Source organism: Rhizobium sp. AC27/96, from assembly GCF_001692325.1.
GTDB lineage: Bacteria > Pseudomonadota > Alphaproteobacteria > Rhizobiales > Rhizobiaceae > Rhizobium.
This window is the reverse complement of record NZ_LXKN01000073.1, coordinates 166995-223347: the sequence shown is the minus strand read 5'-3', so window position 1 is coordinate 223347 and position 56353 is coordinate 166995. Positions and strand designations below refer to the sequence as shown.

At 61.7% G+C, this 56353-nt stretch carries 53 protein-coding genes (1 of these 53 running past the window's edge); 17 read left to right on the top strand and 36 right to left on the bottom strand.

The annotated features are described in order from the left end of the window. Window positions 1-78: 78 nt before the first annotated feature. On the top strand, window positions 79-1248 hold the full coding sequence (locus tag A6U86_RS33325; protein ID WP_068401071.1) for a M20 aminoacylase family protein: 1170 nt from the start codon (window positions 79-81) through the stop codon (window positions 1246-1248). Window positions 1249-1530: 282 nt separating this feature from the next. On the opposite strand, the gene A6U86_RS33320 is transcribed toward A6U86_RS33325, so the two are convergent. From A6U86_RS33320 to A6U86_RS33310, 3 genes are all read right to left on the bottom strand, one after another. Continuing rightward, the gene (locus A6U86_RS33320; protein WP_068401068.1) at window positions 1531-3318 is read right to left on the bottom strand and encodes an adenine deaminase; all 1788 of its coding nucleotides are present in this window, start codon (window positions 3316-3318) and stop codon (window positions 1531-1533) included. Beyond that, window positions 3315-4238, bottom strand: a complete 924-nt coding sequence (locus tag A6U86_RS33315) for a nucleoside hydrolase (protein ID WP_068401066.1) — start codon at window positions 4236-4238, stop codon at window positions 3315-3317. The genes A6U86_RS33320 and A6U86_RS33315 overlap by 4 nt, the downstream gene beginning before the upstream one ends. A gap of 134 nt (window positions 4239-4372) precedes the next feature. Then, entirely contained in the window at window positions 4373-5761 is a 1389-nt protein-coding gene (locus A6U86_RS33310) for a dipeptidase (RefSeq protein ID WP_068401064.1), read from the bottom strand. Window positions 5762-5960: 199 nt separating this feature from the next. On the opposite strand from A6U86_RS33310, the gene A6U86_RS33305 reads away from it, so the two are divergent. Beyond that, window positions 5961-8297, top strand: coding sequence for an EAL domain-containing protein (locus A6U86_RS33305; RefSeq protein WP_068401061.1), 2337 nt, complete (start codon window positions 5961-5963; stop codon window positions 8295-8297). Window positions 8298-8299: 2 nt separating this feature from the next. Here A6U86_RS33305 and A6U86_RS33300 read toward each other — a convergent pair whose 3' ends face one another. Continuing rightward, entirely contained in the window at window positions 8300-8716 is a 417-nt protein-coding gene (locus A6U86_RS33300) for a MarR family winged helix-turn-helix transcriptional regulator (protein WP_068401059.1), read from the bottom strand. 434 nt (window positions 8717-9150) lie between these two features. Here A6U86_RS33300 and polA point away from each other — a divergent pair, with 434 nt between their 5' ends. Further along, window positions 9151-12153: a DNA polymerase I gene (gene polA / locus A6U86_RS33290; RefSeq protein WP_068401053.1), complete on the top strand. Its 3003-nt coding sequence runs from the start codon at window positions 9151-9153 to the stop codon at window positions 12151-12153. 237 nt (window positions 12154-12390) lie between these two features. Here polA and phnN read toward each other — a convergent pair whose 3' ends face one another. From phnN to phnG, 15 genes are all read right to left on the bottom strand, one after another. Then, entirely contained in the window at window positions 12391-12996 is a 606-nt protein-coding gene (phnN, locus tag A6U86_RS33285) for a phosphonate metabolism protein/1,5-bisphosphokinase (PRPP-forming) PhnN (RefSeq protein WP_083197068.1), read from the bottom strand. Then, window positions 12993-14132, bottom strand: coding sequence for an alpha-D-ribose 1-methylphosphonate 5-triphosphate diphosphatase (locus A6U86_RS33280; protein ID WP_068401050.1), 1140 nt, complete (start codon window positions 14130-14132; stop codon window positions 12993-12995). Before A6U86_RS33280 ends, phnN begins: the two co-directional genes overlap by 4 nt. A gap of 16 nt (window positions 14133-14148) precedes the next feature. Continuing rightward, entirely contained in the window at window positions 14149-14835 is a 687-nt protein-coding gene (locus A6U86_RS33275) for a DUF1045 domain-containing protein (protein ID WP_068401049.1), read from the bottom strand. A 189-nt stretch (window positions 14836-15024) separates the two neighbouring features. Beyond that, complete coding sequence (phnE, locus tag A6U86_RS33270) at window positions 15025-16371, bottom strand: phosphonate ABC transporter, permease protein PhnE (protein ID WP_068401046.1); 1347 nt, start codon at window positions 16369-16371, stop codon at window positions 15025-15027. An 8-nt stretch (window positions 16372-16379) separates the two neighbouring features. Then, window positions 16380-17360 carry a phosphonate ABC transporter, permease protein PhnE gene (gene phnE, locus A6U86_RS33265; protein ID WP_068401043.1) on the bottom strand — a complete coding sequence of 327 codons (981 nt, stop codon included), beginning with the start codon at window positions 17358-17360 and terminating at the stop codon, window positions 16380-16382. 64 nt (window positions 17361-17424) lie between these two features. Further along, window positions 17425-18330, bottom strand: a complete 906-nt coding sequence (gene phnD, locus A6U86_RS33260) for a phosphonate ABC transporter substrate-binding protein (RefSeq protein WP_068401040.1) — start codon at window positions 18328-18330, stop codon at window positions 17425-17427. Between the two features lie 89 nt (window positions 18331-18419). After that, the gene (phnC, locus tag A6U86_RS33255; RefSeq protein WP_068401037.1) at window positions 18420-19274 is read right to left on the bottom strand and encodes a phosphonate ABC transporter ATP-binding protein; all 855 of its coding nucleotides are present in this window, start codon (window positions 19272-19274) and stop codon (window positions 18420-18422) included. Window positions 19275-19497: 223 nt separating this feature from the next. Further along, window positions 19498-20052: a pyridoxamine 5'-phosphate oxidase family protein gene (locus A6U86_RS33250; RefSeq protein ID WP_068401033.1), complete on the bottom strand. Its 555-nt coding sequence runs from the start codon at window positions 20050-20052 to the stop codon at window positions 19498-19500. 93 nt (window positions 20053-20145) lie between these two features. Continuing rightward, window positions 20146-20763, bottom strand: a complete 618-nt coding sequence (locus A6U86_RS33245; RefSeq protein ID WP_068401030.1) for a DapH/DapD/GlmU-related protein — start codon at window positions 20761-20763, stop codon at window positions 20146-20148. Then, window positions 20760-21467, bottom strand: coding sequence for a phosphonate C-P lyase system protein PhnL (phnL, locus tag A6U86_RS33240; RefSeq protein ID WP_068401027.1), 708 nt, complete (start codon window positions 21465-21467; stop codon window positions 20760-20762). The genes A6U86_RS33245 and phnL overlap by 4 nt, the downstream gene beginning before the upstream one ends. A 9-nt stretch (window positions 21468-21476) precedes the next feature. Beyond that, window positions 21477-22253 carry a phosphonate C-P lyase system protein PhnK gene (phnK, locus tag A6U86_RS33235; RefSeq protein WP_068401024.1) on the bottom strand — a complete coding sequence of 259 codons (777 nt, stop codon included), beginning with the start codon at window positions 22251-22253 and terminating at the stop codon, window positions 21477-21479. Beyond that, entirely contained in the window at window positions 22250-23146 is an 897-nt protein-coding gene (locus A6U86_RS33230; RefSeq protein WP_068401022.1) for an alpha-D-ribose 1-methylphosphonate 5-phosphate C-P-lyase PhnJ, read from the bottom strand. Before A6U86_RS33230 ends, phnK begins: the two co-directional genes overlap by 4 nt. Next, window positions 23143-24252 carry a carbon-phosphorus lyase complex subunit PhnI gene (locus A6U86_RS33225; RefSeq protein WP_068401019.1) on the bottom strand — a complete coding sequence of 370 codons (1110 nt, stop codon included), beginning with the start codon at window positions 24250-24252 and terminating at the stop codon, window positions 23143-23145. The genes A6U86_RS33230 and A6U86_RS33225 overlap by 4 nt, the downstream gene beginning before the upstream one ends. Window positions 24253-24255: 3 nt before the next feature. Further along, a complete protein-coding gene (phnH, locus tag A6U86_RS33220; RefSeq protein ID WP_068401016.1) occupies window positions 24256-24882 on the bottom strand; it encodes a phosphonate C-P lyase system protein PhnH in 627 nt (208 codons plus the stop codon). Continuing rightward, window positions 24882-25358 carry a phosphonate C-P lyase system protein PhnG gene (gene phnG / locus A6U86_RS33215; RefSeq protein ID WP_068401203.1) on the bottom strand — a complete coding sequence of 159 codons (477 nt, stop codon included), beginning with the start codon at window positions 25356-25358 and terminating at the stop codon, window positions 24882-24884. The genes phnH and phnG overlap by 1 nt, the downstream gene beginning before the upstream one ends. 101 nt (window positions 25359-25459) lie before the next feature. Between phnG and phnF the strand changes: the two genes are divergently transcribed. Next, entirely contained in the window at window positions 25460-26194 is a 735-nt protein-coding gene (gene phnF, locus A6U86_RS33210; RefSeq protein WP_068401200.1) for a phosphonate metabolism transcriptional regulator PhnF, read from the top strand. 8 nt (window positions 26195-26202) lie between these two features. Here phnF and A6U86_RS33205 read toward each other — a convergent pair whose 3' ends face one another. The 9 genes from A6U86_RS33205 to A6U86_RS33165 all read right to left on the bottom strand — a co-directional run bounded on the left by A6U86_RS33205 (window position 26203) and on the right by A6U86_RS33165 (window position 33782). Next, window positions 26203-26499, bottom strand: coding sequence for a type II toxin-antitoxin system mRNA interferase toxin, RelE/StbE family (locus tag A6U86_RS33205; RefSeq protein ID WP_068401013.1), 297 nt, complete (start codon window positions 26497-26499; stop codon window positions 26203-26205). Beyond that, entirely contained in the window at window positions 26496-26786 is a 291-nt protein-coding gene (locus tag A6U86_RS33200) for a CopG family ribbon-helix-helix protein (RefSeq protein ID WP_068401010.1), read from the bottom strand. Before A6U86_RS33200 ends, A6U86_RS33205 begins: the two co-directional genes overlap by 4 nt. 103 nt (window positions 26787-26889) lie before the next feature. Then, complete coding sequence (locus tag A6U86_RS33195; protein WP_068401007.1) at window positions 26890-27525, bottom strand: 2,3-bisphosphoglycerate-dependent phosphoglycerate mutase; 636 nt, start codon at window positions 27523-27525, stop codon at window positions 26890-26892. 123 nt (window positions 27526-27648) lie between these two features. Beyond that, window positions 27649-28473: a 4-hydroxy-tetrahydrodipicolinate reductase gene (gene dapB / locus A6U86_RS33190; RefSeq protein ID WP_068401004.1), complete on the bottom strand. Its 825-nt coding sequence runs from the start codon at window positions 28471-28473 to the stop codon at window positions 27649-27651. A gap of 15 nt (window positions 28474-28488) precedes the next feature. Then, window positions 28489-30282 (bottom strand): ABC transporter ATP-binding protein, encoded by a 1794-nt coding sequence (locus tag A6U86_RS33185; protein WP_068401001.1) that lies wholly within the window; start codon window positions 30280-30282, stop codon window positions 28489-28491. 207 nt (window positions 30283-30489) lie between these two features. Then, window positions 30490-31512, bottom strand: a complete 1023-nt coding sequence (locus tag A6U86_RS33180) for a glucokinase (protein WP_068400998.1) — start codon at window positions 31510-31512, stop codon at window positions 30490-30492. A gap of 34 nt (window positions 31513-31546) precedes the next feature. Further along, window positions 31547-31927 carry a methylglyoxal synthase gene (locus A6U86_RS33175; protein ID WP_068400994.1) on the bottom strand — a complete coding sequence of 127 codons (381 nt, stop codon included), beginning with the start codon at window positions 31925-31927 and terminating at the stop codon, window positions 31547-31549. A gap of 99 nt (window positions 31928-32026) precedes the next feature. Beyond that, window positions 32027-33067 (bottom strand): penicillin-insensitive murein endopeptidase, encoded by a 1041-nt coding sequence (gene mepA, locus A6U86_RS33170; RefSeq protein WP_068400992.1) that lies wholly within the window; start codon window positions 33065-33067, stop codon window positions 32027-32029. 145 nt (window positions 33068-33212) lie between these two features. Beyond that, the gene (locus A6U86_RS33165; RefSeq protein ID WP_068400988.1) at window positions 33213-33782 is read right to left on the bottom strand and encodes an isochorismatase family protein; all 570 of its coding nucleotides are present in this window, start codon (window positions 33780-33782) and stop codon (window positions 33213-33215) included. Window positions 33783-33818: 36 nt separating this feature from the next. Here A6U86_RS33165 and A6U86_RS33160 point away from each other — a divergent pair, with 36 nt between their 5' ends. The 7 genes from A6U86_RS33160 (at window position 33819) to pncB (ending at window position 42939) form a co-directional block, all read left to right on the top strand. Then, a complete protein-coding gene (locus A6U86_RS33160; RefSeq protein ID WP_174069735.1) occupies window positions 33819-34454 on the top strand; it encodes a TetR/AcrR family transcriptional regulator in 636 nt (211 codons plus the stop codon). A 109-nt stretch (window positions 34455-34563) separates the two neighbouring features. Then, window positions 34564-36402: an extracellular solute-binding protein gene (locus A6U86_RS33155; RefSeq protein ID WP_068400986.1), complete on the top strand. Its 1839-nt coding sequence runs from the start codon at window positions 34564-34566 to the stop codon at window positions 36400-36402. A gap of 171 nt (window positions 36403-36573) precedes the next feature. Then, complete coding sequence (locus A6U86_RS33150; protein WP_068400983.1) at window positions 36574-37665, top strand: microcin C ABC transporter permease YejB; 1092 nt, start codon at window positions 36574-36576, stop codon at window positions 37663-37665. Then, window positions 37665-38819, top strand: a complete 1155-nt coding sequence (locus A6U86_RS33145; RefSeq protein WP_068400981.1) for an ABC transporter permease — start codon at window positions 37665-37667, stop codon at window positions 38817-38819. The genes A6U86_RS33150 and A6U86_RS33145 overlap by 1 nt, the downstream gene beginning before the upstream one ends. Continuing rightward, the gene (locus A6U86_RS33140; RefSeq protein WP_068400978.1) at window positions 38816-40453 is read left to right on the top strand and encodes an ABC transporter ATP-binding protein; all 1638 of its coding nucleotides are present in this window, start codon (window positions 38816-38818) and stop codon (window positions 40451-40453) included. The genes A6U86_RS33145 and A6U86_RS33140 overlap by 4 nt, the downstream gene beginning before the upstream one ends. An 11-nt stretch (window positions 40454-40464) precedes the next feature. Then, complete coding sequence (locus A6U86_RS33135) at window positions 40465-41424, top strand: glyoxylate/hydroxypyruvate reductase A (RefSeq protein WP_068401194.1); 960 nt, start codon at window positions 40465-40467, stop codon at window positions 41422-41424. 210 nt (window positions 41425-41634) lie between these two features. Then, a complete protein-coding gene (pncB, locus tag A6U86_RS33130; RefSeq protein ID WP_068400975.1) occupies window positions 41635-42939 on the top strand; it encodes a nicotinate phosphoribosyltransferase in 1305 nt (434 codons plus the stop codon). A 37-nt stretch (window positions 42940-42976) separates the two neighbouring features. On the opposite strand, the gene A6U86_RS33125 is transcribed toward pncB, so the two are convergent. Beyond that, window positions 42977-43942 carry a hypothetical protein gene (locus A6U86_RS33125; RefSeq protein ID WP_068400973.1) on the bottom strand — a complete coding sequence of 322 codons (966 nt, stop codon included), beginning with the start codon at window positions 43940-43942 and terminating at the stop codon, window positions 42977-42979. 175 nt (window positions 43943-44117) lie between these two features. Here A6U86_RS33125 and A6U86_RS33120 point away from each other — a divergent pair, with 175 nt between their 5' ends. Beyond that, window positions 44118-46283, top strand: a complete 2166-nt coding sequence (locus A6U86_RS33120; protein WP_068400970.1) for a mechanosensitive ion channel family protein — start codon at window positions 44118-44120, stop codon at window positions 46281-46283. 155 nt (window positions 46284-46438) lie between these two features. Here the strand turns inward: A6U86_RS33120 and A6U86_RS33115 are convergent, their stop codons facing one another. The 6 genes from A6U86_RS33115 to A6U86_RS33090 all read right to left on the bottom strand — a co-directional run bounded on the left by A6U86_RS33115 (window position 46439) and on the right by A6U86_RS33090 (window position 51726). After that, window positions 46439-47509 carry a LacI family DNA-binding transcriptional regulator gene (locus A6U86_RS33115; protein WP_068400969.1) on the bottom strand — a complete coding sequence of 357 codons (1071 nt, stop codon included), beginning with the start codon at window positions 47507-47509 and terminating at the stop codon, window positions 46439-46441. 138 nt (window positions 47510-47647) lie between these two features. Further along, window positions 47648-47875 carry a hypothetical protein gene (locus A6U86_RS35515; protein ID WP_158008797.1) on the bottom strand — a complete coding sequence of 76 codons (228 nt, stop codon included), beginning with the start codon at window positions 47873-47875 and terminating at the stop codon, window positions 47648-47650. 90 nt (window positions 47876-47965) lie between these two features. Further along, window positions 47966-48694, bottom strand: coding sequence for an SDR family NAD(P)-dependent oxidoreductase (locus A6U86_RS33105; RefSeq protein ID WP_068400963.1), 729 nt, complete (start codon window positions 48692-48694; stop codon window positions 47966-47968). Continuing rightward, window positions 48691-49812 carry an alkene reductase gene (locus tag A6U86_RS33100; RefSeq protein WP_068401191.1) on the bottom strand — a complete coding sequence of 374 codons (1122 nt, stop codon included), beginning with the start codon at window positions 49810-49812 and terminating at the stop codon, window positions 48691-48693. Before A6U86_RS33100 ends, A6U86_RS33105 begins: the two co-directional genes overlap by 4 nt. Before the next feature lie 137 nt (window positions 49813-49949). Then, complete coding sequence (locus tag A6U86_RS33095) at window positions 49950-50756, bottom strand: alpha/beta fold hydrolase (protein ID WP_068400961.1); 807 nt, start codon at window positions 50754-50756, stop codon at window positions 49950-49952. An 88-nt stretch (window positions 50757-50844) separates the two neighbouring features. Continuing rightward, window positions 50845-51726 (bottom strand): LysR family transcriptional regulator, encoded by an 882-nt coding sequence (locus A6U86_RS33090; protein ID WP_068400958.1) that lies wholly within the window; start codon window positions 51724-51726, stop codon window positions 50845-50847. 96 nt (window positions 51727-51822) lie between these two features. On the opposite strand from A6U86_RS33090, the gene A6U86_RS33085 reads away from it, so the two are divergent. From A6U86_RS33085 to A6U86_RS33070, 4 genes are all read left to right on the top strand, one after another. Beyond that, the gene (locus A6U86_RS33085; RefSeq protein ID WP_068400955.1) at window positions 51823-52572 is read left to right on the top strand and encodes a sulfite exporter TauE/SafE family protein; all 750 of its coding nucleotides are present in this window, start codon (window positions 51823-51825) and stop codon (window positions 52570-52572) included. A 118-nt stretch (window positions 52573-52690) separates the two neighbouring features. After that, window positions 52691-53281: an isochorismatase family protein gene (locus A6U86_RS33080; RefSeq protein ID WP_068400952.1), complete on the top strand. Its 591-nt coding sequence runs from the start codon at window positions 52691-52693 to the stop codon at window positions 53279-53281. A 44-nt stretch (window positions 53282-53325) separates the two neighbouring features. Continuing rightward, window positions 53326-53775, top strand: a complete 450-nt coding sequence (locus A6U86_RS33075; RefSeq protein WP_068400949.1) for an Rrf2 family transcriptional regulator — start codon at window positions 53326-53328, stop codon at window positions 53773-53775. Beyond that, window positions 53772-54653 (top strand): NAD(P)/FAD-dependent oxidoreductase, encoded by an 882-nt coding sequence (locus A6U86_RS33070; RefSeq protein WP_068400945.1) that lies wholly within the window; start codon window positions 53772-53774, stop codon window positions 54651-54653. The genes A6U86_RS33075 and A6U86_RS33070 overlap by 4 nt, the downstream gene beginning before the upstream one ends. Before the next feature lie 18 nt (window positions 54654-54671). On the opposite strand, the gene A6U86_RS33065 is transcribed toward A6U86_RS33070, so the two are convergent. Further along, window positions 54672-55124, bottom strand: coding sequence for a helix-turn-helix domain-containing protein (locus tag A6U86_RS33065; protein ID WP_068400943.1), 453 nt, complete (start codon window positions 55122-55124; stop codon window positions 54672-54674). 108 nt (window positions 55125-55232) lie between these two features. On the opposite strand from A6U86_RS33065, the gene A6U86_RS33060 reads away from it, so the two are divergent. After that, on the top strand, window positions 55233-56353 hold the 5' portion of the coding sequence (locus A6U86_RS33060; protein WP_083197067.1) for an MFS transporter. It continues 154 nt past the right edge of the window; only the first 1121 of its 1275 coding nucleotides appear in the window; the start codon lies at window positions 55233-55235; the stop codon falls past the right edge of the window.

The window sequence follows — 56353 nt, the reverse complement described above, 5'->3', positions numbered from 1 at the left end:
CGGTTGAAACCGCCGTGCCTTTGCGAAAGAAAGACGTGATCGTTTTTCGCAGTTGCGCCCGATGCCGAAGGAACGCCCATGTCTTTGTCCGATGAGATCGCCCAGGATCTGCCTTTCCTGACGTCGCTTCGTCATAATCTCCACGCCCACCCGGAGCTCGGCTTCGAGGAGGAACGCACCAGCGGCATCGTCGCCACTCTGCTGGAGGAGGCAGGTCTGACGGTGCATCGCGGCCTCGGCAAGACCGGTGTGGTCGGCACGCTACAGATCGGCAACGGCACCCGCCGCATCGGCCTTCGCGCCGACATGGACGCGCTGGCCATGCCGGAAAAGGCCAATCGTCCCTACAAGTCAACCATTCCCGGCAAGATGCACGCGTGCGGCCATGACGGCCACACGACCATGCTCATCGGTGCTGCCCGCCATCTCGCCGCCAAGCGCGGATTTTCCGGCACGGTACATTTCATCTTTCAGCCGGCCGAGGAAGGACGCGGCGGCGCCAAACGCATGGTGGAGGAGGGCCTGTTTGATCTCTTCCCCTGCGACGCCGTCTACGGCCTGCATAATATGCCCGGTCTCGACGTCGATGAGATGGCCGTGGTTGAAGGGCCGCAGCTCGCGTCGTCAGATAGCTGGCGCATCACCTTTCGGGGCACCGGCACGCACGGTGCCAAGCCGCATCTCGGCAAGGATCCGATCACGGCGGCGGCAACCTTCCTGTCTTCGTTGCAGACCATCGTCGGCCGCGTTGTCGATCCACTGCAGCCGGCCGTCGTCAGTGCCTGTTCGCTGCAGGCCGGCGATCCCAATGCGCTAAACGTCATTCCCGACACTGTCGACATCGCCGGTACGGCGCGCGCCTATACGCCGGAGGTTCGCGATCAGCTCGAACAGGAGATCGGACGTCTGGCGCATGGTACGGCCGCCATGTACGGCATTGCGGTCGATTATCAGTTCGAGCGGCGCATTCCGCCCGTCGTCAACGATGCCGATGCCACTGCGCGGGCGCTGAAAGCTGCCACCACCGTCTTCGGTGAGAAGGTGCTGACCCGCTTCCCACCCTCGACTGCCGGCGACGATTTCGCCTTCTTCGGCCAGAAAGCGCCGGGCTGCTACGTCTGGCTCGGCAACGGCCCCGCCGTCGACGGCGCGCTGCATCACAACACGGCCTATGACTTCAGCGACGATGCGATCGCCTCGGGCGTGGCATTCTGGGCGACGTTGGTGCGACAGGAGTTGGGGGAGTAGGCGAGGGTCTCGCTTCCAACTGAGACGTTGAGTTTGCCTAGCATCTGGTACCCCCCTCTGTCCCTTTCGGGACATCTCCCCCACATGGGGGGAGATCGTTGGGAATATGCCGCTCGTTACTCGTAGAACAATAAACCGCAATTTCAGCAAATGCGATGTTGGTTTGGTGTGAGAGGCTGACCGCGAGTTACCAATCTCCCCCCTTGTGGGGGAGATGTCACGAAGTGACAGAGGGGGGTGACGCACCCTCGACGAACACACAGCCAATATCAGGCCAAAAGCCTAAACCACCCCAAGCACCGGCGTCTCCAGCACCCGCCCCGTCGCGACATCGGCGATCCCGCGATCCGTCTGGTGCGGTCCGGCATTGCAGGCAAGCGTCGCTCCGAAGCAGGCCTTGAAGACGAGGTAGGGCGGGCTCCAGTCGACGATACCGTCGATTGCGCCACGGATAGCACGGAAGGCATTGGCGATTTCGTCAAGCGGGGCATCGCTCACCAGCCCGGAGAGCGGCAGTGGCAAGAGCGCCTCGACCGTTCCATCGCGCGCAACCGCCATACCGCCGCCGGCCGCGATAACGGCATTGGCGGCGAGCGTCATGTCACTGATATTGCCGCCGAAGACTGCGAGGTTATGGCTGTCGTGCGACACCGTCGTGCAGAAGGCACCGCGCCATTCGCCCCAACCGGTGAGAAAGCCGATGCGTGGCCGGCTATCGGCTTTGCCATGGCGATGGGCGACGGCCAGCATCATGGTTCCGGCCGGCGGTACGACGAAACCGTCTTCCACATCAGCCTCGACCTCACCCCATTGGGTGAAGCGGGGCCGGTCGATGGTCACGAGCCGCACGCGGCTGCCCGTTGCGGGTACGCGGAAATCATTCTCGCTAAGCGCTGCGAGCTTGATCGAATCGCGCAGTGGCTGCGGATCGATCCCGGCAATGACGCCGACAATCCGGCCGTCTTCGGCCGCCAGCACGCCGTTGGTGATCACATGCCGGGCCTTGAAGGCCTCAAGATCTTCGAAGAGCACGATATCGGCGCGGCGCCCGACCGCAATCAGGCCAAGATCGTTTCGGCCAAGCCGCATGGCGCCATTCAGCGTCGCTGCCCTCAATGCCCATTCGGGCTTCAGTCCATAGCGTACGAGGCGGCGCACGACGTCATCGAGGCCGCCGCCGTCCTGGAGTTCGTCGGGAAACACATCGTCGGTGCAGAGCGTCACGGTCTGCGGCAGAAAGCCGAGCTCGTTGATGGTCTCGACGAATTGCGGCATGAGATGATCATGCGAACCACGCATCTCGATCGTCAGGCCCGCCGATAGCTTGGCAAGCAGGTCGGCTCCCGACGTCAACTCATGGTCCGAGGTGACGCCGGCCGCCATGAAGGCGTTGAGATCGCTGCCCTCGAGGCTCCGGGCATGGCCGCAGATCATCTTGCCCGAAAGCAGTCCGGCATTGACGATGCCGATGGCGCGCGGATCGCCATTGATCACCTCGCGCATTGTCATGACTTCCGCGATACCGCCGATCTCAGGCCACGAGAGCATCTCGGCCATCGCGGTCGCGTCGAAATCGGCGCCGGCAAGCTCAAGCCCCGGGGCCGAGGGCACGCAGGATGGCGCCAGTGGGATCACGCGGATCGGCAATTGGCGGCTCGCATCGATCGCCCAGCGCACGCCGTCCAGCCCATGGACATTGCCGAGCTCATGCGGATCCCAGATGATGGTCGTCACACCGCGCGGCAGCACGGCCTTGGCGTAAACAGCCGGCGTCACCATCGAGCTTTCGATGTGCATATGCGTGTCGATCAGGCCGGGCGAAAGAAAGCATCCGGCTGCGTCGATCGTCTGCCTGGCGTCGGTACGACTGCCCGGAGTATGCACGCTGGCGATCAGCGGGCCGATAATGCCGATATCGGCGGCGCGGATCTGGCCGGTCACCATATCGACAATGAGGCCGCCTGCAATCAGCAGGTCAAAGGGCGCATCGCCTCGGGCGGCGGCGACTGCGCGTGCCCGCAGGTCGGGCGCGTTGAGATCGGCAGGCTCGCCGGAAAAGTCTCTGGTCATCGGCCGGCCTCTCGCTGTAGGGCATCGAATATGATGGAACGCGCCTTGTCGGCATCGATTTCGGCCGCGAAATGGGCGTTGAAGGCACCATGTGAGCCGCGCATCTCGACGACAGTGCGACCGCGCGTATGCTGCCCCTGCAATTCGGCGTCGATGCGTGCGTGGCGAAGCGTTGCTATCTCGGGCGCGACCAAAATGGCCGCCGCCGTCGGATCATACACGGCCATGGCCGGCCGGCCGCGGCTGATGGCGATGTTGACGTAACCTTCGAGAAGATCGGCGAGCAGCTGCGCCTTTTCGCCTGTTGTCTGGCGCAGACGGGCTACATCCTCGGGCCAGGCCAGCACCTTCCGGCAGATGTCGAGATCGATCATCCTGAGCGGCAGGCCATGTGCCAGCACGATTGCCAGCGCCTCGGGGTCGGCGAAGGCGTTGAACTCAGCCGAGGCGGTATGATTGCCTGAGGTGACGCCGCCGCCCATCCAGATCAGCTCGTCGATGCGGGCGGCCAGTTCCGGGCGGGCAAGCGCGAGGGCGGCGATATTCGTGAGCGGGCCAAGCGCGAGGATGCGTTTCGGTCCCGCGCCATCGGCAAGCCAATCGCAGAGTGCGGCAAAAGCATTGCTCAACGGCAACGGATTGGCGGGCGGCAGGCTACGGCCTGTTGTCGGAATGCCGGTCTGGCCGAGAATGCTTTGCGCCGTCTCCAGCTTGCAGAGCACCGGCAATTCGCGGCCGGTGTGAATGGGAAAAGACCAGCCGAAGACGGCGGCGGCACTCGCCGCATTGGCCTGGACATGCGATAGCGGAGCGTTGCCGCTTACCAGCGAAACACCGTCGATAGTAAGCTTCGAATGCACGACAACCAGGATGGCGGCGATGTCATCGAACCCCATGTCGGTATCGATCCAGATTCCCATATTTCATCTCATCGATCGTGGCCAAAAGACGCGAGAGCAGCCCTGCCGTCGCTCGGTCCGGATGACAGCTTAAATGTCATCGAGGCGGGAGTGAGGACGGGACGCGCAAAGAGGCACGCGTCCCGGCAGATCGTTTAGACTGCGAGCGCGTCGAGGATGCGGATCCAGGAGCGAATGCCCTTGTGGTAGGAGCGCAGCTCGTACTTTTCGTTCGGCGAATGGATGCGGTCGTCGGAGAGGCCGAAGCCGACGAGCAGCGATTCCATGCCCAGCATCTTCTGGAAGTCGCCGACGATCGGGATCGAGCCGCCCATGCCGATGATGAGGGCAGGCTGCGGCCACTCGCTGGAAAGCGCCGTCTTCGCTTTGGTCAGCACAGGCGAATCATAGGAGAGTTGGATTGCCGGCGAACCGCCATGCTCATGGAATTCCACCGAGCAATCCGCCGGTATCTTGGAACGCACATAGGCGCGGAAGCTTTCGCGGATGGCCGGCGGGTTCTGCTGGCCGACGAGCCGGAAGGAAACCTTCGCCGATGCCTTGGCCGCAATCACGGTCTTGAAGCCGGCGCCGGTATAGCCGCCCCAGATGCCGTTCACTTCCGCCGTCGGTCGCGCCCAGGTGAGTTCCATTACCGAGCGGCCCTTCTCGCCCGAGGGGATCGACAGGCCGACTTCGCCGAGGAATTTCTCGGCCGTCATGCCGAGCTTCTCCCACGAGGCCTTGATATTGGCGGGCGTTTCCTCGACGCCTTCATAAAAGCCGGGAAGCGTGATGCGGCCGGTCTCGTCATGCAGACCGGCGAGGATGTCGGTGAGGATATGGATCGGGTTGGCGGCGGCGCCGCCGAAGAGGCCCGAATGCAGGTCGCGGTCGGCTGCGGTGATGGTGATCTCTTCGCCGACGAGGCCGCGCAGGCCGGCCGAAATCGCCGGCGTGTCGCCGTCCCACATGCCGGTATCGCAGACGAGGGCGAAATCCGCCTTCAGCTCGGCGGCATTGGCTTCGAGGAAGGGCTTGAGCGAAGGCGAGCCGGATTCCTCTTCGCCTTCGAACAGGATGGTGATGCGCACCGGAAGCGTGCCCTTGGTCTCCTTGTAGGCGCGCACGGCCTCGACGAAGGTCATCAACTGACCCTTGTCGTCTGACGTGCCGCGACCGGTCAGGATCTTGCGGCCGTTGCCCATGTCCTTGATCTCAGGCGCGAAGGGATCGCTTTCCCACAATTCGATCGGGTCGACCGGCTGCACGTCGTAGTGACCATAGAACAGCACATGCGGAGCGTTGGCGCTGCCGGCATCGTGGTGAGCCACCACCATCGGATGGCCGGGCGTGTCGCGCACCGAAGCGGTGAAGCCCAGCGAATTCAGGTAGCCGACCAGCCATTCCGCCGCCTTGCGGCATTCAGCCTTGAAGTCCGGATCCGTGGAAATGGACTTGATGCGCAGCAATTCGAACAGATTGTCGAGGCTGGAGGGAAGGTTCTGATCGGCGCGATCGAGAACGGGCGATAGATCGGTCATGTCCGACTCCTTACATGAGATTTTGAGGGACGATAGACCAAAGCCCTGTCGGTTTCGAGGCGTTAAAACCGAAAATTTACCGTAGCTTGCGGCTTCGGCTCGGGGGCAATGTTTATGTGATTAGTTGCGTATGTAGTTTACAAGTTTTTTAGAGTATTAGAAATAACCTCAATCCAGAAGAGTATTCTGGAGACTAAAAATGTTTTCAGTGATTGCATGCATTCGCGACGACCACGACATAAGGTTGATTCTTGTCGCGGCAATCATTTGCCTCATCGGCAGCCTGGCCACCATGCTTCTCTTTGCACGTGCGCAGGAGTGCCGGTCGCACCAGCGTCGATACTGGATTACCGCCGCAGCCTTTGCCAGCGGCGTCGGCATATGGGCGACGCATTTTATCGCCATGCTGGCATATGAGGGCAGCCTGCCCATCACCTATGGTCTGTCGCTGACCGTGCTGTCTGTCGTTTTTGGAATCGCCGGCTCGTGGCTTGCCATCGCGGTTGCGTTCGAGTGGGATAACGCCGCCTCGTTCACCGTCGGCGGTGTGCTGATGGCGCTGGGCATAGCCGCCATGCATTTCACCGGCATGCAGGCCATCGAAGCCTCCGCGGAGCTCTCCTACAGCATGCCGCGCGTCGTTGCTGCTGTTGCCGTCGGCGTCGGCCTTGCCTCGCTTTCCTTCCTAGCTTTTCGCGGCCTTCACGGCGTCAAGCGCATCCTTGGCGGCACTCTTCTCCTGGTCCTGGCGATCTGCGCGCTGCACTTCACGGCGATGAGCGGTGTCACGTTGACGCCTGAGGCGGGCACGGAAGTGATGCCTCTTTCCATCGACCGAAGCGTCCTTGCCGGCATCGTCATGGCTGCCGCGACCGGGCTGATCTTAATCGCGCTCGGCGCCATCTTCGTCGACCGTCACCTCACTGACCTTCGCGGTTTTGCAAACGCCTCGCTGGAGGGACTGCTCGTTCTTCGCGATGGCCGGGTGATCGATGCGAACGAGCGGTTCTTCGCCATTTCCGGATGGTCCCCCCAGCAGGTCATCGGCGCGCCGGCCGAGGCCTTTCTGATGATCGACATGGATACCTATGCGGAGACCGCCATCCCGCTCGAGACCACGCTGTCAGGGCGGGACGGCAAGGCCATCCCTGTGGAAACCGTGATCCGCTCCATCACCTATCGCGGCCACGATTGCAGCGTGCTTGTGGTGCGCGACCTGACGGAGCGCCGGCAGGCGCAGCAGATGATCGAGCATCTGGCGCATCACGATATACTGACGGATCTTCCCAATCGCTCGCTGTTCGACCAGCGCATGCGCCAGGCGCTGCAAATGGCAAGCCGCAAGGGCGGCGAAGTCGCGATCTTCTGCCTGGACCTCGATCGCTTCAAGGCGATCAACGATGTCTTCGGTCACGCCGAGGGCGATCGGATCCTCTGCAAGGTCGCCGGCATCCTGCAGCGCACCGCCGAGGAGGGGGATACGGTGGCAAGGCTTGGCGGCGATGAATTCGCCATCATCCAGCCGCTGCGTCAGCGATCCGATGGCGCAACGCGCCTTGCCGAGCGCATTCTTGCGGAATTTGCCGTGGAGATGGATACTGCACGCGATCCGACTGCGGTCGGCGTCAGCCTCGGCATCGCCATCTACCCGCGTGACGGCGCCAGTGCCGAGCAGCTTTACGCGAATGCGGATACGGCGCTTTATCGCGCCAAGCGTGGCGGCCGCGGGCATGCCTGCTTCTTCGACGCTGAAATGGACAAGGCCGTGCGCACCCGCCGCCAGCTCGAAAACGACCTGCGGCAGGCCATCCTGCGCAAGCAGCTCTATCTTGAATACCAGCCGATCTACGATGTCGGCAGCGACGGCGTCACCGGCTACGAAGCCCTGCTGCGCTGGAAACATCCCGACCGGGGGATCATCGAGCCGGAGACCTTCATTCCGATCGCCGAGGAGAGCGGATCGATTGCGGCAATCGGTGAATGGGTGCTGGAGCAGGCATGCCAGGAAGCCGCCCTCTGGAGTGAGCCGGCAAGCGTCGCCGTCAATCTGTCGCCGCTGCAATTCATGATCCCGACGCTTTACGACCAGATCGAGCGCATCCTGCGGAAGGCCGGCCTCGATCCGAAACGGCTGGAGCTGGAGATCACCGAGGCGGCCCTGATGCGTGAACGCACGGCTGTCATCGCGACGCTGCAGCGGCTGCACCGCCTTGGCGTCCGGGTCGTCATGGATGATTTCGGCACCGGTTTTTCCTCGCTCAGCAATCTGCGTTCCTTCCCCTTCGACAAGATCAAGGTCGATCGCAGCTTCACCGGCGCTCTGGAACATGATCCGGCGGCACGCTCGATCGTGCGCGCAATCATCGGTCTCGGCCACAGCCTGAACATGCCTGTCGTGACGGAGGGTGTGGAAACCGAAACCCAGCGCCGCATCGTCATCGAAGAGGGCTGCGCCCAGCTGCAGGGGATATTCTTCGGCAAGCCGGATGTTGGTCCGAGCGCGCAGTTCCCCATGCCGGAGAAGGCTGTGGGCTAAGCCTAGAGATGCTTGGCGTTCTCTAGGATACGCCTGACATATTCGAGCAACAGCTCGCGCTCGAAACTGCGGAAACCCTTCAGAAGGGTCGTGTCGGCAGCCGTTGCAGCCTCGATGGCCTCGGCCTCGATGGCGGCGGCTTTCTCCGTCAGGAAGATCAGTTGCGCCCGCTTGTCCGATGGATGCGGGCGGCGCTCGACCAGCCCGTCACGTTCCATGCGCGACAGCGTGTTGGCCATCGTCGCCTGTTCGATATCGACACGCTCTAGCAGTTGTTTTTGCGTCAACCCGTTCTCGGACCACAATTCCAGGAGGATCGGAAACTGGCCGGGCGAGAAGCCGAGTCTGGCTGCGCGTTGCTGTAATGCGCGAGCAAATGCCTTCGCCATTTGACCGGCAAGATAAGCCGCGGAGTCCATCCGATTAAATCCCATGATTGCAAGTATGCCGATAATTCATAACCAAGACAATCAGCAAATCTTGGGTACGGATAGGCCTGAAATCAGCAACTTCGCTCAATTTTTTTACAAGCAAGGGGTGCATTTTTCTCATGAAAAAGCCGCCATGGCCTGGAGGGCGCCATGGCGGCTCAGAAAGGGGGACAAAGGCCCGGAGAGGGGATAGGCCTTTGTCCAAGTCTGACATGGCGGGGGACAGGCCGGTTGTCAGACCCGCGGCGTATCAATCGCCGGTGAGTATGATTTGAGGTTTCGAATGTGGTTTTTCAAGGGAATGCGCAGATTAGATCAATTAAAACTTAGTAACGTTTCGGTGAGAGATTTGGCCCTCCCGCAGGGGTGTAAAACACAAGTTTATATGGACGTTGGAGGTGCGCCACGCTATCCATGCTTCCATGAAAAAAGGTGATCATCTCTTCCTCGTCGACGGCTCCGGTTTCATTTTCCGGGCCTTTCACGCCCTGCCGCCGCTGACGCGCAAGTCCGATGGATTGCCTGTCGGCGCCGTCTCCGGTTTCTGCAACATGCTGTGGAAGCTGCTGACCTCGGCGCGTGATACATCGGTCGGGGTGACGCCGACCCATTTTGCGGTCATTTTCGACTATTCGTCGAAGACCTTCCGCAAGGAAATTTTCCCCGACTACAAGGCAAACCGCTCGGCCCCGCCGGAAGAGTTGATCCCGCAATTCGGGCTCATCCGTCAGGCGACCCGCGCCTTCAACCTGCCCTGCATCGAGACCGATGGTTTCGAGGCCGACGACATCATCGCCACCTATGCCCGCCAGGCCGAGGCGACCGGTGCCGATGTCACGATCATCTCGTCCGACAAGGACCTGATGCAGCTCGTCACCCCGACGGTCCACATGTATGACAGCATGAAGGACAAGCAGATCGGTATTCCCGACGTCATCGAGAAATGGGGTGTGACGCCGGACAAGATGATCGACCTGCAGGCCATGACCGGTGATTCGGTCGACAACGTGCCCGGCATCCCCGGCATCGGCCCGAAGACGGCGGCGCAGCTTCTGGAAGAATTCGGCGATCTCGATACGCTGCTTGCCCGCGCCGAGGAAATCAAGCAGCAGAAGCGCCGCGAGAACATCATCGCCAACGCCGAGCTTGCGCGGATCTCCCGGCAGCTGGTGACGCTGAGAACCGACGTGCCACTCGAGCTTGAACTCGACGCTTTGGTGCTCGAGCCGCAGAACGGCCCGAAGCTGGTCGGCTTCCTGAAGGCAATGGAATTCACCTCGCTGACGCGCCGCGTTGCCGATGCCTGCGATTGCGACCCGGCCACGATCGAACCGTCCGAAGTCAAGGTCGAGCTTGCTGACGCCGCGCATGGCCCGGATCTCGATGTCGCAGACAATGCCGAACCCGTTGCCGGCGGCACGGTTGCCGCCGAAGGCGCTTCCGCTCCCGCGCCGGCGGTCAAGCCGCGGCTGGCCGTCGAAGGGTTGACCGAGCCGACCGACCTTGCCACTGCGCGCGCCGCGAGCTTCGCCACCGCACCGATCGATCATTCGAAATACGTGACCATCCGCGATATCGCTACCCTCGATCGATGGATCGCTGATGCCCGCGAGACCGGCATCGTTGCCTTCGATACGGAAACGACATCGCTCGATGTCATGCAGGCTGAGATCGTCGGCTTTTCGCTGGCGATCGCGGATAACAAGAACGATCCCACGGGTGCCTCCATTCGCGCGGCTTACGTGCCCCTCAGCCACAAGACCGGCGTCGGCGATCTGCTCGGTGGTGGGCTCGCCGACAATCAGATTCCGCTGCGCGATGCGCTGGCGCGATTGAAGGATCTGCTTGAGGATAGCTCCATCCTCAAGATCGCGCAGAACCTCAAATACGATTACCTGCTGATGAAGCGCTACGGTATCGAGACCAAGGCCTTCGACGATACGATGCTGTTGTCCTACGTGCTTGACGGCGGCTCCAATGCCCTTCACGGCATGGACAGCCTGTCCGAACGCTGGCTCGGCCACAAGCCGATCGCCTATAAGGACGTGGCCGGCAGCGGCAAATCCAATGTCACCTTCGATCTCGTCGATATCGACCGCGCCACGGCCTATGCCGCCGAGGATGCGGACGTGACCCTGCGTCTTTGGCTGGTGCTGAAGCCGCGGCTTGCGGCGGAAAAACTCTCCGCCGTCTACGAACGGCTGGAGCGGCCTCTGGTGCCGGTGCTCGCCCACATGGAAGAGCGCGGCATCACCATCGACCGGCAGATCCTGTCACGCCTCTCCGGCGAACTGGCGCAGGGCGCGGCGCGGCTGGAGGATGAAGTTTACACGCTGGCGGGCGAACGCTTCAACATCGGCTCGCCGAAGCAGCTCGGCGACATCCTCTTCGGCAAGATGGGTTTGGCTGGCGGCAGCAAGACCAAGACAGGCCAATGGTCGACCTCGGCGCAGGTGCTGGAGGATCTGGCGGCAGCCGGCTTCGAGCTGCCGCGTAAGATCGTCGACTGGCGTCAGCTCACCAAGCTGAAATCGACCTATACCGATGCGCTGCCGACCTATGTGCATCCGCAGACGAAGCGCGTTCACACCTCCTATTCGCTGGCCTCGACCACGACCGGACGCCTGTCGTCCTCCGAACCGAACCTGCAGAATATCCCGGTGCGCACCGCGGAAGGCCGCAAGATCCGCACGGCCTTCATCTCGACCCCAGGCCACAAGCTGGTTTCGGCCGACTACAGCCAGATCGAACTGCGTGTGCTGGCGCATGTCGCCAACATCCCACAGCTGAAGCAGGCGTTCGAGGATGGCATCGACATTCACGCGATGACGGCGTCCGAAATGTTCGGCGTGCCGGTCGAGGGCATGCCGAGCGAGGTTCGCCGCCGTGCCAAGGCGATCAACTTCGGCATCATCTACGGCATTTCCGCCTTCGGTCTTGCCAACCAGCTCTCCATCGAACGCTCGGAAGCGGGCGATTACATCAAGAAGTATTTCGAGCGCTTCCCCGGCATCCGCGATTACATGGACGGCACCAAGCAGACGGCGCGCGACAAGGGCTATGTCGAGACCATCTTCGGCCGCCGCATCCATTTCCCGGAAATCCGTTCCTCCAATCCGTCCGTGCGTGCCTTCAACGAGCGCGCCTCGATCAATGCGCCGATCCAGGGATCTGCCGCCGATGTCATCCGTCGCGCCATGATCAAGATGGAGCCGGCACTGGCTTCGGCCGGGCTTGGCGATCGCGTTCGCATGCTGCTGCAGGTGCATGACGAGCTGATCTTCGAAGTGGAGGATGCCGATGTCGAGCGCACGACGCCGATCATCGTCTCCGTCATGGAAAATGCCGCCATGCCGGCGGTGGACATGGCTGTGCCTCTGAAGGTCGATGCCCGCGCCGCCAACAATTGGGATGAGGCGCACTGAGGCCATATCGGGCATAGTGAGGAGATCGGTCCTCGTGGTGAGGTGCGGAGGCTCCTGAGCTTGTCGAAGGGCCGAAGTCTCGAACCACGAGGGCGGGTGGAGATGTTCCACCGGGCCACCTCGTACTTTCAGGCCTTGACGCTCGCGCGCCAAGGCACCTCAGCGTGAGGTGAGCAGAGGTTCGCGACCCAGCGTAGCTACGAATTCACTGCGATGATCCGGGCGTGACACAAACGCCTATTTCCGGATCAACGTTTCCAGCGCCGAGATGATTGCCTGTTCAGCCTCTTCGAGTGTGCCGCTGTTGTCTATATCGGTCACGTCGTAGCTGCCTTGAACGGTCAGCGCACTGCGTTCCAGGCGCTTGAGCACATCTTCGCGGCTCTCGCGCCCGCGTGCGATCAGCCGTTCCGCAAGCACTTCGCGCGTAGCCGTGATGTTGATGATCTTCAGGCGCGGGAATGCGGCCTGGAAATGATGTAACGCCGAGCGCGAGCCGTTGGCGATGACCAGATTGCCGCGCGCAAGCTCATCGAAGACATCGGCGGGAATGCCGTATTTCAGCCCATGTGCCTCCCAGGAAACGGCAAAGGCGCCGGCCTTTTCCATGGCATCGAAATCCGCGTCGGAAACGCTTCTGTGGTCCTCGTTGCCGGCATCGCCATCGCGGGTGATGACGCGGCGGACGAAGTGGATATCCGGCCGGCCGGCGAAATGCCGGGCGGCGAGGTTCATCAGCGTATCCTTGCCGGCGCCGCTCGGGCCAACGACAACGGCCATGACGCCTGCGGCTGCATCCGGCAGGCCGTCATTAGCCGGCTTGATGTTGGCGTCCGCGCTCATGCGACTCGACGTCCTTCCCGCCAGACCGCGCGCGTGACCGGCACACCATGATCGCGGCGAACGCGAACCAGATCGGCGCGCAGGCCCTCGGCGATGCGGCCGCGATCGTTCAGGCTCACCGTTCTTGCGGGTGTTGCCGTGACCATGGCGATGGCCTGCGGCAGCGAGATTCCCTCGACTTCGTCGGCGAGGATGAATGGGGCATGCAGCAGGCTGAGCGGCACATAATCGGAGGAGAGTACGTCCAGCACGCCGAGTTCGGCCAGATCGCGGGCGGCGATATTGCCGGAGTGCGACATCCCTCGCACGATGTTCGGGGCGCCCATCAGCACGCTCATGCCGGCGCCATGCGATGCCTTGGCGGCATCGATGCTGGTCGGGAATTCCGCCAGGCGGACGCCATAGGCGACGGCTTCGTCGACATGGGCAAGCGTCGCGTCGTCATGGCTGGCAATGGTGATGCCGCGCTCGGAGCAGACCTTGGAGATCGCATCGCGGTGCGGCTTGGCATATTTGGCCGATTCTTCCTGGCGCTTGGCGACGAAACGGGCAAAGACCTCGTCGCTGAGGCCGCGCTTCTTCTGATAGTAGAAAATGTATTGATCCATGGTCTGGAACTGACGCTGGCCGGGCGCATGGTCCATCAGCGAGACGAGCCGGACATAGGCGTCTTTCTCGAAGTCGTGGAAGTGGTCGAGCACGTTGTCGGAGGAGACCTCGCAGCGCAGGTGGATGAGGTGGTCGGCGCGCAGCCGGTCTTCGCGCTGGGCCGCCTGAATGGCGTCTGCCATATCGCGCATCTCGCCCTTTTCGAAACCGCCGTCTTCGTCCGAACCCATGCGCAGGCAATCGAATACTGTCGTGATGCCTGAGGTGACGATCTGGGCGTCATGCGCCTGAATGGCTGCCGTCTTGTTCCAGCGCACGCCCGGACGCGGCGAATAGTGGGATTCCAGATGGTCAGTATGCAGCTCGACCAGACCGGGGATCAGAAAATCGCCCTCGAAATCCTCGCCGATCTCGGACTTGCCTTCGGAGATGCCGGCAATGCGTCCGTCGCGGATCAGCACCGAGCCTTCGACGATCTTGTCTTCGAGGACGATACGGGCATTGGAGAGGACGGTTTCTTTGGTCATGTCAGGTCTTTCATGATTAGGCGTCGGCAAGCGGCAGCCAGGAACGGACGGTAAAGGGTGCCCCACGCTCTTCTTCGACGAAGATGGCGAGGCCGGAAATGTTGAGCGGCTTGCCGGTATGGTCGGCGAAACGCTGACGCAGAACCCCGTGCATTTCAGCCTGGCGCTCGGCTGGGACGCGCCCCGTCAATGTCATATGGAAGCGGAACTCGTCGTTGACGTAGGGATAGCCCCAGCGCAGCAGATTGGCGCGATGCGGTTCGGTCATCTCCTCCGGGTTGCGGCGGGCGATGTCATATTGCGAAAGCGGCGCGCGGAACGGTTCGAAGCTCTTCACGACGTTCGAGGCGAAATCCTGTAGCGGCTGGTAGAGCGAACCCGGTACGAGGGCGAAGAAGTGACCGAGCTGGCCAAGCACCAGTTCCGGAATGACGAATGCCTTGGTATGCGCAGCGAAATCGGCGGCAACCTCGAGCAGGTCGCGTTCGTTCACCGAGGCCGCAAGCTCGAAAGGCGCCTTCAGCGTGGCGTGGAAGCCATAGCGGCGCGGATCGGCGGTCAGTTCGGCATGACCGTCCGGTACCGGGCCGATCGCCATGTCGGAAAAAATCTCATTGGAAAATGCATCGCGACCCAGCCAGCGAGCAGCGAGTGACGTCAAAGGATCGTCTTTGGGCGGCGTGAAATAAAGAGCATAGCGCAAGGCTGTATTCCCTGGAAAAATCGGCTGCGCGAGACACTGTTGGGTGATTTGCCGCAAACCGCAAGAGCAGCAAGGCAGCGTCGGGGCGAATCCGGCTAAATCCGGTTCGGCCGATACGGTCTTGCCGGGCCTGCGCTACCGGATTCCCGTGACAAAATGATGATCTCTGGAGATTTTTCTCGCTGTTTTTTATTTAACCCGCGTGCCCATCAGGCGGGAGCGCAGGGCATTGGATGCGGCGTCGAACAGGAAGACCACCAGCAGGATCAGCAGCACCATGTAGGCGACGTTTTCCCAGTTGGCATTGGTGCGCATCGCTTCCCAGAGTTTAAGGCCGATACCGCCCGCGCCGACTGCGCCTATGATGGTCGCGCCGCGCACGTTGGATTCCCACTGATAGAGCGTCTGGCTGACGATGACGGGCACGATCTGCGGCATGATGCCGTAGCGATGCACCAGGATCGTCGACGAGCCGGTGGATTTCACGCCTTCGCGCGGCTTGTTGTCGATGTTCTCAAGGCCTTCGGAATAGAGTTTGCCGAGCGTGCCGGTCTCCGTGAGGAAGATCGCGCCGCTGCCGGCGAGCGGTCCGGGGCCGAAGGCGCGGGTCAGGAACAGCGCCCAGATCAGCATGTCGACCGAGCGCAGGAAGTCGAAGGAACGCTTCAGCACCTGATTGAGCAGCCGGTTCGGCGTGATGTTGCGGGCCGCTAGGAAGGCGAGCGGGAAGGCCGCGAGCGAGCCGAGCAGCGTGCCGAGGAAAGCCATGACGATGGTCTGGAACAGCTTGGTCCAGACATCGCCGTGCTGCCAGGCGCCGTTGTTCCAGATATTGTCGAAGGCCAGCGACAGATTGGATTGCGCGGGGTCCAGCCTCGGTCCGGAAACGATCAGGCCGAGGACCTCGCTCGCCGGCTTGTCGAAGAAGGGCGAATGCGTGTCGAAGACGAAATTCGCCCAGCCGATGAAGCGCTTGCGGATCTTCACGCGATCAGAGGAAATGCTGGCGTCGCCGGCAAAGCCAAGATTGACCAGGATATTGTCGTCATAGACCGTCATCCAGGCGGGAACAGGCTCAGAGCCGACAAGCTTCGGTGTATCGCCGGTAACATCGATCGGGATGGTGATGCCATGCGCCGTCACGATAGCCTGCGTCTTGGTGATCGTGACCGTGCGGCTCGTACCGCTGACGGAAACCGTCATGCTGCCATCGGGGTTCGTCTTCACCCAGTCGGGGTTTGGATTGTCGCCCAGCGGCGAGAAGCGCGGATATTTGATGCTGATCTTGTCGCCGGAGATGCGGAATTCCGGCTGCACGTCATAGCTGATCCATTCGCTGAGATAGATGCCGACGCGCTCCCAATGCGCCTCGGCGATGACTTTCGGCAGATCGAAGAACCAGACGGCATAGAAGCCATAAAGGATGACGCCGATGAACATCATCAGCGCGCCGAAGCGCTGGCGGAAAGACCGGTGAAGGACCTCCGGATAGCGCGCTTCGATTTCCTGCATACGGCCGGCGTCGATGACGGACATGGTCAACCTCAATGCTGCAAAAGAAAGGCATGCTCGCCGACGAGGCGGCGGCGGAGCCATGCGGAAAACTGGTCGACGGCGATGATGGTCACGAAGAGCAGCAGCACGAGCGCCACCGTCTTGGCGCCGAAGCCGCGCGAAATCGAGAGCTTCAGCTCCTCGCCGATGCCGCCGCCGCCGACGGCGCCGATGATGGTGGAGGCGCGAACGTTGATCTCGAGGCGCAAGAGCGCATAGGACATGAAGTTCGGCAGGACCTGCGGCAGGGCGGCGAAGCGGACGCGCTCGGTCCAGCTCGCGCCGACGGCGCGCATGCCCTCGTCGGGTTTCATGTCGACATTCTCGACCACTTCGTAGAATAGCTTGCCGAGCGCGCCGATCGTGTGCAGGCCGACGGCGATGATCGCGGCGATCGGGCCGATCGACAGGATCGCCGAAAACAGGCCGGCAATGACGATTTCCGGGAAGGCGCGCAGGAGTTCCATGATGCGCTTCGTCACCAGGCGGACTGGATGGGATGGCGACAGGTTGCGCGCGGCAAAGAAGCTCAAGGGGACTGCGAAGATGAAGCCGACGATGGTCGACACCAGCGCCACGTTGATCGTGATGATCATCAGCTCGAAATATTCGGGAATATAGAAATCGCCCCAGACATAGACGCGGCCGAGCGGGAAGTTGAATTCCTCGCCGCCGACGCCGTTTGCCCCGTTGGGGCTCGGCAGGTCGAACAGTGCCCGATAGACATCGGCCCAATCCTTGGGGATGAGCCAGCTCAGGAAATCGAAGAGATGCGGCAGGCGGTCGAAGAAATGCCCGGCATTGCTTTCATCGGCAAAGCGGACGGAACTGACGAAGGCGATGAACAGGATGAGCAGGCCGATGCCGGTATAGAGGCGGCGGCGGGCGACCATCTTGCTCCAGGCGTCACCGATATCCTTGGCGCTCTGCGGCACCGTTTGCATCTTTAGCTGCGTATCGGCAATCGTCATGAATTCTGCCCTTGTGATAGCAAAAGGGCGGCCGTTGCCGGCCGCCCAGTCATTGGAATGCGGATCAACCGCCGATGGCAGCTTTACGAACGTCGATAACGGCGTTGTAGAAATCCGGGGTAACCTTGACGTAACCCTTGAAGTCGCCGCCTTCGATGGCGTTGAAGCACTTGGCGTCAGCCGTCGGGAGCTTCATGAAGAAGTCCGAGAGCTTTGCCTGCCATTCGGTGCCGAGAGCGTTGCGGACGACCAGCGGGCCGTTCGGGATCAGCGGCGAACGCCAGACTTCGACGAGCTTGTTCGGGTCGACTGCACCCTTGTCGACTTCCTTGCGGAAGGTACCGGAGGTGAAGCCGTCCTTGAAATCGCCAACGCCCGAGGAGTCGTCGACAGCAACGTCGACCTTGCCGTCGTAAGCGGCGAGCAGGTTGTTTTCATGACCGCCGTTGAACTGGGTCGAGGCGAAGAACTTGTCGTTCGGAACGCCGGTGGTCTTCGGGATCTGCGTGAGCGGAACGAGGTAGCCCGAGGTGGAGTCCGGATCGGCGTAGCCGAGCTTCTTGCCCTTGGCGTCCATGATGGTCTTGATGCCGGAGGACTTCAGAGCGAGGCCGATCGAGTAGTAGCCGGTCGAGCCATCGGTCTGCTGGGTCGTCAGGATCGGGGTAACGGCCTTCGGGTCCTTGATGGCAACGGCTGCGTAGCCGGAAGCGCCGAGTTCTGCGAAGTCGAGCGTGCCGCCGAGCAGGCCCTGGATAACGCCGTCATAATCGGCGGCCGGGAACAGCGATACCTTCTCGAAGCCGAATTCCTTCTTCAGGTGGTCGGCGAGGCAGGCGTAGTTGCGCAGACGGTCGGCTTCGTTTTCGCCACCGAGAATACCAACGCGGAATTCCTTGAGGTCTTGAGCTGCGGCGCCGCCAGCGAGCGCGAGAAGCGCCGTAGCTGCGAGAAGAGTCTTCTTCAACATTGGGTTCGTCTCCTGATTAACCGGTGTCCCCGGATACGTTCGGTCTAGAAGAATGTGCCCTTGACGCGGGCTCTCGATCCCGGTCCCTCTCAGAGACCGGCCAGTGCCAGCGGTTGCGGGCCGGCAGATTCGATGGCCGCTGCCTGTGCGGCCGGATCGGCTAAATTGATTGATGTCGACGTCATGGTTTCGTCGATCCCGGCACCATCCTTGTCGGTGCCGTAGATTTCCTTGACGGCCGCCGCCGTCAGTTCGGATGCCTTGCCGTCGAAGACGACTTTGCCGGCCGCCATGCCGATGATGCGTTCGCAATAGTTGCGGGCCGTATCCAACGTATGCAGGTTGGTGATGACGGTGATGCCCTCGCGCTCGTTGATGTCGCGCAACGCGTCCATGACGATCTTGGCATTGAGCGGATCGAGCGAGGCGATCGGCTCGTCGGCGAGCATCATTTTCGGTTGCTGCATCAAGGCGCGGCAGATGGCGACGCGCTGCTGCTGGCCGCCGGAAAGCGTGCCGGCCATTTGCAGTGCCGTCTGCTCGATACCGAGGCGTTCCAGCGCGGCGATGGCTTCGATGCGCTCTTCGCGGGTGAAGACGGACAGAAGGCTCATGATGGTCGAGCGCTGGTTGAGGCGGCCGAGCATGACGTTGGTCAGCACGTCGAGGCGCGGCACCAGGTTGAACTGCTGGAAGATCATGGCGCAGTCGCGCTGCCAACTGCGCAGCGCGCGGCCCCGGAGCTTCGAAACCTCGACGCCGGAGAAGTGGATGGAGCCGGAGCTCGGATCGGCCAGACGGTTGATCATGCGCAGCAGGGTCGACTTGCCGGCGCCGGAGCGGCCGATGACGCCGACCATCTGTCCTTGCGGAATGTCCAAAGTCACGGAATCGACAGCGAGCTTGTTGCCAAACCGGCGCGAGACGTTCCTGAGTTCGAACATAGTGCTTCCCTTTCGCGGCTGCCGGGCTGCAAAAATTTCAGCGGTACCGGTGCTAAGAATGGGCGCATGACCCTGCCTCGAAAGGAGTTTCGAGGGGATTGGCGCCAACCACAAGGCAACCGATTAGTCCCGCTTCATGAAGCTCCAATGTCAGTTTTATGTAAGTGCTGTTACAATTCTCGCCGATTTTGCAATATTAGCCGGCTGAGAGCTTTGCTTGTCTTTAGCCGTCAAATAAGCCCGTCGGCAAACCATCCATACTGAGGAGATTCTTCTCGCGCCGGTATTCCTCAATACCATCAGGACCTTTGGCTTTGGCCCATTGATCAAGGCTCGGTCTTTCGCCTTCATAGGAAAAGAGCGGCACGCCGAAACCGCAGGACGTCTGCACGAGATCGATGTCCAGCCACACGATCTGCCGCGCGCCAAGCGGCTCGTCTCCGGCATAATGTGCGTGCAGCAATTCGCGGTATTCGGGGGATGGTCGATGGATGATCCTGCCACGGCCATAGAGGCGCAGGATCATCGGCGGCCCCTGCATCGCGCAGAACATGATGGTCAGCCGGCCATCGGCCTTCATATGGGCGGAGGTTTCGTTGCCGCTGCCGGTGCGGTCGAGATAGATGGCGGTATTCGGTGAGATGATGCGCAGGCATAGCGTCTCGCGCGGCGAGACATTGACCCGCGAATTAGCGGCCGCGGATGCCGTGAAGAAGATGTGTTGCCGCGCGATGAAATCGCGCAGCCGGTCGTCGATGCTGGAAAACTGCTTTGCCATGAAGAGGCCTCCCCTAAACTCGGGCTCGACAGATCGACTAAGGCTGAAACGCCCGTCGGCCCCGTGCAAGTCCGGTTTGGGCGAAAACCGTCCTCAGGCGTCGTAGCGATCCAGAAAATCCTCTGCCGAAAGCGCGCGGAAATCTGCGAGCGCCGTGCGCAGCCGGTCGTGTTCCCAATCCCACCAGGCAAGCTTGTCCATGCGCGCGCCGACCTCGGCGGTGAAGCGTTCGCGGATCAGCTTGGCGGGTACGCCGCCGACGATCGCATAGGGTGCAACATCCTTGGAGACGACGGCGCCCGCGCCGATGACGGCCCCGTTGCCGACCGTGACACCCGGAAGCACCGTCGCCCCGTGGCCGATCCAGACGTCATGGCCAATGACGACACGGTTCTCGCGGCGCCAGCTGAAGAAGTCGGTTTCCATATCGGCATCCGGCCAGTAGTCGGCGGCGCGATAGGTGAAATGGTGCAGCGTCGCCCGCCAAGTCGGGTGGTTGGTGGCGTTGATGCGCACGGCAGCGGCGATGTTGACGAACTTGCCGATGGTTGCGCACCAGACCGCGCCGTCCTGCATGATGTAGGAATAGTCGCCGATCTCGACTTCATCGATGCGGCAGCGGTCGGACACTTCGGTATAGCGGCCGAGCGTCGAATTGTTGACGCTGGCCGTCGGGCTTATGAAGGGCGTCTCGCCCAGCTTGCGGCTCATGCTGCTGCCTTTCGCGGCGAGAATTGCGAGACGTCGAGAATGCGGCTGCCAACGGCTTCGCGCACTTCCTCGTCGTGGAAGATGCCGAGAAGCGCGACGCCGGCTTCCTTCTTCTGTTCGATCATGTCGACGACGACAGCCCGGTTGCGGGCGTCGAGCGATGCCGTCGGTTCGTCGAGGAGCAGGATGGCGTGGTCGGTGATGAAGCCGCGCGCGATGTTGACGCGCTGCTGCTCGCCGCCGGAGAAGGTGGCGGGCGGCAGTTGCCAAAGCTCCTGCGGAAGGTTCAGCTGCGCAAGCAGGCCGGCTGCCTTTTCGCGGGCATCGGCTGCCGCCACGCCGCGAGCCAGCAGCGGTTCGGCGACGACATCGATGGCGGCGACGCGCGGCACGGTGCGCAGGAATTGGCTGACATAGCCCATGGTCTGCCGGCGCACTTCAAGCACGGTGCGCGGATCTGCGGTGGCGAGATCGACGATCTTGCCCTTGTGCGTGACCAGGATCTGGCCGTTGTCTACGGCGTAATTGCCATAGATCATCTTCAGCAGCGAGCTCTTGCCGATGCCGGACGGGCCGCCGAGCACGACACATTCGCCCGCAGCGACCGAGAACGAGACATCGGCGACGACGGGCAGGCGCAGGCCGTCACGCAGGTGCATGGTGAAGCTTTTAAAGACTTCGGAAACGACGAGTGGGGTTGCCATGATATTTCCTCAGACCTGCAGGATCGAAGAGACGAGCAGTTGCGTATAGGGTTCGCGCGGATCGTCGAGCACGCGGTCGGTTAGACCATGCTCGATGACATATCCGTCCTTCATCACCATCATGCGGTGCGACAGAAGCCGGGCGACGGCGAGGTCGTGCGTGACGATGATGGCTGACAGGCCGAGATCGTTGACGAGGCCGCGCACCAGATCGAGCAGGCGGGCCTGCACCGAAACGTCAAGGCCGCCGGTCGGCTCGTCCATGAACACCAGGCGCGGGCCGGTCACCAGATTGCGGGCGATCTGCAGGCGCTGGCGCATGCCGCCGGAGAAGGCGCGCGGCTGATCGTCGATGCGGTCGGCGTCGATTTCCACCCGCTCCAGCCAGTCGACGGCGGTGTTGCGGATGTTGCCGTAGTGGCGATTGCCGATGGCCATCAGCCGCTCGCCGACATTGGCGCCGGCAGACACCGTCATGCGCAGGCCGTCGGCCGGGTTCTGATGCACGAAGCCCCAGTCGGTGCGCATCAGGAAGCGCCGTTCGGCCTCGCTCATGCGGAACAGGTCACGATAGGTTTCGTCGCGCATGTGATACTCGACGCTGCCGGTCGTCGGCAGCAGCCGGGTCGAGATGCAGTTGAGCAGCGTCGTCTTGCCGGAGCCGGATTCGCCGACGATGGCGAGGACTTCGCCCGGCCAGAGCTCGAAGGACACGTCACGGCATCCGATGCGGCTGCCGTAGAATTTCGAGATGTCCTTGACTTTCAGAAGCGGTGTATCGGTCATTCGGCAGCCTCCTTGCTACCAGGCAATCCATCGGCTGCAAGCATCGACCCGACATGGCCATGGGCGCGACGGTCTTCGCAGAAATCGGTGTCGGAGCAGACGAACATGCGTCCGCCCTTGTCGTCGAGGATCACCTCGTCGAGATAGACCTGCTCGGCGCCGCAAAGGGCGCAGGGCTTGTCGAAACGCTGCACCTCGAACGGATGATCGTCGAAATCGAGGCTCACCACTTCGGTGTATGGCGGCACGGCATAGATGCGCTTTTCACGACCGGCGCCGAACAGCTGCAGCGCGTCCGACAGATGCATTTTCGGATTGTCGAACTTCGGCGTCGGCGACGGGTCCATCACGTAACGGCCGGCAACCTTGACCGGATAGGCATAGGTGGTGGCGATGCGGCCGTTGCGGGCAATGTCCTCGTAGAGCTTCACATGCATGAGGCCATATTCCTCGAGCGCGTGCATCTTGCGGGTCTCGGTCTCGCGCGGTTCGAGGAAACGCAGCGGTTCGGGGATCGGCACCTGATAGACGAGCACCTGGTTCGGGCCGAGCTTGGCTTCCGGGATGCGGTGACGCGTCTGGATGATCGTCGCCTCGTCGGTGCGCGTGGTGACGGCGACGTTGGCAACCTTCTGGAAGAAGGCGCGGATCGAGACGGCATTGGTCGTGTCGTCAGCACCCTGGTCGATGACCTTCAGCACGTCGTGCGGCCCGATAATGGCCGCCGTCAGCTGCACGCCGCCGGTGCCCCAACCGTAAGGCATCGGCATTTCGCGCGAGGCGAAGGGAACCTGATAGCCGGGAATGGCGATCGCCTTCAGGATGGCGCGGCGGATCATCCGCTTGGTCTGTTCGTCGAGATAGGCGAAATTGTAGGTGGCCAGTTCGGTCATTCGGCTGCCTCCGTCATGGGATCCATGCCGCTTTCGCGAGCGGCCTCGAAATCGCGGCGCATGCGCCGCACCAGGTCGAGTTCGGCCTGGAAGTCGACATAATGCGGCAGCTTCAGATGCTCGACGAAGCCGGTCGCCTGCACGTTGTCGGAATGCGAGATGACGAATTCCTCGTCCTGTGCCGGCGCCGTAATGTCCTCGCCGAGTTCTTCGGCGCGCAGTGCCCGGTCGACCAGCGACATGGCCATGGCCTTGCGCTCGCTCTGGCCGAAGACCAGCCCGTAGCCGCGGGTAAATTGCGGCGGTGCCTTGGCCGAGCCGGCGAACTGGTTGACCATCTGGCACTCGGTCACCTGGATGCGGCCGAGCGAGACGGCAAAACCGAGTTCCGGCACGTCGAATTCCACTTCGACTTCGCCGATGCGGATTTCGCCGGTGAACGGATGGTTGCGGCCATAGCCGCGCTGGGTCGAATAGCCGAGCGCCAGCAGGAATCCTTCGTCGCCGCGGGCAAGCGCCTGCAGGCGAAGGTCGCGGGTCATCGGGAATTCCATCGGCTCGCGCGTCAGGTCGCCGATCTCGTGGTCGAGGGGCATATTGCCGTCGCCCTCGATCAGGCCTTCCTGGCTGAGGATTTCCGAGACGCGCATGACGCGGCCCTGTTCGGCCGGCCGCTGCATCGGCTCGTCCACCTGCTCGTCCGTGAGTAGGCTGGGATCGAGTAGGCGGTGCGTATAGTCGAAAGTCGGGCCGAGAAGCTGGCCGCCCGGCAGGTCCTTGTAGGTGGCGGAGATGCGGCGCTCGATTTTCATCGCGGCCGTATCAAGCGGCTGGGAATAGCCGAAGCGCGGCAGCGTCGTGCGGTAGGCTCTGAGCAGAAAGATCGCTTCGATCATGTCGCCGCGCGCCTGGCGAACGGCAAGTGCCGCCAGCGCGCGGTCAAAAAGCGAGGCTTCGGCCATGACGCGATCGACCGCCAGGGCAAGCTGCGCGACGATCTGGTCGATGCCGACAGCCGGCAGCGAGCGGTCGCCGCGGCGACGGTCGGCCAGCAGCCGGTGAGCATTGGCGATGGCGGCTTCGCCACCCTTAACGGCAACATACATATGTCACAACTCCGTCGCGGTGATCTTGGTGGTACGCGGCAGGCAAAGAAATTGCCGGCCGGCCGTCAGAACGAGATCGACGCCGCGCGGGAAGAGCGCGCGATTGTCGTTCCAGATGCGCAGGAATGCATCGGGCAGTCCGATCGGGGCGATCATGCTGAGGCCGTTGATGCCGGGACCGGAAAGCGCCAGTTCCTTGCCGCCTTCGAGGCTTTGGATTTCCAGCACGAGCGTCGTCGAACGGTCGGGATATTCCTGGGTGCCGATGCCGAACTGGTTGAAGGAGGAAAGCGCCATGCCTGCCTCGATGAAGGCAAAATGCGCTTCCAGCCGTTCCTGGATGATGGGGGCGCCAGTATGGAAGCTTAGCCATTCCGGCAGGCTCGATCGTCCGAGGCTGGTGGAAAGCCAGACCGGCGTATCATGGTCGCAAAGGGTGAGCCCGATCGCGCCGGCAGCGATGCCGAGCGGCGCAGGCGGAGCAATGTCGGCTGTCACGGTCTGCAGGATGCCCGGGCGCGCCATCGCGTCCATCATCATCTTGAAGACGCTTTGAGCGTCGAACACCGGATCTGTAAAGCCGCCGATCAAAGCATCATTGCTGAAGGTGGAGGGGGTGGTGATGCTCATCAGTCTTCTCCGCGAACCATGGTGAAGAAATCGACGCGGGTGGCAGCTGTTTCTTCGGCGCGCTTGCGATCATAGTCTGCGATGCGCTCAGTGACCGGCCGCAGGATCGCCTTCTCGACGAATTCCTTGGTGGCCGATTGCTGCCAGAGGGCATCGAAGATGGCCGAAAGCCGTGCCTTCTCGCGATCCGTGCCGAGCGCGTGCGCGTGGCCGATCGTGCCGGATGCCAGCCGGATGGTGGCGCGCGTCACCGTGACCTCGCCCAGGTTGAAGGGAGAGCCGCCGCCGCCGATGCGGCCGCGCACCATGACAAGCCCGGTTTCCGGGCCGCGCACCGGCTGCACCGCCGGCTTGCTCGGCAATGCTTCCCAGGCCGCGTCAAGCTCGTCGCGCTGGGCCTGCGCCAAGAGATCGGCAACGCGCTTGCGCTCCCGGCGCTCCTGTGCGGCCGCTTCCTGCCTCTGTGCTGAATTCATCGCATCTTCCTTTAAATGTCTATTGATATAGACAACCATACAAGATAGGATTATATCTATTAGTGAGTCGTGACAAGCGTGTGACAGGGCGAGTGGGCGAAATGGCAGGGCAGAAGATACAGCGGCAAACAGGCGTGGCGCTCTGGCGGCAGATCGCCGACCGGATTCGCACCTCGATCAACCACGGCGACTTTGATGAAAGCGGCATGGTGCCGCCGGAAACGACGCTGGCGCTGCAGTTCGGCGTCAACCGGCACACCATCCGAAGCGCGCTCGCGGCACTTGCGCAGGAGGGTATCGTGAGGGCCGTGCAGGGGCGGGGGACGCTGATCGAGCGCAAGGAACGCTTGAGCTTCCCGATTTCGAAGCGGACGCGATTTTCGCAGGGCATTGGCGACCAGGTGCGCGAGACACGCAGCGTTCTGCTCGGCACCGGCGAGGAGGCGGCAAGCGCGGAATTGGCCCGGCACCTCAGGATCAAGACCGGCGCGCCGCTCGTGCGTCTGGAAACGCTCGGCCAGGCCGATCATCGTCCGGTATCGCGCGCCACCAGCTGGTTTCCGGCCGACCGTTTCGGCGGGATCGCCGAGACCTATCGCGCGATGGGATCGATCACCAAGGCGTTTCGCGAGTTCGGCGTACCGGACTATGTGCGAATGGTGACTGAAATTACGGCAACGCATGCCGACGAGAACGATCTCGCCGATCTCCAGCTATCGCCAGGGGCCATCGTGCTGATCACCCAGGCGCTGAACACCGATCTCGACAATGTACCCGTACAATATTCGATCTCCCGCTTCGCCGCCGACAGGGTGCGGTTCACGATCGAGAATTGAGGTCGGAACTAGGAAGCAGGCTCAAAGTCGTTCGGCGGCCATTGCTGTGCGGCATGAAGAATGCGGATTATTCGCACTGTCTCATCCGCAAGATCGTAAATCAGCAGATAGTTTCTATGCACGACGAGTTCTCGGGTCCCGGATACGCGGCCGGGTCGTCCCGTCATCGGATGTGTAATAAGCTGCGTTGACCGTTTTGCGAAGAGTTCGTCGAGCGCAAGTGCCGCTACGGCATTTTCTGCCTCGATGAAGGTATAGATTGCGCGTCGGTCGGCTCTTGCTTCGGGCGTCCAGGCAAGTTTCACGAAGATTTGCCGCCGAGCTTGCGGCGTGTTTCTTCTCGCAAGGCAGCGAATTCGGCTTCGACGTCATCGGCGGGGATGAGATTGCCTGCATTGGCGGAAACGAGACCAGCCTGAACCTGCTGGCGAAACCATGCGTCATAGTCAGCTGCATCTTGCTGCCGTTTCACATAGTCGCGCATGAAGCCTCGAAGCAATTGCGCCCCGGTTTGATCATGTGCTTTTGCAGCCTCGCTGAAGGCGGACTTCAAGTCTTCTTCAACCCGAAACGTAAATGTAGCGTCCGTCATATCAAGCCTATGTGTTACATATGCAGTGCTGTGTAACACATTTCGCTGCATTTTCCACCCCTCAACCATTCAGCGTGTGAGGGGTGGCGCTTCTTTCAGTCACTCAATGAGCGCCCGACATGTCGCCGAGGACTTCCTTCGAGGCGACGGTGGAGTCGGCCTTGAGCTTGTAGACCATCGGTACGCCGGTCGCGAGGTTGAGCTCCAGGATCTGTGCCTTGCTCAGGCGATCGAGAACCATGACGAGCGAACGCAGCGAATTGCCGTGGGCAGCAACCAGCACGTTCTGGCCGGCGAGCACGCGCGGCAGGATTTCCGTCAGGTAATAGGGCCACACACGGGCGCCGGTGTCGCGCAGGCTTTCGCCGCCGGGCGGGGGCACGTCGTAGGACCGGCGCCAGATGTGAACCTGCTCTTCGCCCCACTTGGCGCGGGCATCGTCCTTATTGAGGCCGGAGAGATCGCCGTAATCGCGTTCGTTTAGCGCCTGGTCCTTGATGGTCTCGAGACCGGCCTGGCCGATTTCATCGAGGATGATCTTCAGCGTGTGCTGGGCGCGGGTGAGATCCGAGGTGAAGGCGACGTCGTACTTGATGCCGTAATCGGCCAGCGCCTTGCCGCCCGTCTTGGCTTCCTCGATGCCGAGCGCGGTCAGATCGGGGTCCTTCCAGCCGGTAAAGAGATTCTTCAAATTCCAGTCGCTCTGGCCATGGCGAACGAGGACGAGAGTACCGCTCATAAAATTTCTCCTTAATGAAACAATTCCAGGAAAAGTCTGTAGCGGTTTTCCGTCCGGAATTGCGAGACAATAAAAGGCTGGAGCGGATCGGCAGTTCCGTGCCGATCCGCTCCAGGGGTCAGGTCAACGTGTGGAAAGCCCGAGGACATCGAGCATGGAATAAAAGCCGGGTTTCTTGTCGCGCGCCCAGAGAGCGGCTTGCAGCGCGCCGCGCGCAAACAGTGAACGGTCGCCGGCACTGTGCGACAGCGTCAGGCGCTCGCCTTCACCGGCGAAGATGACGGAGTGATCGCCGACCACGCTCCCGCCGCGCAAGGTCGCAAAGCCGATGGTGCCAGCGGGCCGCGGGCCGGTGTGGCCATCGCGCACGCGCACGGAATGGTCGTCGAGATCGATACCGCGGCCCTTGGCTGCGGCCTGGCCGAGCAGAAGTGCGGTGCCTGAGGGCGCATCGACCTTGTGCCGGTGATGCATCTCCAGCACTTCGATATCCCAGTCTGCCGAGGGAAGGGCGCGTGCCGCCTGCTCGATCAGCACGCTCAAAAGGTTGATGCCGAGGCCCATATTGCCCGATTTGACGATGCGGGCATGGCGTGCGGCGGCCTGAAACTTCGCTTCGTCTTCGGCCGAGCAGCCCGTCGTGCCGATGATGTGGACGATGCGGGCCTGAGCGGCAAGCCCGGCAAAGGTCACGCTGGTTGCCGGCGTCGTGAAATCGATGACGCCTTCGGCATGCAGGAAGGCGGAAAGCGGATCGTCGGTCACGGGGACGCCGATCGGCCCCAGCCCGGCGATCTCGCCGGCGTCCTTGCCGATGAAGGCGGAGCCGGGACGGGCGACGGCGGCGTGCAGCGTCAGGCCATCGGTCGCATGAATGAGGCGGATCAGAGCCTGTCCCATGCGGCCCGCCGCGCCAACCACCACCAGCTTCATCGCATTGTCGCTCATGTCGTCTCTATCGTCTTATTTGCGGGAGTTGCTGGAAACGGCCGGCCGCTGAAGGTTGTTGAGGCGAGCGTAAAGACCATTATCGGCCTCTGCAAGCGTCTCGTGGTTGCCCTCTTCGACCACGCGTCCGTTCTGCATGACGATGATCTTCTCGGCCCGGACCACCGTCGAGAGGCGGTGGGCGATGACGACGACCGTGCGGCCGCTCATGGCTTCGTCCAGCGCCTTCTGCACGGCCGCTTCCGATTCCGTATCGAGCGCCGAGGTCGCTTCGTCGAGCAGCAGGATCGGCGCGTTGCGCACCAGCGCGCGGGCGATCGACAGGCGCTGTCGCTGGCCGCCAGAGAGCGTCACGCCGTTTTCGCCGACCGGCGTATCGTAGCCCTGCGGCTGCGCCATGATGAAATCATGGGCGTAGGCATGCCGGGCCGCCTCCTCGATCTCCGCGTCGGTCGCCTCGGGGCGGCCATAGCGAATATTGTCGCGGATCGAGCCTTCGAAAAGGTAGGGCTGCTGCGAGACATAGGCGAGATGCTGGCGCAGCGACTGCTTGGTGATGTGGCTGATATCCTGCCCATCAATGAGGATGCTGCCGGCCTTCGGGTCGTAGAAGCGGGGGATGAGATTGATGACGGTGGACTTACCGGCGCCGGAAGGGCCGACGAGCGCCGTCGTCTTTCCGCCTTCCGCCACGAAGCTGACATCGTCCAGTACGGTGTCGTCGCCATAGGCAAAATGGACGCCGCGGAATTCGATGCGGGCTTCAGTGACGACGAGCGGCTTCGCATCCGGCAGGTCGCGCTGGCGCGGTTCCATGTCGAGCAGTTCGTAGATCATCCGCGCGTTGACGACGGCGCGCTCCAGCTGCACCTGTAGCTTGGCGAGACGGCGTGCCGGATCATAGGCGAGCAGCAGCGACGTGGCGAAGGAGAAGAACACGCCGGGCGACACGTTGTCGTAAATCGATCGGTAGGCTGCATAGGCAAAAAGGCTGGCAATCACGAGGCCGGCGACGCTTTCCATCAGCGGTCCGTTGCGCTCCGAGAGGCGGGCGATGCGGTTCTGCCGGTGTTCGGCTGCCGTGATGAGCTTGTTGATCTTGCGCTCGAGCTCGTTTTCCATCGTGAATGCTTTCACAATGGAAATGCCCTGGATGGTCTCCTGCATGGCGCCAAGCACGTGGCTGTTGAGAACAACTGCTTCGCGTGTCGCGGCGCGCAGGCGCTTGGAAATATAGCGAAGTGCAAGGAAGAGCGGTGGCGCGATGACGAGGAATACGATGCTCAGCACCGGGTCCTGGAAGATCATCACGCCGAGCAGGGACACGAAGGTCAGGAGGTCGCGCGCCGTCGAGGTGATCGTCAGGTTCATGACGTCGCGAATGCCGGAGACATTCTGGCTGACCTGGGCCGCAAGCTGCGCCGAGCGGGCCTCGTTGAAGAAGCCGACCGACAGGGACATCAGGTGATTGTAGAGGCGTCGCTGGTAACGGGCGATGATGTTGTTGCCGATTTTGCTCAGAATGACTGATTGAAAATATCCGGCGAAACCGCGCGCCACGAAAACAACGAAGATGCTTCCGCAAATCAGCCAGGCATCGATGAGATCGCGATCGACAAAGGCCTTATCGATGACCCATTTCATGATGTAGGCGATATAGGCCGTCGAGGCCGCCACGAGGATCAGGCAGGCGATGGCGACGGTATAGCCCCAGATATGATCACGGCCATTTTCGGCGATGATGCGCTTCAGCATGCCGGAGATGGCTTCGCTGTCGACGTTTGTTTTTTTGGTATCGGGCGATTTCAAAAATCGGCTTCCTGTCTCAAACCAAGCGAGCCGAATGTGGCATATGCTTTCGCGGCTCTATAAAGAGTTAGGACGGCTTTGGCTAGGGACGGCCGCCACACTGGTTAAGGCCGGCCCTGAAGCCGACCCCATTATAGAGGAAGGCCGCTGCTTCAAAAAGGCATGGCTTGCCGGAAGTTTCAGCGCGCCATCCATTGTTGAAAGCGCTCAACGCCGCCAGCGGCGGCCGTCGGTCGCAAGCCCGAAGCTCGATGGCTTGCGGGCATAGGCGGCAAGGCCGGAAAGCGCTGCCAACGGATTGACGACGACATAGGTTGGGATCGTCTTCATCATTTCGGTATGCGGCGCCTTATCTTCGAAGGCTGCGCGGAATTCCGGCTTCTGCAGCGCCGGCAGGATCTTCTGCGGGATGCCGCCCGAGAGATAGACGCCGCCGCGCGCCATGAAGATCATCGCGATATCGCCGGCAACGCGGCCGAGATAGGTGACGAAGAGCGTCAGCGTTTCCTCGGCCTGTGTATTAGTGCCGGCAAGCGCATGGTTGGTGATATCGGCCGGCTCTTTCAGGCTCGGTTCGATGCCATCGGCCGCGCAAACGGCGTGATAGAGGTTCTGCAGCCCGCGGCCGCAGATGATCTGCTCGGCCGAGATGCGGCCCTCGATGGTTTCCAGGTGCGGCCAGATCTGCAGGTCGCGCTTCGTGCGCGGGCCGAGATCGATATGACCACCTTCACCCGGCACGGGTATCCACTGATGCTGGGTATGGACAAGGCCTGCAACGCCAAGCCCGGTGCCCGGTCCGAGCACGGCGCGCGAGGCGCTCTTGTTTTCCGAGGCCTTGCCGATGGTTTCGCGATGCTCGTCGGCAACGTCGGAGATTGCCAGCGCCTGCGCCTCGAAATCGTTGATGACAAGCACATCCTCGATGCCGAGATTGGCGATCATCGTCTTCGGGCGGATCACCCAATCACAATTGGTGAGCGGAATTTCGTCACCCTGCACCGGGCCTGCCATGGCAAGGATCGCGGCGCGCGGCTGCACCCTGCTCTTTTCGAGGGTCTGCTTGATCGCATCGTCGATCGTCGCGAAATTCGCCGTCTGCACGACCGGAAAATGTTCCTGTTCGGCTTCGGCGTCGACAAGGATCGAGAAACGCGCATTCGTCCCGCCGATATCGCCGATCAGGATGGGAAAAGGCAGTGGGGCATCGCTGTGATTGAGCTCGGGCATGGCCAGGTCCGTGGTCTGCCGCCGGCAAGGCGGATTAATGATTCAGTGTTTTGATCAGCCGCTCGGCGGTGGATTCGTTGAGCGCCATCGGAATGTCGTAGACAACGGCAAGCCGCGTCAATGCCTTCACGTCGACATCGTGCGGCAGGGGCGTAAGGGGATCGATGAAGAAGACGAGCATGTCGATCTCGCCAGTGGCGATCAGCGCACCGATCTGCTGGTCGCCGCCGAGCGGACCGCTTTTCAAGCGGGTAACCTTGAGGTCGGGACAGGCGTCGAGCACGCGGCCACCGGTCGTGCCGGTTGCGACGATGTTCCAATCGGCAAGGGCTGCCTGATTGCGCCGTGCAAACTCCGCCATCGCATCTTTTTTCTGATCGTGCGCGATCAGCGCGATGCATTTGCTGCCGGCCATGAAGTCCTTGCTCCGCCCAGTGCTTTCAATCGATTTATCCGCCTTCTATACTAAGAGCATGAGCTTTGAAAGACCGCTCGGGCAAGGACTGCCCCTGCCTCACTGCTGTGGAATCTGGCCGGGCGGCGTGTTGCCGGAGGCGGGCATCATATCCATTTCGGCAGCCGCGCCGGCACCTCTAGCGCCATAGGTAGCGGCGCGCACGGAGGCGACCGGCGGCCCTGCCAGCACGGCCTCGCAAGCCTTGGGAAGATCGGAAACCATGACCTCCCGCGGCTTTACCGGCGGCTTGTCACTCGGTTTGGGCTTCGGCTTTACCCAGGGTTCCGGCCCGAGCCACCAGGCGAGCGTCTTGTCGCAGCCGTCGCCGGCGGCGACCGGCGCCTGGCCCGTGCAGCCGACAGAGCCTGCCGGGCAGCGGAGGCGGATGTGGAAATGCGAGTCGTGCCCATATTCCGGGCGCAGCTTGCCGAGATTGCTGCGGTCACCCGTCCAGCTGTCGCACATCTTCTTCTTGATGGCCGGATTGACGAAGATGCGCTCGACCTCGGGATAGCTTGCAGCGCGCATCAGCAGGCGGGCATGCGCCGGCGTCCAGACGCGGTCGTTGATCGTCAGGAATTTGTCCTTGGCGAGCATCGAGGTGAAGGGCAGGGCTTCGCGATCGGCAGCCGATAGTTTGCGTTGAGGCATCGGCGTCAGCCAGATATCGGCGTCGAGGCCGATCTGGTGCGAGGCATGGCCGTTGAACATCGGGCCACCGCGCGGCTGGGAGATGTCGCCGACGAGCAGGCCCGGCCAGCCGTCATTCTTTGCCGCATCGCGCGACAGGCGTTCGAGCAGACCGATCAGCTCCGGCCTGCCCCAGCGGCGGTTGCGCGACAGGCGCATGGCTTGCCATGTCGGACCATCGGCGGGCAGCGCGACCGCGCCGGCAAGGCAACCCTTGGCATAGAAGCCGATCGACTGCGATGGTCCTTGTGTCGGAAGGGTGACGCCGCCGAAGATCGCCTTGGCGCTGCCGGGCGAGGGGGCCGTCTGCTGCGCCAGCGCATCGCCGGCGATGAGGCCCATGCCGAGCGTGGCGGCGAGGGAGAATTTGCCGATAGTCTGGAAGGTGCGAACCAGTGGGGAAACCATGCATATCCTTGAAAGGCGGTCGGAACGGGCCGAAGTGATTTGCGGCAAGACTATCTCGAAAAATGGTCCAAGTTAATCCGCGACAATCACAGGTGGCCGATTAACGGCCACCTGCTTGCCCATTCTGGCCGTCAATGCAGGTGGATCAGTTCGCCAAAATCTCCGCCGTCTTGCGAATGCGCGACAGTCGCGGCAGCACCTTCATGCAGGCGAAGTCCTGCATGTCCTGCGAGAATGTCGTCACGGCGTCTTCGGCGACGATGACGGCATAATTTGCTGCATAGGCATCGCGCACCGTCGATTCGACACCGAAATTGGTGGCGACGCCGGTCAGGATCAGTGTCTTGATGCCGCGGCGGCGAAGCTGCAGATCGAGTTCGGTGCCGTAGAAGGCGCTCCACTGGCGCTTGATGATCGCGACGTCAGGCGTCAGCGCGGCAATTTCGGCGGGCGGTGCCAGCGCGGCTGCCGGCAAGCCACCAGGAGGAAGCGTGAAGGTTTCATCAGTCGGCTGGTTGACAGCGTCGGCATAGTCCGGGGAAAATCCAACCGTGACAAAGACGGTCGTTCCGCCATCGGCCTTCAGCTTGTTGGCGATGGCGACCGTGTTGTCGACGATCTGCTGGGCGGAATAGGGTGCGAGCTGGCGGCTGAGAACCAGGCCCTGCAGGTCGATGGAAACGAGAGCGGTGGTCCGGGGGTCGTAAAGTGGCATTGGGGGCTCCAAGAGAAATATGAGGATATCCTCGCAATGGAAAATATGAGGATGCCCTCACAAAAATCAAGTGAAGAATTGAAGACGCGCACACCGAAGCGGCAGCGCGGCCATGACCGTGTCGTGATCCTGCTGGAGGCCGCTGCAAGGGTCTTGGCCCGAAAGGGGTACGACGCCGCAACGATGACGGAGATCGCGGCCGAGGCTCGGTCCTCCATCGGCTCGCTCTATCAATTCTTCCCGACAAAGCTCCTGCTCGCCGAGGCGCTGCATATCGATCGCCTGGAGCGGCTGAAGACGGGTCTTCGGGAGGTGGCGGAGCAGAGCACCGGCCTTTCCGCAGCCGATAGCGGCGAAGCGATTTTCGATGTGCTTGGCGCATTCATCGAAGAATTTCCGGAATTCCCGGTGCTCGGCGCGCGCCGCGATATTCCCAAGGAGCGCAAGGCACGCTCCCGCGCCGAGCTGAAGGAGCTGATCGCCGCTATTCTGCGGCGCGCCCAGCCGCCGATTTCGGACGATATCGGCCTGATGTCGGGGATCGTGCTTGAACTGCTGCGCATCGCTCTCGTCGTCGCCAACGAACCGGACGCTGCCGAGGATCGGCGCGTCGTTAGCGAATTACGGCTGATGCTGCGCAAGCGCCTGGAAGAAGCCGCCTGCAAAAGCTGATTTCGAGACGCCTCATACGGCTTAATGCCAAAGAGATGAGCAATTGCGTCCTGCTTTTTGCCCTCATTTGCCTTATGCTGATTCTCTAGAAATCATCGGGAGATCATGAATGGCATTGACGCGGTTGAAAGCAGGCTTGGTCGTTTCTTTCATGTGCCTGCTGGCCTTGCCGGTAGCTTCTCAAGCTGAAGAGCCGCAATTCCGCATCGGCACCGCCATTATCGGCGATCTCAAATACCAGCCCGGCTTCAAGCATTTCGATTATGTCAATCCCGATGCGCCGAAAGGCGGCGAGTTGAAGATGTCGACCGAAGGCACCTTCGACACGCTCAATCCGGTATTGTTCAAGGGAAACCCCGCCAGTGGATTGTCGATGGTTTTCGACACGCTTATGCAATCGTCCAAGGACGAGATCGCGACCTCCTATGGCTTGCTCGCCGAGGGCGTGGCCTATCCCGATGATATATCGAGCGCGACGTTCCGCTTGCGGGCCGAGGCCAAATGGGCAGACGGTACACCCGTTACCCCCGATGACGTCGTTTTCAGCTTCGATCGTACCAAGGAGCTCAATCCCTTGGCGACGGGTGTCTATTCCCATGTGACGCGGGCGGAAAAGACCGGCGACAGGGATGTCACCTTCTATTTCGATGAAAAGAACAATCGCGAGCTTCCCTTTATTGCCGGCCAGCTTCAGATCGTGCCGAAAAAATGGTGGGAAGGCACCGGGCCGGATGGCAAGCCGCGCGATATCTCGCGCACGACACTGGAACCGGTCATGGGCTCCGGGCCCTACAAGATCGCCGCCTTGCAAGCAGGCTCGTCGATCCGATATGAACTGCGCGACGACTATTGGGGCAAAAACCTGCCTGCTAACGTCGGCGAAAACAATTTCGGGATGATTTCCTACACCTACTACGCCGACAAGGATGTGCAATTCGAGGCCTTTCGCAGCGGAAACACCGATTTCTGGCAGGAGCAGTCAGCAAGCCATTGGGTGACCGCATATGATTTTCCGGCCGTAAAGGACGGCCGCGTCAAGCGCGACGAGTTGCCCAACTCGCTGCGCTCGGTCGGCATCATGCAGGCGGTGGTGCTCAATCTCCGGCGCGATCAGTTCAAGGATCAGCGTGTGCGTGAGGCACTGAACTACGCCTATGATTTCGAGGAGATGAACCGGGCGCTTGCCTTTGGCCAGCTGACACGCGTCAACAGCTTCTTTTTCGGCACCGACCTTGCCTCCTCCGGGCTGCCCACGGGCGAGGAGCTGAATATCCTGAACAGCATCAAGGACAAGGTACCGCCCGAGGTTTTCACCACGCCCTATGCCAATCCGGTCGGCGGCGACCAACAGAAGGCCCGGGATAATCTGCGCAAGGCGATCGAGCTTTTCAAGGAAGCGGGTTATGTGTTGAAGGGCAACCGCATGATCAACGAAAAGACCGGCCAGCCCTTCAAGATGGAAATCCTGCTCGGCAGTCCTTCGATGGAAAGATCAAACCTGCCTTACGTACAGAACCTGCGCCGCATCGGCATCGATGCGACCCTCAGGACGGTCGATTCATCGCAATACATCAACCGCATTCGCAGCTTCGACTATGATGCGACCTGGAACGTCTGGGGCACGTCTCTGCCGCCCGGCAGCGAGCAGATCGATTACTGGGGCTCGGCTTCTGCAAACCGCCAAGGCTCTCGCAACTACGCCGGCATATCCGATCCGGGTGTCGATATATTGATAGGCAAGCTTGTTTCTGCCGCGACCCTCGAAGAAAAGACCGCTGCCGCCAAGGCGCTCGATCGCGTGCTGCTCGCCCATCACTATCTTGTCCCGCTGTTTTATGGGACGACGAACAAGATTGCCTATTGGGACAAGTTCGAGCACCCGCCGGAACTGCCTTACTATTCGATTGGCTTTCCCGATGTCTGGTGGTCAAAAAGCGCTGGAAAGTGAGCCTCTCTTGCAATGAGGGGGCTGCTGGCTCCAAATGCTCGGGCTGTGATTCGGATAGTTTCAAGCTGAAATGACTGCGCCGGCTGCGCCCGGCGGAAGGGAATATGAATTGATCGACGGATGCATTGAGACGAAGCGGAATATTCCCCTCTTTGAGGGGGGGGCGGGCTGATGGGCGCCTATATTCTAAGACGTCTCCTGCTGATGATTCCGACCGTCATCGGCATCATGGCGATTTCCTTCACCATCGTGCAGTTTGCACCGGGCGGCCCCGTCGAGCAGGTCATCGCACAGCTGACGGGCCAGGCCGACAATGCCACGGGACGCCTGTCCGGTGGCACCGATATGCTGGCCCAGCAGGCCTTCGATGACAGCAGCTCGAAATATCGCGGCGCGCAGGGGCTCGACCCGGAGCTGATCGCCAAGCTCGAGAAGCAATTCGGCTTCGACAAGCCGCCGCTCGAGCGCTTCGGCCAGATGATGTGGAACTATATCCGCTTCGATTTCGGCGAGAGCTTCTTCCGCAACACGACAGTCCTCGACCTCATTGCCCAGAAACTGCCGGTGTCGATTTCACTCGGCATCTGGATCCTGATCTTCTCCTATGCGATCTCGATCCCGCTCGGTATCCGCAAGGCGGTGCAGGACGGATCGACCTTCGACATCTGGACCTCGGGCATCATCATCATCGGCTATGCAGTCCCGAGCTTCCTCTTCGGCATCATGCTGATCGTGCTGTTTGCCGGCGGTTCCTTTTTTGACTGGTTTCCGCTGCGCGGCCTCGTCTCGGATAATTTCGCCGATCTCAGCTGGTGGCAGAAGATCCTCGATTACGCCTGGCATCTGGTGCTGCCGTTGATCTCGCTGTCGCTGGCCGCCTTTGCCACCACGACGCTGCTCACCAAGAATTCCTTCATCGAGGAAATCAAGAAGCAATATGTCATCACCGCCCGCGCCAAGGGCTTGACCGAACGGCGCGTGCTCTATGGTCATGTCTTCCGCAACGCCATGCTCATCGTCATTGCCGGCTTCCCCGGTGCCTTCATCTCCGCCTTCTTCACCGGCTCGCTTTTGATCGAGAACATCTTCTCGCTCGATGGCCTTGGCCGCCTCAGCTATCTCTCCGTCGTTCAGCGTGATTATCCGGTGGTGTTTGCGACGCTCTTCATCTTCTCGCTGCTCGGCCTCGTGGTCAGCCTCGTATCCGACCTGATCTACACCTGGATCGATCCGCGCATCGACTTCGAGCGGAGGGATATCTGATGGGCGCCGCCAATCATCCCACGGCGCCGATCACGGTGAAGCCGCCGCGCAAGGGGCTGTTCTCGCCGACCAACGTGCGCCGCTGGCAGAATTTCAAGGCGAACCGCCGCGGATACTGGTCGCTCTGGATCTTCCTTGTCCTGTTTGTTCTCAGCCTTGGCGCGGAGTTCATCGTCAACGACCGGCCGATCCTTGTTTCCTACAAGGGTGAGATCCTGGCACCGGTCTTCGTCGATTATCCGGAAGAGAAATTTGGCGGCTTCCTGGCGCAGACGGATTATCGTGCCCAGGACATTCAGGACGAGATCAATGCCAATGGGTGGATGATCTGGCCGCCGATCCATTACTCCTATCAAACCGCCAATTCCAACCTTCCGCAAGGAAAGTCCGCGCCGACACCGCCATTCTGGTTGATGAGCAAGGAACAACGCTGCTCGGGCTATGCGCAAGGTGCTGCCGACCCGAATTGCAACTGGAGCAACCTCAACTGGCTGGGCACGGACGATCAGGCGCGAGACGTGCTGGCCCGCCTGATCTACGGTTTCCGCATATCCGTGCTGTTCGGCCTCGTGCTTACCGTCGTCTCGGCTCTCATCGGCGTTTGCGCGGGCGCGCTGCAGGGCTATTTCGGCGGCTGGACGGACCTCTTGATGCAACGTTTCATCGAGATCTGGTCGTCGATGCCAGAGCTCTACATCCTGCTGATCATCGCTTCGGTTTTGCCACCCGGCTTCTTCATCCTGCTCGGCATATTGCTGCTGTTCTCCTGGGTCCGGCTTGTCGGCGTCGTGCGCGCCGAATTCCTTCGGGCGCGCAATTTCGAATATGTCCGTGCCGCCCGGGCGCTCGGCGTCAACAACCGCACGATCATGTATCGCCACCTGCTGCCGAATGCCATGGTCGCCACGCTGACCTTCGTCCCCTTCATCCTGTCGGGCTCGATCACCACGCTGACCTCGCTGGATTTCCTGGGCTTCGGCATGCCGCCCGGCTCGCCGTCGCTGGGCGAGATGATCGCCCAGGGCAAATCCAACCTGCAGGCCCCGTGGCTCGGGCTTTCGGCCTTCTTCACCATGTCGATCATGCTGTCGCTGCTGATTTTCGCCGGCGAAGCGGTGCGCGACGCCTTCGATCCGAGGAAGACGTTCCGATGAGCGAAAACACCACACCCTTGCTCTCTGTCCGCAACCTGTCGGTCGCCTTTCACCAAGGCGGGCAGACCTCCACTGCCGTCGACAACATCTCGTTCGATATAAGAAAGGGCGAGGTCCTGGCGCTGGTCGGCGAATCCGGCTCAGGCAAATCGGTCTCGGCCAATTCGATCCTGAAGCTGTTGCCCTATCCGTCCGCCAGCCATCCCTCGGGCGAGATCCTGTTCAAGGGCAAGGATCTGCTGAAGGCATCGGATAACGAGCTGCGCGCCGTGCGCGGCAACGACATCACCATGATCTTCCAGGAGCCGATGACCTCGCTCAATCCGCTCCACTCGATCGAGCGGCAGATCAGCGAAATCCTGGCGCTGCATCAGGGCATGACCGGCCACGCCGCCCGCAGCCGCACGCTGGAACTCTTGAACCAGGTCGGTATCCGCGAGCCGGAAAAGCGTCTCAAGGCCTATCCGCATGAACTGTCCGGCGGTCAGCGTCAGCGCGTGATGATCGCCATGGCGCTTGCCAACCGTCCCGAATTGCTGATCGCCGACGAGCCGACCACAGCGCTCGATGTGACCGTGCAGGCGCAGATCCTCGAATTGCTGCGCGACCTCAAGGGTGTGCATGGCATGTCGATGCTGTTCATCACCCATGATCTCGGCATCGTCCGCAAGTTCGCCGACCGCGTTTGCGTGATGACCAAGGGCCACATCGTCGAGACCGGTCTGGTGGAAGAGGTTTTCACCAATCCGCAGCATGAATACACGCGTCATCTGCTGGCCGCCGAGCCGCGTGGCGAACCGCCGACCAGCGACACCGGCAAGCCCGTGGTCATGGAAGGCAGCAATATCCGCGTCTGGTTCCCCATCAAGGCCGGCTTCATGCGCAAGGTCGTCGACCATGTGAAGGCCGTCGACGGCATCGATCTGAAGCTCCGCGCCGGCCAGACGCTCGGCGTTGTCGGCGAATCCGGATCCGGCAAGACGACGCTCGGCCTGGCTCTCGCCCGGCTCATTTCGTCGCGGGGGCGCATCGCCTTCGTCGGCAAGGATATAGCGGGCTATTCGTTCCGCGAGATGCGGCCGCTGCGCAACCAGCTGCAGGTGGTCTTCCAGGACCCCTATGGATCGCTCAGCCCCCGCATGTCGGTCGGCGAGATCATCGCCGAGGGGCTGAAAGTGCACGAGAAGTCGCTTTCCGCCGATGAGCGCGACAAGCGTGTCTGCTGGGCGCTGGAGGAGGTCGGTCTCGATCCGTCCACCCGCTGGCGCTTCCCGCACGAATTCTCCGGCGGCCAGCGCCAGCGCATCGCCATTGCCCGCGCCATGGTGCTGAAGCCGCGTTTCGTCATGCTCGACGAACCGACCTCGGCGCTCGACATGAGCGTGCAGGCGCAGGTGGTCGATCTCCTGCGCGACCTGCAGAAAAAGCATGACCTCGCCTATCTCTTCATCAGCCACGACCTTAGGGTGGTGAAGGCGCTCGCCAACGAGATGATTGTCATGCGCTTCGGCAAGGTTGTGGAGCAGGGTGCCTCGGCGGATATTTTCCGCGCGCCGAAAGAGGACTATACCAAGGCGCTTCTCGCCGCCGCCTTCAACATCGAAGCCGTGCCCACCGTCACCATTCAGCAGTGAAGATCATCGCCATGCCGGTCAAAAGCCCCGTTCTCGTCGATCTCAAATTCAGTCCGGCGACGGTCGCCAAGGCGCTCGAAACGGCTTTTGCCGATCGCGGCAGCATCAATCTGGCTGACCCCTCCAGCAAGGGTGCAGATCTCAGCCATGCCGACTACGCGCTTCTGTGGAAGCCCGATGCCGATCTTTTCGAGCGGGCGCCCAATCTCAAGGTCATCTTCTCCGGCGGCGCCGGCGTCGATTCGATGATGTCGATTGCCGGCCTGCCCGATATACCCATGGTCCGTTTCGTCGACCGCAGCCTGACGACGCGCATGAGCGAATGGGTCGTCATGCAGTGCCTCATGCATCTGCGCGATGTTCAGGGGCATCTCAGAAACCAGCGCCAGCACCTGTGGGTCCAGCAGCAAGGTCCCGAAGCAGCTGATGTCACCGTCGGCGTCATGGGTCTCGGCGTTCTCGGCTGCGATGCTGCCGCCAAGCTGAAGGTCATGGGCTTCAACGTCATCGGCTGGTCGCGCAACAGGAAGCAGATCGATGGCATGCAGACCTTCGATGCCGGCGAGCTGGATGCGTTTCTGGCGCAGACCGATATTCTCGTCGGCCTGCTGCCACTGACGCCTGAAACGACCGGGATCTACAATGCTTCGCTCTTTTCCAGGCTTCGCCGCGGTGGCGCTCTTTCCAGGCCGGTCTTCATCAATGCCGGACGCGGCAAGAGCCAGGTCCAGGCAGATATCGCATCGGCGATCCGCACCGGCGTCCTCGGCGGCGCCTCGCTCGATGTCTTCGATGTCGAGCCTCTGGCGAAGGGCGATCCGCTCTGGGACCTCGAAAATGTCATCATCACGCCGCATGATTCCGCCGTGTCCGAGGAAAAGGCGCTGATGGGCCATGTCGAGGAGCAGATCGCCCGCTTCGAGCGTGGCGAGCCGCTGCAGCACCTTGTGGATCGCAGCCGGGGTTACTGAACCTGCATGAGATGGCGGCAATCGGGACTTTTGTCCCGGTTGTTGCGCCATACGCGACCCGTTAAGTCTGGTATCAAATTTCTTTCAGTGACTGGACTTTCGCTCAACATTTTTTGATAACAGGGCACTGTAGGCACTATATATGCGTGCCGGCCTGCCAGCCGGTGAGAAGCATGACGTCCGCAGGGCAGGAGACGGGGCAGGAACGACATGACCAAGACGGATATCGCCACCCGCGTCTATAATCATACCTGGAAGCTCGATCCGATCATCCGCAGCCTGATCGATACGGATTTCTACAAGCTCTTGATGCTCCAGATGATCTGGAAGCTCTATCCGGATGTCGATGCCACTTTCTCGCTCATCAATCGCACCAAGAGCGTCCGCCTTGCCGAGGTGATCGATGAGAGGGAGCTGCGCGAACAGCTCGATCACGCCCGCACGCTAAGGCTCTCCAAGAAGGAGATGATCTGGCTTGCCGGTAACTCCTTCTATGGCCGCGCCCAGATCTTCGAACCGGAATTCCTCACCTGGCTGTCGAATTTCCAGCTGCCGGAATACGAGCTTTCGAAGCGCGACGGCCAATATATTCTCGACTTCCACGGCTCGTGGAAAGAAACGACGATGTGGGAAATTCCCGCTCTCGCCATCATCAACGAGCTGCGCTCGCGCACGGCGTTGAAGGCGCTCGGTCCTTTCACGCTCGATGTGCTCTATGCCCGCGCCAAGGCGAAGATGTGGGAAAAGGTGGATCGTCTCAAGGAACTGCCGGGCTTGCGCATCTCCGATTTTGGCACCCGCCGCCGCCATAGCTTCCTCTGGCAGCGCTGGTGCGTCGAGGCGTTGAAGGAAGGCGTGCCGCATGCTTTCACCGGCACGAGCAACGTGCTGCTCGCCATGGACTCGGATCTGGAGGCCGTCGGCACCAACGCGCACGAACTTCCGATGGTCGCGGCAGCACTTGCCAAGAACAACGAGGAACTCGGCAAGGCGCCCTATAAGGTTTTGCGCGACTGGAACCGTCTCTATGGCGGCAATCTTCTCGTCGTTCTGCCCGATGCTTTCGGCACGGCCTCGTTCCTGCGTCATGCCCCCGAATGGGTGGCTGACTGGACCGGCTTCCGCCCTGACAGCGCCCCTCCGATCGAAGGTGGCGAGAAGATCATCGACTGGTGGAAGAAGATGGGCCGCGATCCGCGCCAGAAGCTGCTGATCTTCTCCGATGGCCTCGATGTCGAAGCGATCATCGATACCTACAAGCATTTCGACGGCCGCGTCCGCATGAGCTTCGGGTGGGGCACGAACCTTACCAACGATTTCGCCGGCTGCGCGCCGGTCGAGCTCAAGGGGCTCAACCCGATTTCGATCGTCTGCAAGGTCATCGAGGCCAATGGCCGCCCGGCCGTCAAGCTCTCGGACAATCCGCAAAAGGCGACGGGCGAACCCGCGGAAGTCGAGCGCTATCTGAAGTTCTTCGGCGCAGAGGATCGCGTCGATCAGGACGTGCTAGTTTAAGCGATTTTCCGTCCGGAATGCGCAAAAACAAAACGCTCTAATGGTGGATGGGCGCCTCTATCCGGGCGACGCGCTTGAACAGCGTCCACCGGCCATTCTCCCAGCGATACTGATCCGGCGAAATAACGTAGGGCACGTCGCTGAGATCGGCGCTGATCAGCTCCAGCAATTGTAAGCCCTGGATGTCGTTCTCATGGGTGAAAAACACCTTGTCGCGGGACAGGAACGCCGCGATCGGCGCGGCACCACCGGACTGTTCCTGCACCTGGGCCCAGAAATTCGGCAGGAAGGCGACGCTGGATTCGAATTGGCCGTCGACCTCGACATATTGAAACTGGCTGCGTTTGGCGATCTGCAGACCGGTCTTGGACAGGAATTTCTGCAGGTTGCCCTGCGCCACTTCAGCCAGTTCACGCGCGTCGATGCCCCATTCATCCAGCGCCGTCGACATGACATAGCTGACCGTGGTCTCGCCATTGACGACGAAGAGCTTGATCAGGCCTTCCGCCTCGTCGAGATAGACGAATTGCGGCGGATTGGGTTCGTCCTTGACGGCATGCATCATCTGTTGCCGCGCGACATCGACGAAATCGCGCGCCTTCAGCACCGGGAGGATCTGGGCAAGTTCCTCGCTGCCGGCCATGGCTTCCGTCATGTTGAGATAGTTGAGCAACGCTTCCGCCCGGGCTTGCCCGTGCTTTTCACGCAGCGCCAGCAGCGCATTGCTCAAGAATTTCGTCATGGCATCGCCGTTGCGGCTGTGTAGCGTTAGGCTGCCAGCGCCGGCATCGTAGTCGATCCTGATCAGGTCGCCGAAAAACGGCAGCCGCTCCTGCAGATAGGCCGCAAAGCGGGCTTCGTTGTGCAAGGCTTCGTCCGGAATATTCAGGTCGAGCATCTTCACTGGTGTGAGGTTCGAGGCATCGGATATTGACGGCCTCTCTTCAGCGCGCGCCTTCGCTGGCTTGCCTCTACCGAAGAGCCTTTTCAGGAAATTGAACACGCGCGTCCCCGAGCATCGAACGGTATCGTGGCGGAAACTAGCGCGACAAAGCCTCCAGGGCAATGCCATCGGGTGATGAACGCGCTACTTGCGTAAGCGCCTGCTTGCTCGCATGAAAAAGGCGTATAATCTGCAAAAACGGGCCGGTGGTCCGATTACTGGAAGGGTCAGGTGTATGAAGAATGTCGGGGGTGGCAGGCAGCTTTTGGGGATGCTGCTTTTATGTGTCTTTGCGCTGGCCGCGCCTCTCGCCGCTCTTGCGCAAAATGCTGCAGCGACGTCGCCCGCAGCGCCGCCACCGGAAAAGGTTCGCGAACTCATTCAGTTGATGAACGAACCCGACGTCAAGCAATGGCTCGCCTCGCAGCTGAATACCCAGCCCTCAGTCGTCACCGAGCCCGCGCCGGTCGACAACGATCAGATGTCCGTTCTATCAGGCATGCTCGGCCACACCCGGCATCATCTGGAGATAGTCTCCGGCGCGGCGATGACCTTGCCCTTCGAGGTCATGACCGCCTCCGAAAAGCTTGGCCGCGAGGGCAGGGCGGTCGGTCTGCTGCGCATCATCGTCCAGGTCTTGGTCCTGTTTTTCCTGGGGCTGGTCGCGGAGCTTGCCGTCGCGCGCTTCATCAATACCAAGCACATGCAGCGCACGGAAAGGGCGGCCGGCATCGAGACCGAGCTGCAGGCCGCGCGGTTCCAGTTTCTGGGCGGCGTCGTGCCTGCCATCATCCATGCTCTGGTGACGCTGGTTCCGCTGCTCGCTTTCGACTGGCCGCCGGCCATCGAGAGCTTCGCCATCGCCTGTGTCATTGCGCTGGTGTCCATCAGACTGGCGATCTCGATCGGCAAGCTGCTGATGGAGCTGATCGCCATGCGCCGCGCGACCGATGTTCTGGACGAGGATGGCGGTACTGCCCGCATCGCTGAGCGCAGGCGCGTGGCAACATATTGGTATCGGCGCTGTACTCTGTTTGCGGTCTATTTCGCCTGTGGTTGGGCCGTCATGCAGGCCGTCACCTCGCTCGAATTTTCGGCCGGCGCCCGGGATCTCATTGGCTACACCCTCGGCATCGGCCTGTTCCTGATCGCCGTCACGGCCGTGTGGTCAAGACCGCTCGCGGCCGAAAAACGTGGCGTGAAGACGGTTTCCTGGCTGCTGACGATCTTCTTTGCAGCGCTCTGGGGCCTGTGGGTGGCCGGATTCGACGGTCTCCTATGGGTCGGCATCTACGCGGTCCTGCTGCCACGGGCGCTATCGGTGTCGACGCGGGCGATCGAGGCGCTGCATGATGCCGCCGACGGCTTCTTCGGGGCCGGCAAACTCGCGACCGTACTTCTCGATCGCGGCGTGCGTGCGCTGATCATCACCTTTGCGGCCCTCTGGCTCGGCCGGATGCTGGGTGTCGAGGCCAATGCGATGATGAGTGGCAGCGAATCGATCGTCGGTCGGGTGGCGCGGGGTCTTCTTGGCGGCATCGTCATCCTGCTGATCGCGGATCTCGTCTGGCAACTTGCCAAAACCTATATCGACGGAAGGCTGATGGCGGCCTTGCCTGCCGTCAGCGATTCCGAGGAGATGCGGGCGAGCCGCGCCCGGCTTCAGACGCTGCTGCCAATCTTCCGCAATATCCTTGCGGTCGTGATCGGTATCATAGCGGTCATGATGGTCTTGTCGGGGCTCGGTGTCCAGATCGGGCCGCTGATTGCCGGTGCGGGCGTCGTCGGCGTCGCGGTCGGCTTCGGCGCGCAGACCATCGTCAAGGATGTCATCAGCGGCGTCTTCTATCTCTGGGATGATGCCTTCCGTGTCGGCGAATACATCGAAAGCGGCCACTATAAGGGCGTGGTGGAATCGTTTAGTCTGCGTTCGGTCAAGCTGCGCCACCAGCGCGGCCCGCTGGCGACCATACCTTTCGGGTCGCTCGGCGCGGTCAACAATATGAATCGCGACTGGGCGATCGACAAGATCATCGTCAAGGTCACCTATGATACCGATCTGGTGAAGCTGAAGAAGATCGTCAAGGATATCGGCCAGCGCCTGCTCGAAGATCCCGAACTGGCGCCGAGCATCATCCAGACGCTGAAGATGAAGGGCGTCGAGCAGTTTGGCGATTTCGCCATCGAGATCAGGTTGGCGCTGACCGCCAAGCCCAACGAGCTGTCGGTCATTCGCCGCAATGCGCTGGCCCTGATCAAGCAGGCCTTCGACGAAAACGGCATCCAGTTCGCCTTCCCGACCGTGCAGGTGGCCAGCGACAAGGACGCATCCGCCGCCGCTGCCCGGCAGCTCATCGAGATGCGGGCCGCAAACGTCGAGGGCGCGCAGCAGGCGGGTTAGAGCATTTCCAGGAAAAGTGCACAGCGGTTTTCCGTCCTGAAATGCGTAAAAACAACAAGATAGAGCGTTTTTGCGGTTCGAAGAGAAGCGAAAATGCTCTATCGAGCGGGATATGCCGCGGCGGCCAATCCCCTGAATTTTTGTTGTCGCGCAGGCTATTGCTTTGGCGGTGCGGTGCTGCCGCGCACAACGAGTGTGACGTCGATCATCTCGCGTTCGACCGGCATGGCATCGTCCAGAACCGCTCTTACCGCGCGCTCCGCGATCCGGGCAAAGGGCTGCGCCATCGTCGTCAGGCCCGGCTCCACCATGCCGCCCTCCGGCACGCCGTCGAAGCCGATGATGGAGACGTCTGCCGGAACGGAAAGCCCGCGCGCCTGCAGCCAGCTCAGGGTCAACAGGGCGATATAATCGGACATTGCGAGGATGGCAGTCGGCGGCTCAGGCTTGGAAAACAGGTATTCCAGACCGGCCTCGACACTCGCTTTCTGGTTATCCGTCTCATAGACCGGAACATCCTCGCGCCGGATGCCGAAGGTCTCGAGCGCCTGCCAATAGCCGGTGGCGCGATCGCGCGAGGTCGAATAAACGGCCCGTTCGATCTCGCCGATGCCAACAGGCCCGACATGATCGTAGGAAAACTCCGTCGAAAGCACGCCGATGCGCCGGTGACCCAGTTCCGCCAGATGCCTGGCGGCTATGGCAGCCCCGCCGGCATTGTCAACGCTGACTGATGGGACCGAGGGATCGTCGTCATTCAATGCCAGGGCAATGAAGGGCAATTGCCGCTCGCGCGTCAGTTGCACCAGCTTTTCGCCACCCTCGACGCAGAGCAAAATGAAGCCGTCGACGAGGGCGCTCTTGATATTCCAGTCCAGCTTCTGCCGATCCTTGGCCGAAACCAGCGCAAGCCCGGTGCCGCTAGCATCGCAGACCTGGGCGATAGCGGCCAGGAGGGCTCTCGCCCACGGGTCGTCGAAGAAATAGGCGAGCGGTTCCGCAGCCGCGACCCCGATCGCATTGACCTTGCCTGCCCGCAGCAACCGCCCCGTCAGGCTCGGGCCGGCATAGCCGAGCTGCCTGGCGGTCTCGAGCACATGCTCGCGCACCTCCTCGCGGACCACATCGGGCCGGCTGAAAACATTCGATGCGGTTCCCTGCGATACCCCTGCCGCCTTGGCGACATCGGCGAGCCTGATCGTGCCCTTGACCAATAGTCTCTCCATTTCCGTTGCCACGCAGTTTAGCAGGAATTTGTATCGGTTCAATTCCGCTTGACAGTGGAATTATTGAGTGTAGATTTGAACCGATTCAATCAACAAATCTGAATCGCAATTGAATCGATTCAAAAGGTAGTGCCAATGTCAACCAATCACTTCTTCAAGGATCTCTATTTCGATCGTTGGGGTGATCCAAAAAACCCGAATGCCGTTGAGCCGTGCAGCACTGCGGATAAGGATCGGGTCGCCACGCACGGTATCCTTGACCGTCTCCGCCACATCTTCCGCCGCAGCCGGAAGCGCCCGTCCGCATGGTCCTTTACGATCCCGAGCGAAACGTCTTTGGCCGAGAGTGATGCCGATGTCGGTCATTGCAATCCATGCGATGCCGCCCAGCCAAAATTCCTCGCCATCGCGAAGGCGCTGTCACGGAATTGCTAGGATCTGCCTCGGCTAGCGGCCTCAGAAATTTTCCTTGTAGGGGCGCAGATCAAGCTCTTGGGTCCAGGCTGAAGGATGCTGTCGGTGAATGTGCCAATAGCTTTCGGCGATGGCGTCGATGTTCAGCAAGCCACTGGCGTCCATATCGGGCCGCCGGGAGCGCAGCCGCTCTCCGTCTATGCCGCCATCGATGATGGTGTGGGCGACATGCAGGCCGAGTGGACCGAACTCCCGCGCCATGCTCTGGCTGATCATTCTCAAGCCTGCCTTGGCGGCGGCGAATTGGGCATAGCCCGCCTTGCCGCGCAGGCTGGCGGAAGCGCCGGTAAAGATCACCGTGCCACGGCCGAGCGGCGTGAGATGACGTGCGGCCTCGCGCCCGACGAGGAAACCGCCGAAACAGCAGATGCGCCAGAACTCCTCGAACTGGGCGGCCGTCAGATCGCGAAAGCCGATCGGGCGGTTGATGCCGGCGTTGAAGACGATGAAATCGGGTGCGGCTATGCCATCCCGAGCCGTAAAGGCGTGCTCGAACAGCCGTACGACAGCTGCTTCGTCGGTCGCATCCGTTTCTATGGCTTCGGCACTGCCGCCGGATGCCCTGATGGTTTCGGCGACCTGATCGATCTTGGCCGGTGTCCGTCCGGCGATGACGACATGGTAGCCCTTGCCGGCGAGGAGCCGGCACAGCGCGGCGCCCAGTCCCTGTTCCGCTCCCACTCCAACGATAATGGCGCTTGGCGTACTCATTCGGCGGCCTCCCTGGCATCGAGTGTCGGATAGTCGGTATAGCCCTCGGCGCCGCCGCCATAGAAGGTTGGGCGATGATATGGGTTGAGCGGAGCGCCGCGGCGGATACGCTCTGGCAGATCGGGATTGGCGATGAAGAGCCGTCCGAAGGCGATAGCATCGGCATGGCCTGCGGCAAGTGCCGCCTGAGCGCTCTCGGGCCGGAAGTTTCCAGCCGCGATCAATGTGCCCGACCAGGCAGGACGAAACAGTTCCGCCGCCGATGGCACGTTCTTGTGGTCGACCTCGGCGAAGCCGGCACCACTGGCGCGCGGTTCGATCAGATGCAGATAGGCGAGATGCAGCCGGTCCAGCTCGCGAATGACATGGCCGTAGAGGCGCAACGGGTCGTCCTCGCCGCTGTCATTGGCGATGCCGAAGGGCGAAAGACGGACGCCGACGCGGTTTGAACCCCAGACCTTGGAAACCGCCTCGACGACTTCGAGCAGCAGCCGCGTGCGGTTGTCGATCGAGCCGCCATATTGGTCGGTGCGCTGGTTGGTGCGCGCCTGCAGGAACTGCTCGATCAGATAGCCGTTGGCGCCGTGAATCTCCACGCCGTCGAATCCCGCCTGCTTCGCATTGGCGGCCGCTTGCGCATAGATGTCGATCAACAGCGGCATGAGATCGATGTCGATCGCCTGTGGCGTCTCGAAGGGCACGCGCTCGAACGAGGCGGTGAAGGCCTGCCCCTTGGCGGCAATGGCGGAAGGGGCAATCGGCAGAGCGCCATCGGGGTGGTGCGAGGAATGCGAGATGCGGCCGACATGCCAGAGCTGGAGGAAAATCTTGCCGCCCCTACAGTGGACCCCATCGGTGACGGCCTTCCAGCCGGCGATCTGTTCGGCGGTGTAAATACCCGGCGTTGCCGGCATGCCCTGTCCGATGGGCGAAACCTGCGATCCCTCGGAAATGATCAGCCCGCCTTCGCTGGCACGCTGCGCATAATATTCGGCGTTCAAGGCCGAAGGCACATTGCCGGGCTGGCTTGCCCGCATGCGGGTCACCGGCGCCATAACGACGCGGTGCGCCAGCTCAAGGGGACCAACGGCAAGCGGTGAAAACAAAGAAGCTGTCATGAAATTCTCCTGCCTGGAGCTGATTTTGCTCCCCGGGGCGGAAGGGCCTGTCAGTGGCGAATCGGTCTCGGGAGTGTCGAATAAGATGATGCTCATCATTTATTCCAACAATCGGACGTGCGCAACTGAATCTCGTATCAGGCCGAAATCCGAGTGAGGAAGGCGAATAAGGCCGCGTTGAATTGCGCCGGCCGCTGCAATGGTGCGAAGTGGCTGACGCCGGGGAGAAGAACGAGTTCCGCGCCCGGAATATGCCGCGCAAGATAGTCGGCATGTTCGCGCTTGATGAATTCATCATGCTCGCTGTGGACGATGGCGACGGGTACGCTGATGTCAGCGAGATCGTCCGTGGTGTAGTTCGGCTCGGTTTGTTGCATCAGGCTGACGGCTTGAACAAAAGCATCGAACGCATCAGGTGTTGCCGACAGGGCCGCGTAATCCTTGGTATGACGGGAGAAGCAGCGCTCGACGATCGGCGTGAGTACGAATTCCTTGGTGCCGCTCGGGTCCATGTTGCAGGCAAAGAAGAAGACCCCGGAAATGCGCTCCGGATGGGTTCTTCCAAGGATCATGCCCGTGCAGGCGCCATCGCTCCACCCGGCGATGGCGGCTTTTGCGATCCCTAGCCGATCCATCACGGCCAGCACATCGGACGCCATCAGCTCGTAAGAATAGGGCCGCGCATCGCGTGTGCTGCGGCCATGACCGCGACTGTCGATGACGATGACGCGATGGCCGGCGTCAATCAGCGCGGGCACCTGGTAGCCCCAGTTGCCGCTATTTCCGAGCCCGCCGTGAAGCAGGATCACCGGAGTGCCGGTGCCATAGGACGCGTACCATATGCTGATACCGTCATGGTCGACGTGGCCGCTCGCCTCCGTGTCCGGCAGGGGTGCTGCCCCCTCCGCCTCGAATCGATCGAGATCGTCGTCCTGAATTTCCATGTTGACCTCCCAACGAACTGTCTCCCCCAGACAGCCACGCGGGCGAGCCTATTCGATCAGCCATTGCTTATTCAATAAGGAGTTTTGGTCAGCGCGCCGCCAGATGCTCGAAAAGATCCAGGGCCGGCGGCGGCAGCTCTTCCAGCGAGCGTGTGCAGACCGACAGCTGGCGTGTAGCCCAGCCGTCTGTGAGGCGCAATGCCACAATCCCTGCGGATCGGCCGCACCGCCGTGCCGCCGTTTCGGGCACGATGCCGAGGCCTATACCCTGGGCGGCCATCTGGCAGATGCTCTCGAAGGTCCGCATCCGCACGCGCATCTTCAGCCTCGTGCCGAGCCGGGCAGCCTGCGCATCGATATGATCCTGCAGCGCGCCGCTCGCGAGCCCGACAAAATGCTCGTGCAGGATCTCGGCAAAAGTGATCTTCTTTTCCGCCGCAAGCGCATGGTCACGCGGCATGACCACGACAAGCCGGTCGATGGCGAATGGCCGCAGCACCAGGCCCGACGTGTTGACGGCATCCGAGAGAATGCCGATCTCCGCCAGCCCGGACGAAACGGCCCTGGCGATCTCGATGCTCTGGCGCTCCCTGAGTTCGATATCGACACGCGGATGCACTGCCATCCAATCTCCGAGGCGCTGCGGCAGGAACTCGGCAATCGAGGCGGTGTTGGCGACAAGCCGGATGGTCGCCCGCAGGCCGCTCGCATGTTCGCCAAGCTCGCCGCGCATCTGTGCCAGTTGCCGCTGGATCAGCCTGGCATGATGCGCCAGCGCCTCACCGGCCGGTGTCGGTGTCACACCGCGTCGCCCGCGCTCCAGAAGCTGCACGCTGCCGTTCGCCTCCATGTCGCGCAACCGTTCGCTAGCCGCTGGCAGCGAAAGTCCGACATCGGCGGCCCCATGCGTGATGCTCCCGGCATCGACGACGGCGAGGAAGAGGCGAAGGTCGGTCAGATCGAAGTGCATGAAAGGAGAGTACCGCATCTCCAGCCTTCGGCATAGCCGAAGCCTGGCTTCGCATCATCCGCATTGTGCCCGGCTCCGGATTTGCTAGGGAAGGACATGATGGATCATTCGATACCGCTCATTGCCGCAATCTTCGCCACCTTCTTTGCCGCCGGCATCGTCAAGGGCGTCACCGGCATGGGGCTGCCGACGGTGGCGATGGGCGTGCTGGGCGCATTGATCTCGCCGCTGACGGCAGCCAGCCTGCTAATCGTCCCGTCCTTTGTGACCAATGTCTGGCAATTGCTGGCGGGTCCGAGTTTTGGCAAGCTTGCGCAGCGCTTCTGTCTGCTGGTGCTGGCGGTCGTCATCGGAACCTTTGTCGGCTCATCCTTGCTCACCAGCGGCAATTCGCTGGTGACGACGGGTGCCCTGGGTGCCGCGCTCGCGCTTTATGCCGCCCATGCGCTGCTCGCCCGCCAGCTCCGCGTGCCGCCGAAGCTGGAGCCGATGCTGTCGCCGGTCATCGGCCTCGTGACCGGCCTGTTGACCGGCGCCACAGGCGTCTTCGTCGTACCAGCCGTGCCCTATCTACAGGCGCTCGGCCTCGAAAAGGACAATCTGGTGCAGGCGCTCGGCCTCTCCTTTACCGTTTCTACGGTGGCGCTGGCCGGCGCGCTGGCATGGCATGGCGCCTTCCGCATCGACAATCTCGCACTGTCGGCCCTTGCGATCGTCCCGGCGCTGGCGGGCATGTGGGCCGGGCAGGTCATCCGTAACCGCGTCAGTCCCGCGACCTTCCGGCGCTGGTTTCTGGTCTGCCTTCTTCTTCTCGGCGTGGAAATGGTCGTGAAGGCCTTTTTGTAAGGTCTTCATCATTGCCTGACCGCCGATGGCCCGCTTGGAAGCGATGCCGAAGGCTTTGAACTCTCATTGCGCGGCATCCATATGGTGTGGAGCTTCGGAACACTAAGCAGGCGTATCGATGGAAGAAAAGCACGAATTGACCCGCGATCTCGGCAAGCCGGTCGATGCCCTGCTCGTCGTCGATGTGCAGAATGCCTTCGTGGAAGGCCCCGGTGCGGTTCCCGGCCATGCTACGTTGACGTCAATGGTGGAACTCTTGCTGGAGAAGGCCCGGTCCGCCTGGGCGCCGGTGATATTCCTGCAGAACGATGGCCCGGCAGGGGCGCCGGACGAGCCGTTTCAGGCCGGATGGAAACTCCATTTCCCACCACGATCCGGCGAACTCGTCATTAGAAAGACCAATGACGATGGCTTCGACGGCACCGATCTCGACGCCATTCTGACAGCGTTCGGCGCGCGTGACCTGGTGATATCAGGCATGCTTTCGGAGATGTGTGTCGCCGCAACGGCGCGTGCCGCGCTGCGGCATGGTTATGGTGTGCTGCTGCCGCATGATGCGCATGCCACGTACGATGTCCCGGCCGGACCGGGGTCTGAAGGTGTTCCGGCGGCCATGGCGGCACGAGCGGCTGAATGGTCGCTTGGCGATGAGGTGTGCATCTGTGCTTCGGCGCGTGAGGTCCGTTTCGCGGAGCGTAACCGAAAATAGTTTTGCTCTTGAATGTCGCTTCGAATCGTAATAATTGAAGTTACATGAAAAGAGACAGCCGCCTTTCCTCCGTCCTTCACGCCCTGCTCCACATGGCCGAGCAGGGCGGCCCCGTCACATCCGAAACCCTGGCGCAATGCATGAACACCAATCCGGTGGTCGTGCGCCGCACCATGGGGCTTTTGCGCGAGGTTGGCATCGTTCATTCGGCCAAGGGGCATACCGGCGGCTGGACGATTGCCAGTGATCTCGGCACGGTAACCCTGCGCCAGTTGCACGAGGCGCTCGGCGAGCCTGCGGTCTTCGCCATCGGCAATCGCAACGAAACGCCCGAATGTCTGGTCGAACAAGCGGTCAATTCCGTGCTCGACGATGCCTTTGCCGAGGCCGAGGCATTGCTGCTCAAGCGTTTTGAAACCGTCACCCTCGCCGATCTCGCCGCCGACTTCGCGCGGCGTCATGCGGATTGGCGTGAAACAAGGAAATTATCATGACCCATGACGTCATCGTCATCGGGGGCAGCTACGCCGGAATGGCAGCCGCCCTCCAGCTTCTCCGTGCCCGGCGCAAGGTGCTGGTGATCGATGCCGGCCAGCGCCGCAATCGTTTCGCCGCGGAATCACACGGCTTTCTCGGGCAGGATGGCGTCGACCCCGCCGAGATCGCCGGCAAGGCGCGCGAACAGCTTCTGGCCTATCCGACATTGACCTGGGTCGAGGGACTGGCCGAGCGGGCGGAAGGGGAAAAGGACGCCTTTGCCGTCACGACAGCCGATGGTGTTCGCCATGACGGCCGGCGTCTTCTCTTTGCGACCGGCGTATCCGACGTATTGCCCGCCATCGAGGGCCTCGGCGAGCGCTGGGGCAAGAGCGTCTTCCACTGCCCCTATTGCCATGGCTACGAGCTTGATCAGGGCCGTATCGGCTGCATCGCCACCGGGCCGATCTCGGTGCATCAGGCGCAGTTGCTGCCGGAATGGGGAGAGGTGACGCTGTTCCTCAATGGATCCTTCACTCCGGATGCCGAGCAACGCGCCGATCTCGAAGCTCGTGGTGTCACCATCGAGGAAACATTGGTCACAGGGCTGGAAGGCAAGGCCGACGTGCGTCTTGCCGATGGCCGCCTTCTCCCGTTCGCCGGGCTCTTCACAGCATCGCGCGTTTCGCCCGCGACCCCGATCGCCGAACATCTCGGCTGCACCATCGAGGAAACGCCCTTCGGCACGCAGATCCAGACCGACGCCATGAAGGAAACCACCATCCCCGGCGCCTTCGCCTGCGGCGATGCTGCCCGCATCCCGCACTCGGTAACGCTCGCCGTCGGCGATGGCGCCTGGGCCGGGGCGCAGTTGCACCGATCGCTGGTGTTCTGATGGTACGTTTGGGGACGCTTATTCTTCCTCGGGCACCTTCAGAATAATCGTTTCATCCGGGCCGATGGACCGGCCGTCCTGTGCCTTGATGTCGAGGCGGACGGGCTGTCCGCTTGTGCGGTCCACCAGCAGCGAATGCTCTTCCGCCGGCGCGAAGAGATGGCGCTCGCCGAACTGGCGAAGCGCCACCATCACGGGGAAGAGATCCTTGCCCATCGCGGTCAGGCGATATTCCATCCGCGTGCCGCCCTCGCTGGTGGGAACGAGCTCCAGGATGCCGCTCGACACCAGCGTCCGCAGGCGCTCCGTCAGAATGTTCTTGGCGATGCCGAGGCTCTTTTGAAACTCGCCGAAGCGCGTCAGCCCATCGAAGGCGTCGCGCACGATCAGCAGCGACCACCAGTCACCGATCACGTCCAATGAGCGCGCGCTCGGGCAATAATCGCCTTTGAGACTCTTTCGCGCCACCATTCGCCTAGCTCTCTCCATCATTTGCTTGTGGGATCGGTTGCATTATTAAACCAATAATGTTAGTCGATCGATGGTTTTATTATTAAACTAAAAGCACGGGAGTTTGCAATGACCATCAGGCAAAACGTGCCGCCGGCAGGCGGCGCGAACGATATCGCGCGTCTCGATTCTGAGCAGCCCTTCGCCGAAGGCAGTTCGCCGTTAACGCGCGCCACCATCCTCCTGTTTGCCGTGGCCAGTGGCCTGGCGGTGGCCAACGCCTATTTCGCCCATCCGCTTCTCGATGTCATGGCTGACGATCTCGGCCTCTCGCGCACGGTCGCGGGGCTTATCGTCGGCGCGACGCAGCTCGGCTATGGATTGGGCCTGATCCTGCTGGTGCCGCTCGGCGATCTGGTTGACCGGCGCAAGCTCATCATCATCCAATCGCTGCTGACGGCCCTCGCACTGGTGTCTGTCAGCCTTTCCACCGATGCGACAATGCTGCTTGCCTCGATGGCTGCCGTGGGCTTCCTAGCCGTGGTGACGCAGGCGCTGGTCGCCTATGCGGCGAGCCTCGCGCATCCTTCGGAGCGGGGTCACATCGTCGGCATGGTCACAAGTGGCATCGTACTCGGTATCCTGTTGGCGCGAAGCGTCGCCGGAACGCTGACGGATATCTCCGGCTGGCGGACTGTCTATATCGTCTCGGCGCTGCTGACGCTGGTGATCGCCCTCTTGTTGTGGCGGGCACTGCCCCGCCAGCAGAGGCCGCAATCGGGCCTTTCCTATGTCGGCCTCATCCGCTCTCTTGCGACGCTGCTCGTCGAAGAGCCCATCCTGCGCATCCGTGCCGTCATCGCCATGCTGATCTTCGCCAATATCACCACGCTGCTGGCGCCGCTGGTCCTTCCATTGACTTCGGCACCCTATTTCATGTCCCACACCGAGGTCGGCCTGTTCGGCCTTGCCGGAGCGGCCGGGGCGCTCGGCGCCATCAGGGCAGGGCGCTGGGCCGACCGCGGCCATGGCCAGCGCATAACGGGGATCGCGCTTGCGCTGATGTTGTTTGCCTGGCTACCGATCTCGATGCTGGATCACTCGATCCTGTGGCTTATCGTCGGCGTCCTCATCATCGATTTCGGCCTGCAGGCGACGCACGTCACCAATCAGGGCATGATCTACCGCGTCAGGCCGGACGCGCAGAGCAGGCTCACCGCCGCCTATATGGTGTTCTACTCCATCGGCAG

What these genes read in the sequence shown, in the direction of transcription:
- A6U86_RS33100 (WP_068401191.1), bottom strand. Translation starts at nt 49,812, where the DNA reads ATGACAGCTTCTTTGTTTTCACCGCTTGCCGTTGGTCCCCTTGAGCTG.
- A6U86_RS33120 (WP_068400970.1), top strand. Translation starts at nt 44,118, where the DNA reads ATGAAGAATGTCGGGGGTGGCAGGCAGCTTTTGGGGATGCTGCTTTTA.
- phnF (WP_068401200.1), top strand. Translation starts at nt 25,460, where the DNA reads ATGGCAGGGCAGAAGATACAGCGGCAAACAGGCGTGGCGCTCTGGCGG.
- A6U86_RS33225 (WP_068401019.1), bottom strand. Translation starts at nt 24,252, where the DNA reads ATGTATGTTGCCGTTAAGGGTGGCGAAGCCGCCATCGCCAATGCTCAC.
- A6U86_RS33200 (WP_068401010.1), bottom strand. Translation starts at nt 26,786, where the DNA reads ATGACGGACGCTACATTTACGTTTCGGGTTGAAGAAGACTTGAAGTCC.
- A6U86_RS33160 (WP_174069735.1), top strand. Translation starts at nt 33,819, where the DNA reads ATGGAAAATATGAGGATGCCCTCACAAAAATCAAGTGAAGAATTGAAG.
- phnE (WP_068401043.1), bottom strand. Translation starts at nt 17,360, where the DNA reads ATGACGATTGCCGATACGCAGCTAAAGATGCAAACGGTGCCGCAGAGC.
- polA (WP_068401053.1), top strand. Translation starts at nt 9,151, where the DNA reads ATGAAAAAAGGTGATCATCTCTTCCTCGTCGACGGCTCCGGTTTCATT.
- A6U86_RS33325 (WP_068401071.1), top strand. Translation starts at nt 79, where the DNA reads ATGTCTTTGTCCGATGAGATCGCCCAGGATCTGCCTTTCCTGACGTCG.
- A6U86_RS33230 (WP_068401022.1), bottom strand. Translation starts at nt 23,146, where the DNA reads ATGACCGAACTGGCCACCTACAATTTCGCCTATCTCGACGAACAGACC.
- phnD (WP_068401040.1), bottom strand. Translation starts at nt 18,330, where the DNA reads ATGTTGAAGAAGACTCTTCTCGCAGCTACGGCGCTTCTCGCGCTCGCT.
- A6U86_RS33090 (WP_068400958.1), bottom strand. Translation starts at nt 51,726, where the DNA reads ATGCACTTCGATCTGACCGACCTTCGCCTCTTCCTCGCCGTCGTCGAT.
- phnK (WP_068401024.1), bottom strand. Translation starts at nt 22,253, where the DNA reads ATGACCGATACACCGCTTCTGAAAGTCAAGGACATCTCGAAATTCTAC.
- A6U86_RS33165 (WP_068400988.1), bottom strand. Translation starts at nt 33,782, where the DNA reads ATGCCACTTTACGACCCCCGGACCACCGCTCTCGTTTCCATCGACCTG.
- phnL (WP_068401027.1), bottom strand. Translation starts at nt 21,467, where the DNA reads ATGGCAACCCCACTCGTCGTTTCCGAAGTCTTTAAAAGCTTCACCATG.
- A6U86_RS33140 (WP_068400978.1), top strand. Translation starts at nt 38,816, where the DNA reads ATGAGCGAAAACACCACACCCTTGCTCTCTGTCCGCAACCTGTCGGTC.
- A6U86_RS33135 (WP_068401194.1), top strand. Translation starts at nt 40,465, where the DNA reads ATGCCGGTCAAAAGCCCCGTTCTCGTCGATCTCAAATTCAGTCCGGCG.
- pncB (WP_068400975.1), top strand. Translation starts at nt 41,635, where the DNA reads ATGACCAAGACGGATATCGCCACCCGCGTCTATAATCATACCTGGAAG.
- dapB (WP_068401004.1), bottom strand. Translation starts at nt 28,473, where the DNA reads ATGAGCGACAATGCGATGAAGCTGGTGGTGGTTGGCGCGGCGGGCCGC.
- phnH (WP_068401016.1), bottom strand. Translation starts at nt 24,882, where the DNA reads ATGAGCATCACCACCCCCTCCACCTTCAGCAATGATGCTTTGATCGGC.
- A6U86_RS33320 (WP_068401068.1), bottom strand. Translation starts at nt 3,318, where the DNA reads ATGACCAGAGACTTTTCCGGCGAGCCTGCCGATCTCAACGCGCCCGAC.
- A6U86_RS33145 (WP_068400981.1), top strand. Translation starts at nt 37,665, where the DNA reads ATGGGCGCCGCCAATCATCCCACGGCGCCGATCACGGTGAAGCCGCCG.
- A6U86_RS33310 (WP_068401064.1), bottom strand. Translation starts at nt 5,761, where the DNA reads ATGACCGATCTATCGCCCGTTCTCGATCGCGCCGATCAGAACCTTCCC.
- phnC (WP_068401037.1), bottom strand. Translation starts at nt 19,274, where the DNA reads ATGTTCGAACTCAGGAACGTCTCGCGCCGGTTTGGCAACAAGCTCGCT.
- A6U86_RS33250 (WP_068401033.1), bottom strand. Translation starts at nt 20,052, where the DNA reads ATGGCAAAGCAGTTTTCCAGCATCGACGACCGGCTGCGCGATTTCATC.
- A6U86_RS33300 (WP_068401059.1), bottom strand. Translation starts at nt 8,716, where the DNA reads ATGGACTCCGCGGCTTATCTTGCCGGTCAAATGGCGAAGGCATTTGCT.
- A6U86_RS33305 (WP_068401061.1), top strand. Translation starts at nt 5,961, where the DNA reads ATGTTTTCAGTGATTGCATGCATTCGCGACGACCACGACATAAGGTTG.
- A6U86_RS33065 (WP_068400943.1), bottom strand. Translation starts at nt 55,124, where the DNA reads ATGGTGGCGCGAAAGAGTCTCAAAGGCGATTATTGCCCGAGCGCGCGC.
- A6U86_RS33105 (WP_068400963.1), bottom strand. Translation starts at nt 48,694, where the DNA reads ATGAGTACGCCAAGCGCCATTATCGTTGGAGTGGGAGCGGAACAGGGA.
- mepA (WP_068400992.1), bottom strand. Translation starts at nt 33,067, where the DNA reads ATGGTTTCCCCACTGGTTCGCACCTTCCAGACTATCGGCAAATTCTCC.
- A6U86_RS33070 (WP_068400945.1), top strand. Translation starts at nt 53,772, where the DNA reads ATGACCCATGACGTCATCGTCATCGGGGGCAGCTACGCCGGAATGGCA.
- A6U86_RS33180 (WP_068400998.1), bottom strand. Translation starts at nt 31,512, where the DNA reads ATGCCCGAGCTCAATCACAGCGATGCCCCACTGCCTTTTCCCATCCTG.
- A6U86_RS33280 (WP_068401050.1), bottom strand. Translation starts at nt 14,132, where the DNA reads ATGACCAAAGAAACCGTCCTCTCCAATGCCCGTATCGTCCTCGAAGAC.
- phnE (WP_068401046.1), bottom strand. Translation starts at nt 16,371, where the DNA reads ATGTCCGTCATCGACGCCGGCCGTATGCAGGAAATCGAAGCGCGCTAT.
- A6U86_RS33245 (WP_068401030.1), bottom strand. Translation starts at nt 20,763, where the DNA reads ATGAGCCGCAAGCTGGGCGAGACGCCCTTCATAAGCCCGACGGCCAGC.
- A6U86_RS33155 (WP_068400986.1), top strand. Translation starts at nt 34,564, where the DNA reads ATGGCATTGACGCGGTTGAAAGCAGGCTTGGTCGTTTCTTTCATGTGC.
- A6U86_RS33150 (WP_068400983.1), top strand. Translation starts at nt 36,574, where the DNA reads ATGGGCGCCTATATTCTAAGACGTCTCCTGCTGATGATTCCGACCGTC.
- phnN (WP_083197068.1), bottom strand. Translation starts at nt 12,996, where the DNA reads ATGAGCGCGGACGCCAACATCAAGCCGGCTAATGACGGCCTGCCGGAT.
- A6U86_RS33175 (WP_068400994.1), bottom strand. Translation starts at nt 31,927, where the DNA reads ATGGCCGGCAGCAAATGCATCGCGCTGATCGCGCACGATCAGAAAAAA.
- phnG (WP_068401203.1), bottom strand. Translation starts at nt 25,358, where the DNA reads ATGAATTCAGCACAGAGGCAGGAAGCGGCCGCACAGGAGCGCCGGGAG.
- A6U86_RS35515 (WP_158008797.1), bottom strand. Translation starts at nt 47,875, where the DNA reads ATGACCGACATCGGCATCACTCTCGGCCAAAGACGTTTCGCTCGGGAT.
- A6U86_RS33085 (WP_068400955.1), top strand. Translation starts at nt 51,823, where the DNA reads ATGATGGATCATTCGATACCGCTCATTGCCGCAATCTTCGCCACCTTC.
- A6U86_RS33095 (WP_068400961.1), bottom strand. Translation starts at nt 50,756, where the DNA reads ATGGAAATTCAGGACGACGATCTCGATCGATTCGAGGCGGAGGGGGCA.
- A6U86_RS33315 (WP_068401066.1), bottom strand. Translation starts at nt 4,238, where the DNA reads ATGGGAATCTGGATCGATACCGACATGGGGTTCGATGACATCGCCGCC.
- A6U86_RS33115 (WP_068400969.1), bottom strand. Translation starts at nt 47,509, where the DNA reads ATGGAGAGACTATTGGTCAAGGGCACGATCAGGCTCGCCGATGTCGCC.
- A6U86_RS33080 (WP_068400952.1), top strand. Translation starts at nt 52,691, where the DNA reads ATGGAAGAAAAGCACGAATTGACCCGCGATCTCGGCAAGCCGGTCGAT.
- A6U86_RS33075 (WP_068400949.1), top strand. Translation starts at nt 53,326, where the DNA reads ATGAAAAGAGACAGCCGCCTTTCCTCCGTCCTTCACGCCCTGCTCCAC.
- A6U86_RS33195 (WP_068401007.1), bottom strand. Translation starts at nt 27,525, where the DNA reads ATGAGCGGTACTCTCGTCCTCGTTCGCCATGGCCAGAGCGACTGGAAT.